This window comes from Pseudomonas sp. GW821-FHT01E10 (assembly GCF_059422365.1).
The window spans coordinates 1-56,911 of sequence record NZ_JBWKWT010000027.1 but is presented as its reverse complement, the minus strand read 5'-3'; the positions used below and the strand labels follow the sequence as shown (position 1 = coordinate 56,911).

At 59.5% G+C, this 56,911-nt stretch carries 52 protein-coding genes, 1 other RNA gene and 1 pseudogene (1 of these 54 cut by a window edge); 37 read left to right on the top strand and 17 right to left on the bottom strand.

Features of this window, described 5'->3' with window-relative positions:
- Window positions 1-923 carry the 3' portion of an acyl-CoA dehydrogenase family protein gene (locus tag AC07V0_RS27770; RefSeq protein WP_018930117.1) on the top strand. The gene continues 214 nt to the left of window position 1, outside the view, so 923 of the gene's 1,137 nt are visible here — the last part of the coding sequence; its start codon lies off the left edge, out of view; its stop codon occupies window positions 921-923.
- Window positions 924-1,052: 129 nt separating this feature from the next.
- Here AC07V0_RS27770 and AC07V0_RS27765 read toward each other — a convergent pair whose 3' ends face one another.
- Entirely contained in the window at window positions 1,053-2,093 is a 1,041-nt protein-coding gene (locus AC07V0_RS27765; RefSeq protein ID WP_495020088.1) for an NADP(H)-dependent aldo-keto reductase, read from the bottom strand.
- Between the two features lie 245 nt (window positions 2,094-2,338).
- Between AC07V0_RS27765 and rplM the strand changes: the two genes are divergently transcribed.
- The 7 genes from rplM to AC07V0_RS27730 all read left to right on the top strand — a co-directional run bounded on the left by rplM (window position 2,339) and on the right by AC07V0_RS27730 (window position 7,226).
- A complete protein-coding gene (rplM, locus tag AC07V0_RS27760; protein WP_007939824.1) occupies window positions 2,339-2,767 on the top strand; it encodes a 50S ribosomal protein L13 in 429 nt (142 codons plus the stop codon).
- A gap of 14 nt (window positions 2,768-2,781) precedes the next feature.
- Entirely contained in the window at window positions 2,782-3,174 is a 393-nt protein-coding gene (rpsI, locus tag AC07V0_RS27755; protein WP_003228056.1) for a 30S ribosomal protein S9, read from the top strand.
- 267 nt (window positions 3,175-3,441) lie between these two features.
- Window positions 3,442-4,035 carry a ubiquinol-cytochrome c reductase iron-sulfur subunit gene (gene petA, locus AC07V0_RS27750; protein WP_007939825.1) on the top strand — a complete coding sequence of 198 codons (594 nt, stop codon included), beginning with the start codon at window positions 3,442-3,444 and terminating at the stop codon, window positions 4,033-4,035.
- Window positions 4,035-5,246: a cytochrome b gene (locus AC07V0_RS27745; RefSeq protein WP_018930119.1), complete on the top strand. Its 1,212-nt coding sequence runs from the start codon at window positions 4,035-4,037 to the stop codon at window positions 5,244-5,246. Before petA ends, AC07V0_RS27745 begins: the two co-directional genes overlap by 1 nt.
- Window positions 5,246-6,028: a cytochrome c1 gene (locus AC07V0_RS27740; RefSeq protein ID WP_018930120.1), complete on the top strand. Its 783-nt coding sequence runs from the start codon at window positions 5,246-5,248 to the stop codon at window positions 6,026-6,028. Before AC07V0_RS27745 ends, AC07V0_RS27740 begins: the two co-directional genes overlap by 1 nt.
- A gap of 150 nt (window positions 6,029-6,178) precedes the next feature.
- Window positions 6,179-6,796 carry a glutathione S-transferase N-terminal domain-containing protein gene (locus tag AC07V0_RS27735; protein WP_007939828.1) on the top strand — a complete coding sequence of 206 codons (618 nt, stop codon included), beginning with the start codon at window positions 6,179-6,181 and terminating at the stop codon, window positions 6,794-6,796.
- 16 nt (window positions 6,797-6,812) lie between these two features.
- Window positions 6,813-7,226, top strand: coding sequence for a ClpXP protease specificity-enhancing factor (locus tag AC07V0_RS27730; RefSeq protein WP_064616201.1), 414 nt, complete (start codon window positions 6,813-6,815; stop codon window positions 7,224-7,226).
- Window positions 7,227-7,323: 97 nt separating this feature from the next.
- Here AC07V0_RS27730 and AC07V0_RS27725 read toward each other — a convergent pair whose 3' ends face one another.
- From AC07V0_RS27725 to AC07V0_RS27710, 4 genes are all read right to left on the bottom strand, one after another.
- Window positions 7,324-7,902 carry a BON domain-containing protein gene (locus AC07V0_RS27725; protein ID WP_018930122.1) on the bottom strand — a complete coding sequence of 193 codons (579 nt, stop codon included), beginning with the start codon at window positions 7,900-7,902 and terminating at the stop codon, window positions 7,324-7,326.
- The gene (locus AC07V0_RS27720; RefSeq protein WP_008025961.1) at window positions 7,899-8,492 is read right to left on the bottom strand and encodes a phosphoheptose isomerase; all 594 of its coding nucleotides are present in this window, start codon (window positions 8,490-8,492) and stop codon (window positions 7,899-7,901) included. The genes AC07V0_RS27725 and AC07V0_RS27720 overlap by 4 nt, the downstream gene beginning before the upstream one ends.
- A gap of 104 nt (window positions 8,493-8,596) precedes the next feature.
- Entirely contained in the window at window positions 8,597-8,959 is a 363-nt protein-coding gene (locus AC07V0_RS27715; RefSeq protein ID WP_018930123.1) for a YraN family protein, read from the bottom strand.
- Complete coding sequence (locus tag AC07V0_RS27710; protein WP_495020087.1) at window positions 8,959-10,770, bottom strand: penicillin-binding protein activator; 1,812 nt, start codon at window positions 10,768-10,770, stop codon at window positions 8,959-8,961. The genes AC07V0_RS27715 and AC07V0_RS27710 overlap by 1 nt, the downstream gene beginning before the upstream one ends.
- A 177-nt stretch (window positions 10,771-10,947) precedes the next feature.
- Between AC07V0_RS27710 and rsmI the strand changes: the two genes are divergently transcribed.
- The 18 genes from rsmI (at window position 10,948) to lpxC (ending at window position 30,436) form a co-directional block, all read left to right on the top strand.
- Window positions 10,948-11,853: a 16S rRNA (cytidine(1402)-2'-O)-methyltransferase gene (gene rsmI, locus AC07V0_RS27705; protein ID WP_177431141.1), complete on the top strand. Its 906-nt coding sequence runs from the start codon at window positions 10,948-10,950 to the stop codon at window positions 11,851-11,853.
- Window positions 11,854-11,929: 76 nt separating this feature from the next.
- Window positions 11,930-12,283, top strand: an RNA gene (gene rnpB, locus AC07V0_RS27700) — RNase P RNA component class A.
- A 354-nt stretch (window positions 12,284-12,637) separates the two neighbouring features.
- Window positions 12,638-13,093, top strand: coding sequence for a division/cell wall cluster transcriptional repressor MraZ (gene mraZ, locus AC07V0_RS27695; protein ID WP_003205355.1), 456 nt, complete (start codon window positions 12,638-12,640; stop codon window positions 13,091-13,093).
- The gene (gene rsmH / locus AC07V0_RS27690) at window positions 13,090-14,037 is read left to right on the top strand and encodes a 16S rRNA (cytosine(1402)-N(4))-methyltransferase RsmH (protein WP_018930127.1); all 948 of its coding nucleotides are present in this window, start codon (window positions 13,090-13,092) and stop codon (window positions 14,035-14,037) included. The genes mraZ and rsmH overlap by 4 nt, the downstream gene beginning before the upstream one ends.
- Window positions 14,034-14,327: a cell division protein FtsL gene (gene ftsL, locus AC07V0_RS27685; RefSeq protein ID WP_003205353.1), complete on the top strand. Its 294-nt coding sequence runs from the start codon at window positions 14,034-14,036 to the stop codon at window positions 14,325-14,327. Before rsmH ends, ftsL begins: the two co-directional genes overlap by 4 nt.
- A complete protein-coding gene (locus tag AC07V0_RS27680) occupies window positions 14,327-16,066 on the top strand; it encodes a peptidoglycan D,D-transpeptidase FtsI family protein (RefSeq protein ID WP_018930129.1) in 1,740 nt (579 codons plus the stop codon). The genes ftsL and AC07V0_RS27680 overlap by 1 nt, the downstream gene beginning before the upstream one ends.
- Window positions 16,066-17,529 carry a UDP-N-acetylmuramoyl-L-alanyl-D-glutamate--2,6-diaminopimelate ligase gene (locus tag AC07V0_RS27675; RefSeq protein ID WP_018930130.1) on the top strand — a complete coding sequence of 488 codons (1,464 nt, stop codon included), beginning with the start codon at window positions 16,066-16,068 and terminating at the stop codon, window positions 17,527-17,529. Before AC07V0_RS27680 ends, AC07V0_RS27675 begins: the two co-directional genes overlap by 1 nt.
- Complete coding sequence (locus tag AC07V0_RS27670; protein WP_495020086.1) at window positions 17,522-18,889, top strand: UDP-N-acetylmuramoyl-tripeptide--D-alanyl-D-alanine ligase; 1,368 nt, start codon at window positions 17,522-17,524, stop codon at window positions 18,887-18,889. The genes AC07V0_RS27675 and AC07V0_RS27670 overlap by 8 nt, the downstream gene beginning before the upstream one ends.
- On the top strand, window positions 18,889-19,971 hold the full coding sequence (gene mraY / locus AC07V0_RS27665; RefSeq protein ID WP_008016698.1) for a phospho-N-acetylmuramoyl-pentapeptide-transferase: 1,083 nt from the start codon (window positions 18,889-18,891) through the stop codon (window positions 19,969-19,971). Before AC07V0_RS27670 ends, mraY begins: the two co-directional genes overlap by 1 nt.
- Before the next feature lie 5 nt (window positions 19,972-19,976).
- Window positions 19,977-21,323 carry a UDP-N-acetylmuramoyl-L-alanine--D-glutamate ligase gene (gene murD / locus AC07V0_RS27660; protein WP_495020085.1) on the top strand — a complete coding sequence of 449 codons (1,347 nt, stop codon included), beginning with the start codon at window positions 19,977-19,979 and terminating at the stop codon, window positions 21,321-21,323.
- Window positions 21,320-22,537, top strand: coding sequence for a putative lipid II flippase FtsW (gene ftsW / locus AC07V0_RS27655; protein WP_064616204.1), 1,218 nt, complete (start codon window positions 21,320-21,322; stop codon window positions 22,535-22,537). Before murD ends, ftsW begins: the two co-directional genes overlap by 4 nt.
- Complete coding sequence (gene murG / locus AC07V0_RS27650) at window positions 22,527-23,597, top strand: undecaprenyldiphospho-muramoylpentapeptide beta-N-acetylglucosaminyltransferase (protein WP_018930134.1); 1,071 nt, start codon at window positions 22,527-22,529, stop codon at window positions 23,595-23,597. The genes ftsW and murG overlap by 11 nt, the downstream gene beginning before the upstream one ends.
- Window positions 23,590-25,050, top strand: coding sequence for a UDP-N-acetylmuramate--L-alanine ligase (gene murC, locus AC07V0_RS27645; RefSeq protein ID WP_018930135.1), 1,461 nt, complete (start codon window positions 23,590-23,592; stop codon window positions 25,048-25,050). The genes murG and murC overlap by 8 nt, the downstream gene beginning before the upstream one ends.
- Window positions 25,047-26,003: a D-alanine--D-alanine ligase gene (locus AC07V0_RS27640; protein WP_495020084.1), complete on the top strand. Its 957-nt coding sequence runs from the start codon at window positions 25,047-25,049 to the stop codon at window positions 26,001-26,003. Before murC ends, AC07V0_RS27640 begins: the two co-directional genes overlap by 4 nt.
- Before the next feature lie 4 nt (window positions 26,004-26,007).
- Window positions 26,008-26,877, top strand: a complete 870-nt coding sequence (locus AC07V0_RS27635; RefSeq protein ID WP_007939848.1) for a cell division protein FtsQ/DivIB — start codon at window positions 26,008-26,010, stop codon at window positions 26,875-26,877.
- Window positions 26,878-26,892: 15 nt separating this feature from the next.
- Entirely contained in the window at window positions 26,893-28,152 is a 1,260-nt protein-coding gene (gene ftsA / locus AC07V0_RS27630) for a cell division protein FtsA (protein WP_007939849.1), read from the top strand.
- A 66-nt stretch (window positions 28,153-28,218) separates the two neighbouring features.
- Window positions 28,219-29,412, top strand: a complete 1,194-nt coding sequence (gene ftsZ / locus AC07V0_RS27625; protein ID WP_007939850.1) for a cell division protein FtsZ — start codon at window positions 28,219-28,221, stop codon at window positions 29,410-29,412.
- Between the two features lie 112 nt (window positions 29,413-29,524).
- Window positions 29,525-30,436, top strand: a complete 912-nt coding sequence (gene lpxC / locus AC07V0_RS27620; protein WP_007939852.1) for a UDP-3-O-acyl-N-acetylglucosamine deacetylase — start codon at window positions 29,525-29,527, stop codon at window positions 30,434-30,436.
- A gap of 67 nt (window positions 30,437-30,503) precedes the next feature.
- Here lpxC and AC07V0_RS27615 read toward each other — a convergent pair whose 3' ends face one another.
- The 7 genes and pseudogenes from AC07V0_RS27615 to AC07V0_RS27585 all read right to left on the bottom strand — a co-directional run bounded on the left by AC07V0_RS27615 (window position 30,504) and on the right by AC07V0_RS27585 (window position 40,467).
- A complete protein-coding gene (locus AC07V0_RS27615; protein ID WP_495020083.1) occupies window positions 30,504-32,000 on the bottom strand; it encodes a sensor domain-containing diguanylate cyclase in 1,497 nt (498 codons plus the stop codon).
- A gap of 148 nt (window positions 32,001-32,148) precedes the next feature.
- A complete protein-coding gene (locus tag AC07V0_RS27610; protein WP_086946155.1) occupies window positions 32,149-33,468 on the bottom strand; it encodes an OprD family porin in 1,320 nt (439 codons plus the stop codon).
- A gap of 194 nt (window positions 33,469-33,662) precedes the next feature.
- Window positions 33,663-33,886: pseudogene (locus tag AC07V0_RS27605) on the bottom strand (hypothetical protein).
- Window positions 33,887-34,167: 281 nt separating this feature from the next.
- Window positions 34,168-35,532 carry a heavy metal sensor histidine kinase gene (locus AC07V0_RS27600; RefSeq protein WP_018930140.1) on the bottom strand — a complete coding sequence of 455 codons (1,365 nt, stop codon included), beginning with the start codon at window positions 35,530-35,532 and terminating at the stop codon, window positions 34,168-34,170.
- Window positions 35,522-36,199: a heavy metal response regulator transcription factor gene (locus AC07V0_RS27595; protein ID WP_018930141.1), complete on the bottom strand. Its 678-nt coding sequence runs from the start codon at window positions 36,197-36,199 to the stop codon at window positions 35,522-35,524. The genes AC07V0_RS27600 and AC07V0_RS27595 overlap by 11 nt, the downstream gene beginning before the upstream one ends.
- A 9-nt stretch (window positions 36,200-36,208) precedes the next feature.
- Window positions 36,209-39,310: a multidrug efflux RND transporter permease subunit gene (locus AC07V0_RS27590; protein ID WP_018930142.1), complete on the bottom strand. Its 3,102-nt coding sequence runs from the start codon at window positions 39,308-39,310 to the stop codon at window positions 36,209-36,211.
- A complete protein-coding gene (locus AC07V0_RS27585) occupies window positions 39,307-40,467 on the bottom strand; it encodes an efflux RND transporter periplasmic adaptor subunit (protein ID WP_495020082.1) in 1,161 nt (386 codons plus the stop codon). The genes AC07V0_RS27590 and AC07V0_RS27585 overlap by 4 nt, the downstream gene beginning before the upstream one ends.
- 972 nt (window positions 40,468-41,439) lie before the next feature.
- Between AC07V0_RS27585 and AC07V0_RS27580 the strand changes: the two genes are divergently transcribed.
- The 3 genes from AC07V0_RS27580 to AC07V0_RS27570 all read left to right on the top strand — a co-directional run bounded on the left by AC07V0_RS27580 (window position 41,440) and on the right by AC07V0_RS27570 (window position 43,598).
- On the top strand, window positions 41,440-41,814 hold the full coding sequence (locus tag AC07V0_RS27580; RefSeq protein ID WP_495020081.1) for a DUF6124 family protein: 375 nt from the start codon (window positions 41,440-41,442) through the stop codon (window positions 41,812-41,814).
- Between the two features lie 244 nt (window positions 41,815-42,058).
- Window positions 42,059-42,316: a hypothetical protein gene (locus AC07V0_RS27575; protein WP_018930146.1), complete on the top strand. Its 258-nt coding sequence runs from the start codon at window positions 42,059-42,061 to the stop codon at window positions 42,314-42,316.
- Between the two features lie 139 nt (window positions 42,317-42,455).
- Entirely contained in the window at window positions 42,456-43,598 is a 1,143-nt protein-coding gene (locus AC07V0_RS27570; RefSeq protein ID WP_495020092.1) for a transporter substrate-binding domain-containing protein, read from the top strand.
- Window positions 43,599-43,643: 45 nt separating this feature from the next.
- On the opposite strand, the gene AC07V0_RS27565 is transcribed toward AC07V0_RS27570, so the two are convergent.
- The 5 genes from AC07V0_RS27565 to norR all read right to left on the bottom strand — a co-directional run bounded on the left by AC07V0_RS27565 (window position 43,644) and on the right by norR (window position 48,188).
- Complete coding sequence (locus AC07V0_RS27565) at window positions 43,644-44,393, bottom strand: YkgJ family cysteine cluster protein (protein ID WP_064616212.1); 750 nt, start codon at window positions 44,391-44,393, stop codon at window positions 43,644-43,646.
- 83 nt (window positions 44,394-44,476) lie between these two features.
- The gene (locus tag AC07V0_RS27560) at window positions 44,477-44,803 is read right to left on the bottom strand and encodes a hypothetical protein (protein ID WP_477747213.1); all 327 of its coding nucleotides are present in this window, start codon (window positions 44,801-44,803) and stop codon (window positions 44,477-44,479) included.
- A gap of 156 nt (window positions 44,804-44,959) precedes the next feature.
- Entirely contained in the window at window positions 44,960-45,418 is a 459-nt protein-coding gene (locus AC07V0_RS27555) for a GNAT family N-acetyltransferase (RefSeq protein ID WP_018930149.1), read from the bottom strand.
- 26 nt (window positions 45,419-45,444) lie between these two features.
- On the bottom strand, window positions 45,445-46,347 hold the full coding sequence (locus AC07V0_RS27550; protein WP_018930150.1) for a chemotaxis protein CheV: 903 nt from the start codon (window positions 46,345-46,347) through the stop codon (window positions 45,445-45,447).
- A gap of 287 nt (window positions 46,348-46,634) precedes the next feature.
- On the bottom strand, window positions 46,635-48,188 hold the full coding sequence (gene norR, locus AC07V0_RS27545) for a nitric oxide reductase transcriptional regulator NorR (protein WP_086946442.1): 1,554 nt from the start codon (window positions 48,186-48,188) through the stop codon (window positions 46,635-46,637).
- A 147-nt stretch (window positions 48,189-48,335) separates the two neighbouring features.
- Here norR and hmpA point away from each other — a divergent pair, with 147 nt between their 5' ends.
- The 8 genes from hmpA to cyoE all read left to right on the top strand — a co-directional run bounded on the left by hmpA (window position 48,336) and on the right by cyoE (window position 56,450).
- Window positions 48,336-49,517 (top strand): NO-inducible flavohemoprotein, encoded by a 1,182-nt coding sequence (gene hmpA / locus AC07V0_RS27540; RefSeq protein ID WP_018930152.1) that lies wholly within the window; start codon window positions 48,336-48,338, stop codon window positions 49,515-49,517.
- 172 nt (window positions 49,518-49,689) lie between these two features.
- Window positions 49,690-50,250 (top strand): ester cyclase, encoded by a 561-nt coding sequence (locus AC07V0_RS27535; protein ID WP_018930153.1) that lies wholly within the window; start codon window positions 49,690-49,692, stop codon window positions 50,248-50,250.
- Between the two features lie 25 nt (window positions 50,251-50,275).
- A complete protein-coding gene (locus tag AC07V0_RS27530) occupies window positions 50,276-50,785 on the top strand; it encodes a disulfide bond formation protein B (protein ID WP_019582334.1) in 510 nt (169 codons plus the stop codon).
- Between the two features lie 827 nt (window positions 50,786-51,612).
- Window positions 51,613-52,557, top strand: coding sequence for a ubiquinol oxidase subunit II (gene cyoA / locus AC07V0_RS27525; protein ID WP_026286728.1), 945 nt, complete (start codon window positions 51,613-51,615; stop codon window positions 52,555-52,557).
- A 3-nt stretch (window positions 52,558-52,560) separates the two neighbouring features.
- Complete coding sequence (gene cyoB, locus AC07V0_RS27520; protein ID WP_018930157.1) at window positions 52,561-54,591, top strand: cytochrome o ubiquinol oxidase subunit I; 2,031 nt, start codon at window positions 52,561-52,563, stop codon at window positions 54,589-54,591.
- Window positions 54,592-54,594: 3 nt separating this feature from the next.
- Entirely contained in the window at window positions 54,595-55,221 is a 627-nt protein-coding gene (locus tag AC07V0_RS27515; protein WP_026286729.1) for a cytochrome o ubiquinol oxidase subunit III, read from the top strand.
- On the top strand, window positions 55,222-55,551 hold the full coding sequence (cyoD, locus tag AC07V0_RS27510; protein ID WP_007941629.1) for a cytochrome o ubiquinol oxidase subunit IV: 330 nt from the start codon (window positions 55,222-55,224) through the stop codon (window positions 55,549-55,551). It abuts the gene before it with no gap.
- A gap of 11 nt (window positions 55,552-55,562) precedes the next feature.
- On the top strand, window positions 55,563-56,450 hold the full coding sequence (gene cyoE, locus AC07V0_RS27505) for a heme o synthase (protein WP_018930159.1): 888 nt from the start codon (window positions 55,563-55,565) through the stop codon (window positions 56,448-56,450).
- Window positions 56,451-56,911: the final 461 nt, after the last annotated feature.

Sequence of the window (56,911 nt, the reverse complement as noted above, 5' to 3'; positions counted from 1 at the left end):
CAGTGGTGATCGAGGAGGTCGGTCGTCTGGGGCTGACCGGGATCGGATTTTCTCTTCATTCGGACATTGTTGCGCCTTATATCCTGCATTACGGCAGTGAGGCGCTGAAACACAAATACCTGCCCAAGCTGGTGTCTGGCGAGATGGTCACTGCGATCGCCATGACCGAGCCGGGTGCTGGCTCCGACCTGCAGGGGGTGAAGACTACCGCGGTGCTGGAGGGCGACGAATACGTGATCAACGGTTCGAAGACTTTCATCACCAACGGCTTTCTGGCTGACCTGGTGATCGTCGTGGCCAAGACTGATCCGAAGGCGGGGGCGAAGGGCACCAGTCTGTTTCTGGTGGAGGCCAACACGCCGGGTTTCGCCAAGGGCAAGCGCCTGGAAAAGGTCGGCATGAAGGCTCAAGACACCTCGGAGCTGTTCTTCCAGGACGTTCGGGTGCCCAAGGAAAACCTGTTGGGCCAAGCGGGGATGGGCTTCGCTTACCTGATGCAGGAATTACCGCAGGAGCGCTTGACGGTCGCGGTGGGAGGCTTGGCGTCAGCCGAAGCGGCGTTGCAGTGGACGCTGGATTACACCCGTGAGCGCAAGGCTTTCGGCAAGGCCATCGCCGACTTCCAGAATACCCGCTTCAAGCTCGCTGAAATGGCGACCGAGATCCAGATCGGCCGGGTTTTCGTCGATCGCTGCCTGGAACTGCATCTGCAAGGCAAGCTCGACGTGCCGACGGCGGCGATGGCCAAGTACTGGGGCACCGACCTGCAATGCAAGGTGCTCGACGAATGCGTGCAGTTGCATGGCGGTTACGGATTCATGTGGGAATACCCGATCGCCCGGGCATGGGCGGATGCGCGGGTGCAGCGGATTTATGCCGGGACCAATGAAATCATGAAGGAGATTATTGCGCGGTCGCTGTAATGCAGCGTGATCGTTCCCATGCTCTGCGTGGGAATGCCGCCATGGACGCTCTGCGTCCGCTTCGGAAGTGACGCGGAGCGTCACGGGATGCATTCCCACGCAGAGCGTGGGAACGATCGTCGACGTAAGTTACGGTGCCGGATTCGGCTGATCCTGGTGTATCGCCTCAATGCCTGCCAGCACTTCATCCGACAGCTTCAAATCGACGCTGGCAATGTTGCTGTCCAGTTGCTCAAGCGTGGTGGCGCCAATGATGTTGCTGGTTACGAACGGTTGCTGCGTGACGAACGCCAGCGCCATCTGCGCCGGGTCCAGGCCGTGTTCACGAGCCAGTGCCACGTAACGGCTGCACGCTGCTTCCGACTGCGGGTTGAAATAGCGGCTGAAGCGGCTGTAGAGGCTCAGGCGACCTTTTGGCGGACGCGCGCCACCTTCGTACTTGCCCGACAGAAAGCCGAACGCCAGTGGCGAGTAGGCCAGCAAGCCACATTGTTCGCGGATGGCAATTTCCGCCAGGCCGACTTCGAAGCTGCGATTGAGCAGGTTGTAGGGGTTCTGGATGGATACCGCGCGGGGCCAGCCACGGGCTTCGGCGAGGGCAAGGAAGCGCATGGTGCCCCACGGGGTTTCGTTGGACAGGCCGATATGGCGGATCTTGCCAGCCTTGACCTGTTCGTCCAGCGCTTCGAGGGTGTCCTCCAGTGGCGTCAGATTGGCTTCGATCTTGTGTTTGTAACCGAGCTGGCCAAAGAAATTGGTACTGCGTTCCGGCCAGTGCAGTTGATAGAGGTCGATGTAATCGGTCTGCAAGCGCTTGAGGCTGGCGTCCACGGCTTCGCTGATGTGTTGGCGGTTGTGCCGCAGGTTTTTGTCGCGAATGTAGTCGATGGTGTTGCCGGGGCCGGCGATCTTGCTCGCCAGGATCCAGTCGGCGCGATCGCCGCGACTTTTGAAGTAGTTGCCGATGTAGCGTTCGGTGGTGGCGTAGGTTTCGGCCTTGGGCGGCACCGGGTACATCTCGGCGGTGTCGATGAAATTGATCCCGGCGCCCTTGGCGCGTTCGATCTGGGCGAAGGCTTCAGCCTCACTGTTTTGCTCGCCCCAGGTCATGGTGCCGAGGCAGATGGCGCTCACGTTCAGATCGGTACGGCCTAGCTGGCGATAGTCCATCGGGTGCTCCTTGGGCAAAACAATCATAAAAGCAGGTTGAAATATTTTTCGCAATCTGCATAATTGCGCACCTCTTTCTGCAGTGGAAGTGATGCGCCGCCGCCGAAGAATCTTGCCGTTGAACGGACGCGCCGACCCGAGCCCCCGAAAGCGTCTGTATCCGGCTGCCTTTGACTTGTCAAAGTACGCACTATTCAGTAAGATCCGCCGTCTAATTTACAGGGCGGCCCCTGAGGCTATAAAGAATGAAAACTTTTACTGCTAAACCGGAAACAGTAAAGCGCGACTGGTTTGTCGTCGACGCTGCTGGTCAGACCCTGGGTCGTCTGGCCACTGAAATCGCGAGCCGTCTGCGTGGCAAGCACAAGGCTGAGTACACTCCTCACGTTGATACCGGCGACTACATCGTCGTAATCAACGCTGAGCAAGTACGTGTTACTGGCGCTAAAACCACTGACAAAATGTACTACTCCCACTCCGGTTTCCCGGGCGGCATCAAGTCGATCAACTTCGAAAAGCTGATCGCTAAAGCCCCTGAGCGCGTGATCGAGACCGCGGTCAAAGGCATGCTGCCTAAGAACCCGCTGGGTCGCGACATGTATCGTAAGCTGAAAGTCTATGCGGGCGCTGCTCACCCTCATACTGCTCAGCAGCCCCAAGAACTGAAGTTTTAACGGAATAGTTCATTATGTCGGCGACTCAAAATTACGGCACTGGCCGTCGCAAGACTGCAACCGCACGCGTTTTCCTGCGTCCGGGCACTGGTAACATCTCCATCAACAACCGTTCGCTGGATAATTTCTTCGGCCGCGAAACTGCCCGCATGGTAGTTCGTCAGCCGCTGGAATTGACTGAGACTGTCGAGAAGTTCGACATCTACGTCACCGTGATCGGCGGTGGTGTAAGTGGTCAAGCTGGCGCAATCCGCCACGGTATCACTCGCGCTCTGATGGACTACGACGAAACTCTGCGCTCTGCTCTGCGCAAAGCTGGCTTCGTAACCCGCGATGCACGTGAAGTTGAACGTAAGAAAGTCGGTCTGCGTAAAGCGCGTAAGCGTCCGCAGTACTCGAAGCGTTAATTCGCTTTCACGTTCAAAAAGAACGCCCAGTTTCCTTGCGAAGCTGGGCGTTTTTTTATGGGCGCTATTTATCAACGAATTGCGCTGTGACAACTTGCCACATCCGCAGAGGCCCTATACTACAAGGCTTGGCAGTGGAGCCCTTCGGTAATTACCTTGTCAGAATTGGGGCTTTTCATTACCATTCGGCAAAATTTTTATAAGTTCAGATTTTTACTTAGTAGACGCCTGATTTAACAGGCCACAAAGCTGATGGGAGAGGACTGAATGAGCAATGACGGCGTGAATGCAGGCCGGCGTCGCTTCTTGGTAGCAGCCACATCCGTGGTGGGTGCTGCAGGAGCGGTGGGGGCTGCGGTCCCGTTCGTGGGGTCATGGTTTCCCAGTGCCAAGGCGAAAGCCGCAGGTGCACCGGTGAAAGTGAATGTCAGCAAAATCGAGCCAGGCCAGCAAATGATTGCTGAGTGGCGCGGCCAGCCGGTGTTCATCGTCCGCCGTACCGAGGAAATCCTGGGGAATCTGAAAAAGATTGAGGGCCAGCTGTCTGACCCCGCCTCCAAGAACTCGACGCAACCGACCTATGTCGACCCGCAGACGCGTTCGATCAAGCCAGAAGTCCTGCTGCTGATCGGTATCTGCACTCACCTGGGGTGCTCGCCGACCTTCCGTCCAGAAGTGGCACCTGCCGATCTGGGCAAGGATTGGGTCGGGGGCTACTTCTGCCCTTGCCACGGTTCCCACTACGATTTGGCTGGCCGCGTCTACAAGTCGCAACCCGCGCCTTTGAACCTGCCAGTTCCCCCGCATTCCTATGAGACCGATGACATCATTGTCGTTGGCGTCGATACGGAGAAAGCGTGATGAGCAAGTTCATGGATTGGGTTGATGCGCGCTTCCCCGCGACCAAAATGTGGGAAGACCATCTCAGCAAGTATTACGCCCCGAAGAACTTCAATTTCTTCTATTTCTTTGGCTCCCTGGCGCTGCTCGTTCTGGTCAACCAGATCGTTACCGGTGTCTGGCTGACCATGAGCTATACCCCGTCGGCGGAAGAAGCATTCGCTTCCGTCGAATACATCATGCGCGACGTCGAGTACGGCTCGATCCTGCGTCTGCTGCACTCCACTGGCGCTTCGGCGTTCTTCATCGTGGTTTATCTGCACATGTTCCGTGGCCTGCTCTACGGTTCGTACCAGAAGCCGCGTGAGCTGGTGTGGGTGTTCGGCATGCTGATCTACCTGGCGCTGATGGCTGAAGCCTTCATGGGTTACCTGCTGCCGTGGGGCCAGATGTCCTACTGGGGCGCCCAGGTGATCATCTCGCTGTTCGGTGCGATCCCGGTCATCGGAAACGACCTGACCCAGTGGATCCGTGGTGACTACCTGATTTCCGGTATTACCCTGAACCGTTTCTTCGCCTTGCATGTGGTTGCCTTGCCGATCGTGATCCTTGGCCTGGTGGTGCTGCACATTCTGGCGTTGCACGAAGTGGGTTCGAACAACCCGGACGGCGTGGACATCAAGAAACACAAAGACGAAAACGGCGTACCGCTGGACGGCATTGCTTTCCATCCGTACTACACCGTGAAAGATATCGTCGGCGTGGTGGTGTTCCTGTTCATCTTCTGTGCGATCGTGTTCTTCTTCCCGGAAATGGGCGGCTACTTCCTCGAGAAGCCGAACTTTGAAGTGGCGAACGCCTTCAAGACCCCTGAGCACATCGCTCCGGTCTGGTACTTCACGCCGTTCTACGCGATTCTGCGGGCAGTTCCGGACAAGCTCCTGGGTGTTGTTGCCATGGGTGCTTCGATTGCCTTGCTGTTCGTCCTGCCCTGGCTTGACCGTAGCCCGGTCAAGTCCATGCGCTACAAGGGCTGGCTGAGCAAGATCTGGCTCTGGGTATTCTGCATCTCCTTCGTGATTCTTGGCTGGCTGGGCGTAATGGCGCCTACCCCGGAACGTACGTTGCTGTCGCAGGTTTGTACCTTCCTGTACTTCGCCTACTTCATTCTGATGCCGTTCTACACCAGGCTCGAGAAGACCAAACCGGTTCCGGAAAGGGTGACTGGCTGATGAAAAAACTATTTGCTGTACTGATTCTTGCTGCTCTGCCAGCACTGTCCTTCGCGGCCGAACACGGCGGCCCAGAGCTGGAAAAAGTCGACATCGACGTTTCCGACAAGGCTGCCATGCAGGATGGCGCACGTACGTTCGCCAACTATTGCATGGGCTGCCACAGTGCCAAGTTCCAGCGCTACGAGCGTGTCGCCGATGACCTGGGCATTCCTCACGAGCTGATGCTCGAGAAGCTGGTGTTCACTGGCGCCAAGATCGGCGACCACATGAGCATCGGCATGCAGCCGGCTGACGCCAAGACCTGGTTTGGTGCGGCGCCACCCGACCTGACACTGGTGGCTCGCGTTCGTGGCACGGATTGGCTCTATGGCTACCTGCGTTCGTTCTATGAAGACCCGTCGCGTCCATGGGGCGTGAACAACAAGGTGTTCCCGAACGTCGGCATGCCTAACGTTCTGGTCGGCTTGCAGGGTCGCCAGGTGGTAGGCTGTAAACAGGTTCAAGTCGTCGATGACGGCAAGAAGCAGTTCGATCCGCTGACCGGCACCGCTTTGACTCATGAAGCCTGCGATCAACTGACCGTATTGCCGAAAACCGGCACGCTGACCGAAGAGCAGTTCAACGAGAAGGTCAAGAATCTGGTGACCTTCCTGGCCTACTCGGCCAACCCGGTGAAGCTGCAGCATCAGCGCATCGGTACCTATGTGTTGCTGTACCTGGCGTTCTTCTTCGTATTCGCTTACTTGCTCAAGCGTGAATACTGGAAAGACGTCCATTGATAACGTTGTAAGCCATTGCTGTTAATCGCACGCGCCCAGGGGCGTCTCTGAAGGTGTAACGAGTCTGGTGATCCAGGCGTTACGGGAGGCGCCCTCTGGGCGCGCGTGTTTTTCCGTTTTCGATAATTTCAACAAGCGAGGAGGACCGCCATGGGCGTGACCAATCGGTTGGCCTGTTACTCCGACCCCGCCGACCACTATTCCCACCGAGTGCGCATCGTACTTGCAGAGAAGGGTGTCAGCGCCGAGATCATTTACGTGGAGGCTGGTCGTCAGCCGCCTAAACTGATTGAAGTGAACCCTTACGGAAGCCTGCCCACCCTGGTCGATCGTGACCTGGCGTTGTGGGAGTCGACCGTGGTGATGGAATACCTGGATGAGCGTTACCCGCATCCGCCACTACTGCCGGTTTATCCTGTGGCGCGTGCCAACAGTCGCCTGCTGATTCATCGCATTCAGCGTGATTGGTGTGGCCTGGTGGATCTGATTCTGGATTCGCGGACCAAGGAAGCAGCTCGCGTGGTGGCTCGTAAAGAGCTGCGCGAAAGCCTGACAGGCGTGTCGCCGCTATTCGCCGACAAGCCGTTTTTCCTCAGTGAGGAACAAAGTCTGGTGGATTGCTGCCTACTACCAATACTCTGGCGATTGCCGATTTTGGGTATAGAACTGCCGCGGCCTGCCAAGCCGCTGCTTGATTACATGGAGCGCCAGTTTGCGCGTGAGGCTTTCCAGGCGAGTCTGTCTGGTGTCGAACGCGACATGCGCTAAGGCTTAAGGAGCCGCTATGAACTCCAGTCGACCTTATCTGGTCCGCGCGCTCTACGAGTGGATTGTGGACAACGATTGCACCCCGCACATGCTGGTCAATTCCGAGTATCCGTCGGTACAGGTGCCTCAGGGTTTTGCCAGTGACGGGCAGATTGTCCTGAACGTATCCCCGGCAGCCGTGCGTCATTTGCACATGGATAACGAGGCGGTCAGTTTCGAAGGGCGCTTCGGTGGCGTGCCGCACACCCTGTACGTGCCTATCGCGTCGATCCTGGGCATTTACGCTCGGGAGAACGGCCAGGGCATGGTGTTCGATATGGAATCGCCGCTAGAGGACGAGGAAGACATCGAGCCGGATGATGATATCCCGCCACCCGACAGCGAGCCACCGCGTCCCAGCGGTCGACCCAGTTTGAAGGTGGTGAAGTAATAAAAAAGGCGATCCGCAAGGATCGCCTTTTTTATTACTGTTGGAGCCAGGCTTGCCGGCGAAGGCGATCTCAAGGATGCCATCGCGTAAGCAAGTATCAGTCGATGTACTCAAACAGCTTCACAATCTTCTGCACGCCAGAAACGCCTTGCACCAGATTGGTCGCCTGCGCCGCTTCCTGCTTGGTCAGCAGGCCGAGCAGATAAACGATGCCGTTCTCGGTCACAACCTTGATGCGCGAGCCCGGGATGGAGGGGTCGGTGAGCATCTGAGTCTTGATCTTGGTGGTCAGCCAGGTGTCGTTCTGGCGTGCCAGCAGCGAGGAGGGCTGCAGTACTTGCAGTTCGTTGTGCACCTTCTTCACGCGCTGAACGGAGGCGGCGACCTGTTCGGCCTTGGCCTTGAGGTCGGCGCGCGGGGTTTGCCCGGCGAGCAACACAACACCGTTGAAGCTGGTTACGACGATGTGCGAATCGTTGTCCAGGGCCGGATCGGCCTTGGCGATGTTCACGCCGACCTTGGTGTCGATCAGAGAGTCGTCGATCTTGCTGCCGAAGGTGCGCGTACCGCGGTCATCTTCGATCGGCGCTTCACGGCTGGCGTTAACCACTGATGTGCAGCCGCTGATGCCGAGGCACAGGGTCAAGGCCAGAAGGCTTAGGCGATTAGGGGTCATTCTTCACTCCCGAACAGTTGGCTGTCGATCAGATCGCAAAGGCAATGGATCGCCAGCAGGTGGACTTCCTGAATACGTGCAGTGACATTGGCCGGTACGCGAATCTCGACGTCTTCAGGCAATAGCAGCGATGCCATGCCGCCGCCATCGCGACCCGTCAATGCTACGACAATCATTTCGCGATCATGTGCGGCCTGGATCGCTTGAATAATGTTCGCCGAGTTGCCGCTGGTGGAAATCGCCAGCAATACGTCGCCCGGCTGGCCGAGGGCGCGGATCTGTTTGGAGAAGATTTCGTTGTAGCTGTAATCGTTGGCAATCGAGGTGATCGTCGAGCTGTCGGTGGTCAGCGCAATGGCTGGCAGGCTCGGACGTTCACGCTCGAAGCGATTGAGCAGCTCGGACGAAAAGTGCTGTGCATCGCCGGCGGAGCCACCGTTGCCGCACGAAAGCATTTTGCCCTCGTTGAGCAGGGCGTTGACCATCACCTGGCTGGCTTGCTCGATGTGCGGTGCAAGTACGTCCATCGCCATTTGCTTGGTGTCGATACTGGCCTGAAAAAGCTGGCGAATTCGGGATTGCATGTCCATCTGTGTGACCTTAATTAGCGCGGCTACTTGGCACATGAATGTGCAGCCCGCAAAGCAAAGAGCAAAAGTGTTGGGTGTAGGTGTCCGGTTCGGGGCGCAAGCGATCAGCAGTCGAAGGCATTTTGCATCCAGTTCAACTGATCGAGGCTGCTGTCGATGGCAACCACGTCGAAGCGGCAGGGGGAATCGGCCCAACGCGACTCGCGCTGAAGAAAATACTGCGCGGCGAAAATCAGTTTCTGCCGTTTGCGCCCATCGATGCTATCGAGCGCGCCACCCCATTGGGTGTTTTTTCTGTAGCGGACTTCGACGAATACTACTGTATCGCCATCAAGCATGACCAGATCAAGCTCGCCGCGTTTACATAACCAGTTCTGCGCCAGCAGGCGCAGACCTTGTTGCTGAAGATGCTCGAGCGCATGGCGCTCGGCATCCTTACCGCTTTGCTGGCGTGACCTGTCGGGCATCAGTGCGAGGTGTCCGGCAGGCGTTGAACCTGACCGTTGACGAACTCTGCCCATGGCAACTGACGCACGACCCGTTGATTCTGAGTCATGCCCAGGCTGCCCGATTGACCTTCGATGCGGCTGTCCGGCAAGGCCTTGAGTTGCCCCAGGCGTGGTGCCAGGCGATAGGCGTCAACGCCCATCGCGTATAGACGGCCCAGGCTGCCAGCGGCTTGTGGCCATTGTGCGGTGACCTGTTTGCGCAGCGGGTCGTTGGCATCCAGCAGCCATGGGGTTTCGCAGAAGCGAATACCGTTCATGTCGTTGTACTGGTTCTGGTCGCCGCTGGCGCTGAACACGTGGGAGGTGGCGTAAACCGGCACGTCACCCGCGTACTGGAAGTTCAGGGTCGGTTTGATCTGTTGAGCCTGTTGCGGCGTCGCGGCCAGGAAGATGAATTCGATGTCCTGACGACGCGAAGGCTGGGCGGCTACCTGTGAGCCAACGGTGTTTTGCAGGCTCTTGGCGCGGCCTTCGCTCTGACGCAGCTGGAACATGTCGGCAATTTGCTGGGCCAGTTGCACCGGTTGGTCGACGCGCTCGGTCGCGACAATGCTGCCGCCGTTGGCTTGCCAATCCTGGCTGAATGCTCTGAGTACGCGGTCACCCCATTCGCCTTTCGGCACCATGATGGCGGCGCGATGCAGGCCATCGGCGCGCGCACGACGGGATACTTCGCGGGCTTCGTCTTCAGCGGCAAGGCCGAATTGGAACAGCTGGGCCGGACCTTGTTCGCCTTCGCTGTAGTTCAGCGCCAGGGTGGTGATCGGTAGTTGCGGGCGAGCGCTGAGCTGTTTGACCAGCGGTTTTTCCAGCGGCCCGACCACCAATTGCACGCCGTCGGCCTGGGCCTTGCGATAGAACTCGTCAAGGGAGGTCAGGCGCGAGCTGTCATAGAACTCGATGGTTGGCGGCTTCTGCCCGGCTTGTTGCGCCTGGTAGTGTGCGGCCATGAAACCTTCGCGCAATGCTTTGCCGACCGAGGCCAGCGGGCCGTCTTGCGGCAGCAGCAGGGCAATCTTGCTCAGGGGCTGGCTGGCCAGATCCTTGAGTTTGGTCAATGGCAGCGGCAGCTGGATGGCGGCCGGGTGCTTTGGATTGTTCGCGCGCCAGTTGTCGATCGCGGCTTGCTGCTGTTCCAGGGTGCCGGCTGTTTTCACTGCCCGGGCCAGGCTCAACCAGCCGCCGAGGTCGTCGTCGGTGGTCGGCTGCAATTGATCGGTCGGCAGTGAAGCGATCAGGGTCCAGATCGCTTCGTGGTTTTTGCTCGCAGCTTGATCGCTCAGCATGGGGGCGATGAAAATGCGCTCCCGTGCGGCGGCCAGGGTCTGGCCGTCGGCCTCAAGGGCGCGGGCATGGACGGTGCCGGTGCGAACCTGTTGTTCGGCTGGCAGTTCGCTCAGGCGTTGCAGGCTCGGATGGCTCAGGGCCGTCAGCGCCGCTTTGGGCTGATTGCGCACCATGGCCAATTCAGCCGCCAGGGTGCTGGCGAAGACCTGTTGGCCAGGCTTGAGTTGTTCCATCGGTACTTGTTGCAGAATTTGCGCGGATTGGCCGGCATTGCCCTGACGATAAGCCAGGTCTGCCGCGCTCAAGCGCAGCAAGGCTGCCTTGTCCGGCGTTTTACTTTGAGTGGCCTGTTCGAGCAGTTGCTCGACACTGGCATCCGGGGTCCGTGGAAGTTCGCCAAGGCTGGAGGAGGGCGAGCTGGCGCAAGCCACCAGCAAGGCAGCGAGGCAGAGGGCAGAGAACAGCCGCAGGCAAGCGATCATGTAAGTGTTCCTGATACTCGATCAAATAAGCGTGGAATTGTACCCAAGCGCTGGCCGGGGCGCGATGTTACTGGCGTGAATCGATCAATTTAGCTCATGCAAATGTTGCGACACTGCACAAAAGGCTGGAAAACCGAGGGTTGCTTGCAGGTATCACGAATGTCGCTACGCGCTACAATGGCGGCTTTTACCGATTATGAGGTGTGCGCTTTGACTGCTCCAGGTGCTTTGAATTCCGCTGCTGGCTCGCTTTATGTGGTGGCGACGCCCATCGGCAACCTGGACGACATCAGTGCGCGTGCGCTGAAGATCCTGCGCGAGGTTTCGTTGATTGCTGCCGAAGACACTCGCCATTCCCAGCGATTGATGCAGCACTTCGGTATCCCCACGCCGCTGGCGGCCTGCCATGAACACAACGAGAGGGATGAAGGCAGTCGCTTTATCACTCGCTTGCTCGCTGGCGACGATGTGGCATTGATCTCCGATGCCGGGACACCGCTGATTTCCGATCCGGGTTATCACCTGGTGCGTCAGGCCCGTGCCGCAGGGATCAATGTGGTGCCGGTTCCGGGGGCCTGTGCATTGATTGCGGCGCTCTCGGCGGCGGGGTTGCCATCGGACCGTTTCATCTTCGAAGGGTTTCTACCGGCCAAGGCTGTCGGCCGACGCGCTCGCCTGGAACTGATAAAAGAAGAGCCGCGCACGCTGATTTTTTATGAGGCTCCACACCGCATCCTTGAATGCCTGCAAGACATGGAGCTGGTATTCGGCGCCGATCGTCCGGCATTGCTGGCGCGCGAGTTGACCAAGACCTTCGAAACCCTTAAAGGCTTGCCGCTGGCCGAGCTGCGCGAGTTCGTCGAATCGGACAGCAACCAGCAGCGCGGCGAGTGCGTAGTGCTGGTCGCTGGCTGGTCTGCTCCCGAGACTGAGGACGCTGTCAGCAGCGAAGCCATGCGTATTCTCAATCTGCTGCTTGAAGAAATGCCGCTCAAGCGTGCGGCGGCATTGGCGGCGCAAATTACTGGCGAGCGCAAGAATGTGCTCTATCAGGTTGCGCTGGATAAGCAGAAGGGCGAGTAAAAAAGCGACGCGCAGCGCCGGCCAGAGGCTTTTAGAGCTTGTTCTTCGACCGCTCTGCCGTTAATCTTCGCGGCGGAGAGTCGATCGGACAGTCGCTGCCCTCTATGAAAATTAGAGGGGGGAGGAAAGTCCGGGCTCCATAGGGCGAAGTGCCAGGTAATGCCTGGGAGGCGTGAGCCTACGGAAAGTGCCACAGAAAATAACCGCCTAAGCGCTTCGGCGCCGGTAAGGGTGAAAAGGTGCGGTAAGAGCGCACCGCACGTCTGGCAACAGTTCGTGGCTAGGTAAACCCCACTTGGAGCAAGACCAAATAGGGTCCCAAGGCGTGGCCCGCGCTGGGACCGGGTAGGTTGCTAAAGATGTCCAGTGATGGCCATCGTAGACGAATGACTGTTCAAGACAGAACCCGGCTTACAGATCGACTCTCCACCTTTTTTTCTCTCTGCTTCAATCATTGGCAGCGATATGCGTAATGGCAGTTTCCCTCCCTGCTGAATCAATAGCAGAAGCGCTTTTGTAATACCGAAAAAATCTTACTCTTAACAAACTACTTTAACTTCTGAACGCAGCCTTCTGTGCTGATTCAAGTTATTGAACGAATTCATCCGCCAGATTCTCGTTTCCCCTCCTTTTACACTCCTAAATCTCCGTTCTGTAAGGCTTTTCCTTCTATCCGCGCCTTGACGGTGTGGTGGGCGCATTCCTATAGTGTGCGCAAGTGGCGGAAAGTGGCATGAAGTGGGTTTTTTGAGCGCAAAACGCTAATATTTGGAGAAACGCTGACGTGTTTCGCGGAGCTAACGCTATCAGTCTCGATGCAAAGGGCCGTCTCGCCATGCCGAGCCGGTACCGTGACGAGCTCGTTTCGCGTAGTTCCGGTCAATTAATCGTCACCATCGATGCCGTTGATCCGTGTTTGTGTGTTTATCCCCTCGATGAGTGGGAAATTATCGAAACCAAACTGCGTGCACTGCCTTCGCTTCGCGAAGAAAACCGCCGCCTGCAACGTTTACTGATTGGTAATGCCGTCGACCTCGAGCTCGATGGCAGTGGTCGTTTTCTGGTCCCGCCGCGTCTTCGCGAATATGCCAAGTTGGATAAGCGCGCAATGTTGGTAGGCCAACTGAACAAGTTCCAATTGTGGGACGAGGATGCCTGGAATGCGGTTTCTGCCGCTGACCTGGCTGCTATTCAACAACCGGGCGCCATGCCTGATGAACTGCGTGATTTGATCCTGTGACTATTGATAGCGGCTTTAACCACATCACCGTACTGCTTGACGAAGCCGTCGAGGCTCTCGCCGTACGTCCTGATGGCTGCTATCTGGACGGCACGTTCGGACGCGGCGGACATAGCCGGTTGATTCTCAGCAAGCTCGGGCCCGATGGTCGGTTGCTCGGGTTCGACAAAGATCCTCAAGCGATTGCCACCGGGCAAACGCTAGCGGCCGAAGACGGCCGCTTTGTCGTTGTACAGCGCAGCTTTGCCGAGCTCGGTTCGGAAGTCGCCGAACGCGGTCTGGCCGGCAAGGTCAGCGGTGTTCTGCTTGACCTGGGCGTGTCTTCGCCTCAGCTCGACGACCCTGAGCGCGGCTTCAGTTTTCTCAACGACGGCCCGTTGGACATGCGAATGGACCCGTCCCGCGGGATCAGCGCCGCCGAGTTCGTCAATACCGCGCCGGTGGAGGAAATCGCCCGGGTGTTCAAGGAATACGGCGAAGAACGTTTCTCCGGCCGCATGGCGCGTGCCGTGGCCGAACGTCGCGACATCAAGCCGTTCGAGCGCACTGCCGATCTGGCAGAAGTGCTGAAAGTCGCCAACCCTGCATGGGAAAAGGGCAAGAACCCGGCCACCCGTGCATTCCAGGGGCTGCGTATTCACGTCAACAACGAGCTGGGCGATCTGGAAGCCGGTCTCGAAGCCGCTCTGGAGTGCCTGGAAGTCGGCGGTCGCCTGGTGGTGATCAGCTTCCACTCGCTGGAAGACCGCATCGTCAAACTGTTCATGCGTAAACTGGTGAAAGGCGAAGCCGACAACCTGCCGCGCAACTTGCCGGTCCGTCACGTCGCCTTCGAACCGAAAATCAAAGTCCATGGCAAAGCGCAGTCCGCCTCCGAGGCCGAACTCAAAGCCAACCCACGTTCCCGTAGCGCCATCATGCGCGTCGCGGAGAAACTGCGGTGAGCAAGCTTTTCGCCAAACCACTTCCCGGCGGAAGCTTTTTCATGCTGCTGCTGTTTATCGGTGTGCTCGTGTCGGCCATCGGCGTGTCCTATAGCGCGCACTGGAACCGTCAGCTGTTGAATTCGCTGTACAACGAATTGAGCGTGCGCGACAAGGCGCAGGCGGAGTGGGGCCGGTTGATTCTCGAACAAAGCACCTGGACCGCCCACAGCCGTATCGAAGTGTTGGCGACCGAACAACTGAAGATGCGCATTCCTGGCGCTGCTGAAGTGCAGATGGTGGCGCCATGATGAAACTCGAAGGTGCACTTTTCCCGTGGCGATTCCGTCTGGTGCTGGGCTTGCTCGGCATCATGGTGGTGGCGATTTCCTGGCGCATCATTGATCTGCAAGTGGTCGACCGTGACTTCCTTAAAGGTCAGGGCGACGCGCGCAGTGTTCGTCATATTCCAATCCCGGCTCACCGTGGTCTGATCACCGACCGTAACGGCGAGCCGTTGGCCGTGAGTACCCCGGTCACCACCCTGTGGGCCAACGCCAAGGAAATGCAGCTGGCCAAAGAGAAATGGCCGGCACTGGCGGCTGCCTTGGGGCAGGATCCCAAAGCCCTGGCCGAACGTCTCGAAGCCCAGGCCAACAAAGAATTCATCTACCTGGTGCGCGGGCTGACCCCTGAGCAGGGCCAGGCTGTGCTCGATCTGAAAGTGCCGGGCGTTTATGGCATCGAAGAGTTCCGGCGTTTCTACCCGGCCGGTGAAGTCACCGCCCACATGGTCGGCTTTACCGACATCGACGATCACGGACGCGAAGGCGTCGAGCTGGCCTACGACGAATGGCTGGCCGGGGTGCCCGGCAAGCGACAGGTCATCAAGGACCGGCGCGGCCGGCTGATCAAAGATGTCCAGGTCACCAAAAACGCCAAGGCCGGCAAGCCCTTGGCGTTGTCCATTGACCTGCGCCTGCAATACCTGGCCAACCGCGAACTGCGCAACGCGATCATCGAGAACGGCGCCAAGGCCGGTAGCCTGGTGATCATGGACGTGAAGACCGGCGAGATTCTCGCCATGGTCAACCAGCCGACCTACAACCCGAACAACCGTCGCAACCTGCAACCGGCGATGATGCGCAACCGCGCGATGATCGACGTGTTCGAGCCGGGTTCGACCATGAAAGCGATCTCCATGAGCGCCGCGATCGAAACCGGGCGCTGGAAACCGAGCGACACCGTCGAGGTGTACCCGGGCAGTTTGCAGATTGGTAAATACACCATCAAGGACGTATCCAAGACCGAAGGTCCGGTGCTCGACCTGACCGGTATCCTGATCAATTCCAGTAACGTCGGCATGAGTAAGGTCGCGTTCGATATCGGCGGCGAAACGATTTTCCGTCTGGCACAGAAAGTTGGCCTCGGCCAGGACACCGGCTTGGGTTTCCCGGGTGAGCGCGTCGGCAACCTGCCGAACTACCGCGAATGGCGCAAGGCTGAAACCGCCACGCTGTCCTACGGCTACGGTATTTCCGTGACCGCGATCCAGTTGGTCCACGCCTTCTCGGCCCTGGCTAACAATGGTCGCCTCGCGCCGTTGACCCTGATCAAAACCGACAAGGCGCCGCAAACCACTCAGGTGCTGCCGGAAGCCGTCGCGAAAACCATGCAAGGCATGCTGCAACAAGTGATCGAAGCCCCGCGCGGCGTATTCCGTGCGCAGGTGCCGGCGTATCACGTGGGCGGCAAGTCGGGTACTGCGCGTAAGACGTCGGTCGGAACCAAAGGCTACGCCGAGAACTCCTACCGCTCGCTGTTCGCCGGTTTCGGCCCGATGAGCGACCCGCGTTACGCGATCGTGGTGGTGATCGACGAACCGACCAAGGCCGGTTACTTCGGTGGTCTGGTATCGGCGCCGGTGTTCAGCAAAGTGATGTCCGGGACCTTGCGCCTGATGAACATCACCCCGGACAACCTGCCAGCCACTCAACAAGCGAACGCCGCACCGGTCGTTCCGCTGAAAGCTAATGGAGGGCGCGGCTGATGTCGCTGAGCCTGAACAAGATTTTCGCCCACGCCGGCCATGATCTATTGATCCGCGAATTGGCGCTGGACAGCCGTAACGTACGGGCAGGTGATTTGTTCCTTGCGGTCCCTGGTGGCAAGTTCGACGGTCGTGCGCACATCGCCGACGCCTTGCAGCGCGGTGCTGCCGCCGTGGCTTATGAAGTCGAAGGCGCGACCGTGCTGCCGATTACCGACGTGCCGCTGATTCCGGTCAAAGGCCTGGCGGCGCAGCTGTCGGATATCGCCGGGCGCTTTTACGGCGACCCGAGCCGTCACATGAACCTGATCGGCGTGACCGGCACCAACGGTAAAACCAGCGTGACCCAGTTGGTCGCGCAAGCCTTGGATTTGCTCGGTCAACACTGCGGTATCGTTGGCACTTTGGGCTCCGGTTTCCATGGCGCGCTGGAAAGCGGCTTGCACACCACGCCGAACCCGATTGCGCTGCAAGCAACCCTCGCCGACCTGAAAAAGGCCGGTGCCAAAGCCGTGGCCATGGAAGTCTCTTCCCATGGGCTGGATCAGGGCCGCGTAACCGCGCTGGCCTTCGATGTGGCGGTGATGACCAACCTGTCGCGCGATCATCTGGATTACCACGGCACCATGCAGGCCTATGGCGAAACCAAGGCCAAGTTGTTTGCCTGGAATGATCTGAAGTGCCGGGTGGTCAACCTCGACGACGATTTTGGCCGGCAACTGGCGGCTGATGAGGGTGAGTCGCGGCTGATCACTTACAGCCTGGAAGACTCCCGCGCTTACCTGTATTGCCGCGAAGCACAGTTCAGTGACGAAGGCGTGCGCGCCACTCTGGTTACCCCGCAAGGCGAACACCATTTGCGCAGCACCTTGCTCGGCCGTTTCAACCTGAGCAACGTGTTGGCCGCGGTCGGTGCCTTGCTCGGTCTGGACTATGCGCTGGACGAAATCCTCAACGTGTTGCCAAAGCTCGAAGGTCCGGCCGGTCGCATGCAGCGTCTGGGCGGCGGCACTCAGCCGTTGGTGGTGGTCGATTACGCCCACACGCCGGATGCGCTGGAAAAAGTCTTGATGGCCCTGCGTCCTCACGCCAAAGGCCGGTTGCTGTGCCTGTTCGGTTGCGGCGGTGATCGCGATCGCGGCAAGCGTCCGCTGATGGCTGAAGTGGTCGAGCGTCTGGCCGATGGTGTGCTGGTCACCGACGACAACCCGCGCACCGAAGACCCCGCCGCGATTTTCGACGACATCCGCGCCGGTTTCACCGCTGTGGATAAAGTCACCTTCGTCGCCGGTCGTGGCCAGGCGATTGCCCAGTTGATCGCCAGCGCTTCGGCGGATGACGTGATTGTCCTGGCTGGTAAAGGTCATGAGGACTATCAGGAAATCAACGGTGAGCGTCTCGCTTTCTCCGATCTGGTCGAGGCCGATCATGCCCTGACCGCGTGGGAGGTGGCCCATGCTTAAAGCCTTGAAACTGAGCGAACTGACCGGCGCACTGAATGCCCGTCTGATCTCCGTCGATGCCAGCTTTGATGGTGTCAGCATCGACAGCCGCGCGATCAAGCCCGGCCAGCTGTTTATTGCTCTGGCCGGTCCACGTTTCGATGGCCATGACTACCTGAATGACGTCGCCGCCAAAGGCGCCGTGGGTGCACTGGTCGAGCGCGAAGTGGCCGACAGCTCGCTGCCGCAACTGCTGGTCAAGGACACCCGCCAGGCCCTCGGCCAGTTGGGTGCGATCAACCGTGCCGCGTTCACTCAGCCGGTCGCGGCCGTTACCGGCTCCAGCGGCAAGACCACGGTCAAGGAAATGCTGGCGAGCATCCTGCGCACACGCGGTCCGGTGCTGGCGACCCGTGGCAACCTGAACAATGACCTCGGTGCTCCGCTGACCCTGCTCGAACTGGCACCGGAACACACCGCCGCCGTGATCGAACTCGGCGCTTCGCGAATCGGCGAGATTGCCTACACCGTCGCCATGACCAAACCCCACGTGGCCATCATCAACAACGCCGGGACTGCCCACGTTGGTGAGTTCGGCGGGCCGGAAAAAATCGTCGAAGCCAAGGGCGAGATTCTCGAAGGGCTGGATGCCGATGGCATCGCCGTGCTGAATCTCGACGACAAGGCCTTCGACATCTGGAAGACCCGTGCCGCCGGTCGAAAAGTGCTGACTTTTGCCCTGAGCAACGTCAACGCTGATTTCCATGCCAGCGATCTGGACCGCGATGCCCGCGGTTGCCCAGCGTTCAACCTGCACAGCCCTGAAGGTGTGGAGCGGGTTCAGCTGAATCTGCTCGGCACCCACAACGTCGCCAATGCCATGGCCGCTGCCGCTGCCGCGCATGCTTTGGGTGTGTCGCTGTTCGGCATCGCCACCGGCCTTGGCGCGGTGCAACCGGTCAAGGGCCGCACCGTCGCGCAACTGGCGCCTAACGGCATGCGCGTAATCGATGACACATACAACGCGAACCCCACCTCTATGTGCGCCGCCGTTGATATACTCGCCGGCTTTTCCGGTCGCACCGTTTTGGTGCTCGGGGATATCGGCGAGTTGGGCGCGTGGGCAGAGCAGGGGCACCGCGATGTGGGCGATTACGCCCGCGCCAAGGTTTCCGCGCTTTACGCCGTCGGGCCAATGATGGCTCACGCCGTGAACGCTTTCGGCGAGCAGGCCTTTCACTTCAGCACACAGGCTGAACTGATCAAGGCCCTGGAAGCCGAGCAGGACACAAACACTACCTTTTTGATCAAGGGCTCGCGCAGCGCTGCGATGGAAAACATCGTTGCCGCTTTGTGCGGGACCAGTCTGGAGAAACATTAATGCTGCTGCTGCTAGCGGAGTATCTGCAACAGTTCTACAAAGGCTTCGCGGTCTTTCAGTACCTGACCCTGCGCGGGATTCTCGGTGTACTGACCGCGCTGGTCTTGTCGCTGTGCTATGGCCCGTGGATGATCCGCACTCTGCAGAACCGTCAGATCGGTCAATCCGTTCGCAACGACGGCCCGCAATCGCACCTGTCGAAGTCGGGCACCCCGACCATGGGCGGCGCGCTGATTCTTTCCTCCATCGGCGTCAGCACCTTGCTTTGGGCTGACCTGACCAACCGTTACGTTTGGGTCGTGTTGTTGGTGACCCTGCTGTTCGGCGCCATCGGCTGGGTTGACGACTATCGCAAAGTCATCGAGAAAAACTCCCGCGGCCTTCCGAGCCGCTGGAAGTATTTCTGGCAGTCGGTGTTCGGCCTGGGCGCGGCGATCTTCCTTTATATGACTGCCGCGACGCCGGTGGAAACCACCCTGATCCTGCCGATGCTCAAGGACTACAGCATTCCGCTGGGCGCAGGTTTCATCGTCCTGACCTATTTCGTGATTGTCGGCTCGAGCAACGCGGTCAACCTGACCGACGGCCTCGACGGTCTGGCGATCATGCCCACCGTGATGGTCGGCGGCGGCCTGGGGATCTTCTGCTACCTGTCGGGTAACGTGAAGTTCGCCGAATACCTGCTGATTCCTTACGTACCGGGCGCGGGTGAGCTGATTGTGTTCTGCGGCGCCTTGATCGGTGCGGGCCTGGGCTTCCTCTGGTTCAACACCTATCCGGCACAAGTCTTCATGGGCGACGTTGGCGCGCTGGCGCTGGGTGCGGCCCTGGGCACCATCGCAGTGATCGTCCGTCAGGAAATCGTCCTGTTCATCATGGGCGGTGTGTTCGTGATGGAGACCCTGTCAGTCGTCATTCAGGTTGCCTCCTTTAAGCTGACCGGTCGCCGTGTGTTCCGCATGGCACCGATTCACCACCACTTTGAACTCAAGGGCTGGCCCGAGCCGCGCGTGATCGTCCGTTTCTGGATCATCACCGTGATTCTCGTGTTGATCGGCCTTGCCACCCTGAAGCTGAGGTAGAACGAGTGTCTCTGATCGCTTCTGACCACTTCCGCATCGTTGTCGGCCTCGGCAAGAGCGGCATGTCCCTGGTTCGCTTCCTGGCGAACCGGGGCGTGTCGTTTGCTGTCGCCGATACGCGGGAAAATCCACCGGAACTGGCCACGCTCAAGCGTGACTATCCGCACGTGGAAGTGCGTTGTGGCGAGCTGGACGTCGAATTCCTGTGCCGTGCCGACGAGCTCTACGTGAGCCCCGGCCTGGCGCTGGCGACCCCGGCCCTGCAGGCTGCCGCCACCCGTGGCGTGAAAATGTCCGGAGACATCGAGCTGTTCGCGCGTAACGCGAAAGCGCCGATTGTCGCCATTACCGGTTCCAACGCCAAAAGTACCGTCACCACCCTGGTCGGCGAGATGGCGGCTGCGGCCGGCAAGCGTGTTGCCGTTGGTGGCAACCTCGGCACGCCGGCGCTGGATTTGCTCAGCGACGACATCGAGCTGTATGTGATGGAACTGTCGAGCTTCCAGCTCGAAACCACCGATCAGCTCAACGCCGAAGTGGCGACCGTGCTCAACATCAGTGAAGACCACATGGACCGCTACAGCGGTCTGCCGGCCTATCACTTGGCCAAGCACCGGATCTTCCGGGGCGCCAGGCAGTTTGTGGTCAACCGTCAGGACGCCCTGAGCCGTCCGCTGATGGGTGAAGGTCAGCCGTGCTGGACCTTCGGTTTGAACAAACCCGACTTCAAGGCCTTCGGCATTCGAGAAGAGAACGGCGAGAAATACCTGGCCTTCGAGTTCCAGAACCTGATGCCGGTACGCGAGCTGAAAGTTCGTGGTGCGCATAACCAGTCCAACGCCCTCGCGGCATTGGCGCTCGGCCACGCCGTCGGCCTGCCGTTCGACGCCATGCTTTCAGCCCTGCGCAATTTCGCCGGGCTCGAGCACCGCTGCCAGTGGGTCCGCGACCTTGATGGCGTGAGCTACTACAACGATTCCAAAGCCACCAACGTCGGCGCCGCATTGGCGGCCATCGAAGGCCTGGGGGCGGACATCGACGGCAAGCTTGTGCTGATCGCCGGTGGCGATGGCAAGGGCGCCGATTTCAAGGATTTGCGTGATCCGGTGGCGGCCAACTGCCGCGCCGTCATTTTGATGGGCCGTGATTCCGACAAGATCGGTGAGGCCATCGGCGATGCCGTGCCACTGATTCGCGTCGGCTCGCTGATCGAAGCGGTCGAGCAATGCCGCGCCATCGCCGAAAAGGGCGACGCGGTGCTGCTGTCGCCGGCCTGCGCCAGCTTCGACATGTTCAAGAACTATGAAGACCGTGGTCACCAGTTCGTCCGCGCCGTGGAGGATCTGGCATGAGCTTGAGAAACATCATCAAGCCGTATCCATCGCCTCTGATCACCGGGCGCGGTATCGACCTCGATTTCCCGATGCTCGCCGGTTGCCTGGCACTGCTCGGCCTGGGGCTGATCATGATTGCCTCGGCATCGACCGAGGTGGGGGCGGTGCAGTCGGGCAGCGCCCTGTACTACATGATTCGCCACCTTGTTTACGTTGTGCTGGGCCTGGGTGCCTGCGTCGTCACCATGATGATTCCGATTGCCACCTGGCAACGCTTGGGCTGGCTGATGCTGATTGGTGCATTCGGCTTGCTGGTGATGGTGATCATCCCGGGGATCGGCCGGGAAGTGAACGGTTCGATGCGCTGGATCGGCTTCAGTTTCTTCAACGTTCAGCCTTCCGAGATCGCCAAGGTGTTCGTGGTGATCTACCTCGCCGGTTATCTGGTGCGTCGCCAGAAAGAAGTGCGTGAAAGCTGGATGGGCTTCTTCAAGCCGTTCATCGTGCTGTTGCCAATGGCGGGTCTGTTGCTGATGGAGCCGGACTTTGGTGCCACCGTCGTGATGATGGGGGCAGCTGCGGCGATGCTGTTCCTCGGCGGGGTCGGGCTGTTCCGGTTTTCCCTGATGGTGGTCCTGGCCGTCGCGGCGGTGGTGTTGTTGATTCAGATGCAGCCGTATCGAATGGCGCGTCTGACCAACTTTGCCGATCCGTGGGCCGACCAGTTCGGTGCCGGCTATCAGCTCTCCCAGGCCTTGATCGCTTTCGGTCGCGGCGAATGGCTGGGCGTCGGCCTGGGCAACAGCGTGCAGAAACAGTTCTACCTGCCGGAAGCCCATACCGACTTCGTGTTTTCGGTGCTGGCTGAAGAGCTGGGGGCCGTGGGTTCCTTGTGCACGGTGGCGCTGTTCGTCTTCGTGTGTATTCGTGGCATGTACATCGGCCTGTGGGCCGAGAAAGCCAAACAGTTTTTTGCCGCCTACGTTGCTTACGGCTTGTCGTTCCTGTGGATCGGCCAGTTCCTGATCAACATCGGCGTGAACGTCGGCCTGTTGCCGACCAAAGGTCTGACCCTGCCATTCCTCAGTTATGGCGGCAGTTCGTTGGTGATCTGCTGTGCCTGTCTTGGCTTGTTGCTGCGCATCGAGTGGGAGAGTCGAACCCATTTGGGCAGCGAAGAAATGGAATTCCATGAGAGCGACTTCGCCGAGGAGCCGAACCATGGGCGCTAACGTACTGATCATGGCTGGCGGCACCGGGGGCCATGTGTTCCCGGCACTTTCCTGTGCGCGTGAGTTCCAGGCCCGCGGCTACACCGTGCACTGGCTCGGCACGCCCCGCGGGATCGAAAACGATCTGGTGCCGGCGGCCGGTATTGAATTGCATCGGATCCACGCCAGCGGTTTGCGCGGCAAGGGCAAATTGTCCCTGCTCAAGGCGCCGGTCATGTTGCTCAAGTCGATCTGGCAGGCGCGGGCGATCATTCGTCAGCTGCGGCCAGTCTGTGTGGTCGGCTTTGGTGGTTTTGTGACTGGCCCTGGCGGCGTTGCAGCCAGACTGGCCGGCGTGCCGGTCATCGTTCACGAGCAGAACGCCGTGGCCGGTACCGCCAATCGGTTGCTGGTGCCGTTGGCCGCCCGAGTCTGTGAAGCGTTCCCCGACACCTTTACCCTGTCGGACAGCCGTCGGACCACCGGTAACCCGGTGCGCACCGAGCTGTTCCTCGAAACACCGCGACCTGCCCTGGCCGGTCGCAAGGCGCGTTTGCTGATCCTGGGCGGAAGCCTGGGCGCAGAGCCGTTGAACAAGTTGCTGCCTGAAGCCCTGTCGCAAGTCGCCCCCGACCTGCGCCCGGACGTGTTCCATCAGGCCGGCAAAAACCACGATGAAGTGACTGCAGAGCGCTATCGCGCGGCTGGCGTCGAGGCGCAAGTGCAGCCATTCATCAAAGACATGGCCCAAGCCTATGGCTGGGCCGACCTGGTGGTGTGCCGCGCAGGAGCGCTGACCATCAGTGAACTGGCGGCCGCCGGTCTGCCCTCGATGCTGGTGCCTTTGCCCCACGCGATCGACGATCACCAGACCCGCAACGCCGATTATTTGGCCCGTGAAGGCGCTGCCTTCCTGATGCCGCAAAGAACGACTGGCGCAGCGGACCTTGCCGCTCGCCTGACAGAGGTCTTGATGCAACCGCAACGACTCAACGACATGGCCAGCGCGGCACGCCGCCTGGCCAAACCCGATGCCACTCGTAACGTGGTCGATACTTGCCTTGAGGTGGCCCATGGTTGAGAACAAGAAAGCCATGCCACAACCGGAAATGCGCCGTATCCGTCGTATCCACTTCGTCGGGATTGGCGGCGTGGGTATGTGCGGTATCGCCGAAGTGTTGCTGAACCTGGGCTATCAAGTGTCCGGTTCCGACTTGAAAGCTTCGCCGGTGACCGAGCGCCTGGAATCTTTTGGTGCGCATATTTTCATCGGCCACCGTGCCGAGAATGCCGCAGCCGCCGACGTGCTGGTGGTGTCGAGCGCCGTCAACACGTCCAACCCGGAAGTCGCGACCGCGCTGGAACGCCGGATTCCGGTGGTGCCGCGTGCCGAGATGCTCGCCGAGCTGATGCGCTACCGCCACGGCATCGCCGTCGCCGGTACTCACGGCAAAACCACCACCACCAGCCTGATCGCTTCGGTGTTCGCCGCCGGTGGCCTGGACCCGACGTTCGTCATCGGTGGCCGTCTGAATGCCGCGGGCACCAATGCTCAGCTTGGCACCAGCCGCTACCTGATCGCCGAAGCCGACGAAAGCGATGCCAGCTTCCTGCACTTGCAGCCGCTGGTGGCCGTGGTCACCAACATCGACGCCGACCACATGGCGACCTACGACGGTGACTTCAACAAGCTGAAGAAAACCTTCGTCGAGTTCCTGCACAACCTGCCGTTCTACGGTTTGGCGGTGGTGTGCCTGGACGATCCGGTGGTGCGTGAAATCCTCCCGCTGGTGAAGCGTCCGACGGTCACTTACGGCTTCGGCGATGACGCCGACGTACGCGCCATCAACGTACGCCAACAAGGCATGCAGACTTTCTTCACCGTGCTGCGCCCTGATCGTGAGCCGCTGGATGTCTCGGTGAACATGCCGGGCAACCACAACGTGTTGAACGCGCTGGCGACTATTTGCATCGCCACCGACGAAGGCGTCAGCGATGAAGCCATCGTCCAGGGCCTGTCCGGCTTCCAGGGTGTTGGCCGTCGCTTCCAGGTGTACGGCGAACTGCCGGTCGAAGGCGGCAATGTGATGCTGGTGGACGACTACGGTCACCACCCGACCGAAGTCGCGGCCGTGATCAAAGCCGTGCGCGGTGGCTGGCCGGAGCGCCGTCTGGTGATGGTCTACCAGCCGCACCGTTACAGCCGCACCCGCGACCTGTACGACGATTTCGTCAATGTGCTGGCCGACGCCAACGTGCTGCTGCTGATGGAAGTCTATCCGGCCGGCGAAGAGCCGATTCCGGGCGCCGACAGCCGCAAGCTGTGCAACAGCATCCGTCAGCGCGGTCAGCTCGACCCGATCTACATCGAGCGCGGCATCGACCTCGCGCCGATCGTCAAGCCGCTGCTGCGTGCCGGCGACATTCTGCTGTGCCAGGGCGCCGGTGATATCGGCGGTCTCGCACCCAAACTGTTGAACAGTCCGTTGTTCGCCGGGGCCGTTGCCGCACCGGTAGAGGGGAAGTTGAAATGACTGCTGCTTACGCCAACCTCGTCTCCACTGTCGCGCCGAAGGATTTCGGTCGCGTTGCCGTGCTGTTCGGCGGCAAGAGTGCCGAGCGTGAAGTGTCCCTGAAGTCGGGTGGCGCGGTGCTTGAAGCACTGCAAAGCGCCGGCGTGGACGCGTTCGGTATTGATGTGGGCGATGACCTGCTGCAACGCCTGTTGAACGAAAAAATCGACCGCGCCTTCATCATCCTCCACGGTCGTGGCGGTGAAGACGGCAGTATGCAGGGCCTGCTCGAATGCGCAGGGATTCCGTACACCGGCAGCGGCATTCTGGCCTCGGCCCTGGCCATGGACAAACTGCGCACCAAGCAGGTCTGGCACAGCCTCGGCATTCCGACGCCACGCCACGCGGTACTGCGCTGCGAGGCCGATTGCATTTCGGCGGCCAAGGAACTGGGCTTCCCGTTGATCGTCAAACCGGCCCATGAAGGTTCCAGTATCGGGATGGCCAAAGTGACGACCGCGCCCGAGTTGATCGAGGCGTGGAAAGCGGCCAGTACCTACGATTCGCAAGTGTTGGTCGAGCAATGGATTCATGGTCCGGAGTTCACCATCGCCACCCTGCGTGACCAGGTGTTGCCACCGATTGCCTTGGGCACGACGCACAGTTTCTACGACTACGACGCCAAGTACATCGCCAACGATACCCAGTACCGCATTCCGTGCGGCCTGGACAGCGACAAAGAAAAGGAACTCATGGACCTCACGGCCAAAGCCTGTGAGGCGCTGGGTATCGCCGGTTGGGGCAGGGCGGACGTGATGCAGGACGCCGACGGGCAGTTCTGGTTCCTGGAAGTCAACACCGCACCGGGCATGACCGATCACAGTCTGGTGCCAATGGCGGCCCGTGCCGCCGGCCTGGATTTCCAGCAACTGGTTCTGGCGATTCTGGCCGCAAGCATTGAGCCACGAGGGTAAGACCATGCAAGGCGCACAGCTGAGACATCAGCCCTCCGCACCACCCGGCCGCAAGCCGGTGCCGCGGGGTGCCAGCCGAATGGTGGCCAAAGAGCCGATGTCCGTGCGCCTGCCGAAAGCCAACTTCGGTTTTCTGAAAAGCCTGTTCTGGCCCGTGTTGCTGGTGGCGTTGGGGTTCGGTACTTACGAAGGCGCACAGCGTTTGCTGCCGTACGCCGACCGGCCGATCACCAAAATCGCCGTGCAGGGCGACTTGAGTTACATCAGCCAGCAAGCGGTGCAGCAGCGGATCGCCCCGTACGTGGCGTCGAGCTTCTTCACCATCGACCTGGCGAGCATGCGCACCGAGCTTGAACAGATGCCATGGATTGCCCACGCCGAAGTGCGTCGGGTGTGGCCGGATCAGGTAGTGATTCGCCTGGAAGAACAACTGCCGGTGGCCCGTTGGGGCGATGAGTCGCTGTTGAATAACCAGGGACAGGCGTTCACCCCGCGCGAGCTGGCGAACTACGAACACTTGCCACAGCTGTTCGGCCCGCAGCGGGCCCAGCAACAAGTGATGCAGCAATACCAGGTGCTGAGCCAGATGCTCAGGCCATTGGGCTTCTCGATTGCACGCCTGGAGTTGCGTGAACGAGGCAGCTGGTTCCTGACCACCGGCGCAGGCAGCGCCGGTCCCGGAATCGAACTGCTGCTGGGACGCGGCAACCTGGTGGAAAAGATGCGCCGCTTCATTGCCATCTATGACAAGACGCTCAAAGAGCAGATTACGAACATTGCGCGCATCGATCTGCGCTACGCCAACGGCCTTGCCGTTGGCTGGCGGGAACCTGTAGCGCCGACGACAGCCCAACCCGCTGTCGCAAAGAATTAAGAAGAGGCAGGACCCATGGCAAACGTGCAAAGCGGCAAAATGATCGTCGGTCTCGATATCGGCACCTCCAAGGTGGTGGCGCTGGTCGGCGAGGTCGCGGACGACGGCACGCTCGAAATCGTCGGGATCGGTACACATCCGTCCCGCGGCCTGAAAAAAGGCGTAGTGGTGAACATCGAGTCCACCGTCCAGTCGATCCAGCGCGCTATCGAAGAAGCGCAGCTGATGGCCGGTTGCCGGATCCACTCGGCGTTCGTCGGCGTGGCCGGCAATCACATCCGCAGCCTGAACTCCCACGGTATCGTGGCGATTCGTGATCGCGAAGTCAGCTCCGCCGACCTTGAACGCGTCCTCGACGCCGCCCAGGCTGTGGCAATCCCGGCTGACCAGCGCGTGCTGCACACCCTGCCGCAGGATTATGTGATCGATAACCAGGAAGGCGTGCGCGAGCCGCTGGGCATGTCCGGCGTGCGTCTGGAAGCCAAGGTTCACGTGGTCACCTGCGCCGTCAACGCCGCACAGAACATTGAAAAGTGCGTGCGTCGCTGCGGCCTGGAAATCGACGACATCATTCTCGAGCAACTGGCTTCGGCGTATTCGGTGCTGACCGACGACGAGAAAGAACTGGGCGTGTGCCTGGTGGACATCGGCGGCGGTACCACCGACATCGCGATCTTCACCGAAGGCGCGATCCGCCACACTGCAGTGATCCCGATTGCGGGCGACCAGGTGACCAACGACATCGCGATGGCGTTGCGCACCCCGACCCAGTACGCCGAAGAAATCAAGATTCGCTATGCCTGCGCCCTGGCCAAACTGGCCGGTGCCGGCGAAACCATCAAGGTACCGAGTGTCGGCGACCGTCCACCGCGCGAACTGTCCCGCCAGGCCCTGGCCGAAGTGGTCGAGCCGCGTTACGACGAGCTGTTCACCCTGATCCAGGCCGAACTGCGTCGCAGCGGCTATGAAGACCTGATCCCGGCCGGCATCGTGCTGACCGGCGGTACGTCGAAGATGGAAGGCGCGGTCGAACTGGCCGAAGAGATCTTCCACATGCCGGTTCGCCTGGGCGTGCCCCATGGCGTCAAGGGTCTGGACGACGTGGTCCGCAACCCGATCTATTCCACCGGCGTTGGCCTGTTGATGTACGGCCTGCAGAAGCAGTCCGACGGGATTTCGTTCTCGGGCATCGGCAGCCGCGACAGCTACAGCAATGACGAACCGAAAGCCGCTCTGCTCGATCGCATCAAGAGTTGGGTACAAGGCAATTTCTAAAGCTTTACCGCAACACCGCTTCAAAAGCAGTAGGCGAAAAAACTAGAGAATGTAAGGAGAGGGAAAATGTTCGAACTCGTAGACAACATCCCCGCAAGCCCGGTTATTAAAGTTATCGGTGTTGGCGGAGGCGGCGGCAACGCTGTCAATCACATGGTCAAGAGCAACATTGAAGGCGTTGAATTCATCTGCGCCAACACTGATGCCCAAGCGCTGAAAAGCATCAGCGCGCGCACCATTCTGCAACTGGGTACCAGCGTGACCAAAGGTCTGGGCGCTGGCGCCAACCCTGAAGTAGGTCGTCAGGCCGCTCTCGAAGACCGTGAGCGCATTGCCGAAGTCCTGCAGGGCACCAACATGGTGTTCATCACGACCGGCATGGGCGGCGGTACCGGTACCGGTGCAGCGCCAATCATTGCTGAAGTGGCCAAGGAAATGGGGATCCTCACCGTTGCGGTGGTGACCCGTCCGTTCCCGTTCGAAGGCCGCAAGCGCATGCAGCTCGCCGACGAAGGTATCCGTCTGCTGTCTGAAAGCGTCGACTCGTTGATCACCATTCCCAACGAGAAGCTGCTGACCATCCTCGGTAAAGACGCAAGCCTCTTGTCGGCTTTCGCCAAGGCCGACGATGTACTGGCCGGTGCCGTTCGCGGTATCTCCGACATCATCAAGCGTCCGGGCATGATCAACGTCGACTTCGCCGACGTACGTACCGTGATGAGCGAAATGGGCATGGCGATGATGGGCACTGGCTGCGCCAGCGGTCCGAACCGTGCACGTGAAGCGACCGAAGCGGCCATTCGCAACCCGCTGCTCGAAGACGTGAACCTGCAAGGTGCACGCGGCATCCTGGTGAACATCACCGCCGGTCCTGACCTGTCTCTGGGTGAGTACTCCGACGTGGGTAGCATCATCGAAGCCTTCGCATCCGAGCACGCAATGGTCAAGGTCGGTACCGTTATCGATCCGGACATGCGCGACGAGCTGCACGTGACTGTGGTTGCCACAGGTCTGGGCGCCAAAATCGAGAAGCCTGTGAAGGTCATCGACAACACCGTTCACACCTCGATGGCTTCCCAGCCACAACAACAAGCCCCTGTTCGTCAGGAACAGCCTGCGGTGAACTACCGTGACCTGGACCGTCCGACCGTCATGCGCAACCAGGCTCAGGCCGGTGCTGCGACTGCCGCGAAGATGAACCCGCAAGATGATCTGGACTACCTGGACATCCCGGCTTTCCTGCGTCGTCAGGCCGATTGATGAAATGTATCAGGGGTATTAGGGTGATTGGTGTTCAGCAAAGGTCTGGTCTGCTATCATCGCCAGCCTTTGTTGATACCAGTTCGCAATTTGCGCTGAAGCGGCCCATGCCATGATTAAACAACGCACCCTGAAGAATATTATCCGTGCCACAGGTGTCGGCCTGCACTCCGGGGAGAAGGTCTACCTGACCCTCAAGCCAGCGCCTGTCGACACCGGCATTGTGTTTTGTCGTGCTGACCTCGACCCTGTGGTGCAGATTCCTGCCCGCGCGGAAAACGTTGGCGAAACCACTATGTCGACCACGCTTGTTAACGGTGACGTCAAAGTGGACACGGTGGAGCACCTGCTCTCGGCCATGGCTGGCCTGGGCATCGATAACGCCTACGTCGAGCTCTCCGCGTCCGAAGTCCCGATCATGGATGGTAGCGCTGGACCCTTCGTATTCCTGATTCAATCGGCCGGCCTGGAAGAGCAGGACGCCGCCAAGAAGTTCATCCGGATCCTGCGGGAAGTGACAGTGGAAGACGGCGACAAGCGCGCCACTTTCGTCCCTTTCGAAGGTTTCAAAGTGAGCTTCGAGATCGATTTCGATCACCCGGTTTTCCGTGACCGCACACAAAGTGCAAGCGTGGATTTTTCCAGCACTTCGTTCGTAAAAGAAGTCAGCCGCGCGCGTACCTTTGGTTTCATGAGTGATATCGAGTACCTGCGCAAGCACAACCTCGCACTCGGCGGCAGCGTTGAAAACGCAATTGTGGTCGACGCGGATGGTGTACTGAACGAAGACGGCCTTCGCTATGAAGACGAATTCGTGAAGCACAAAATCCTCGATGCGATTGGTGACCTCTACCTGCTGGGCAATAGCCTGATTGGTGAGTTCAAGGGCTTCAAGTCCGGACACGCATTGAACAACCAGCTGCTGCGCAAGTTGATTGAGCAGACAGATGCTTGGGAAGTCGTGACGTTCGAAGACGCCAGCACCGCACCGATCTCTTACATGCGTCCTGTTGCGGCCGTGTAAGCAAAAAACCTCTCTAGTTTTTTAAAGGCTACCTTCGGGTGGCCTTTTTTTATGCCAGCGGGAACGATCAATCCGCAGCGACCACCCGGTTCCGCCCGTTTTCCTTGGCCTGATACAGCGCCTTGTCCGCTGCAAACAGCAACTGTTCCAGGCTGATGTCGGTTGCTGTCGTCCAGGTACTGATACCAATACTGACAGTAATCGGTGACACATCACCTCCCACCAACGGCAATTGCTCCACCGCCATACGGATTTTTTCGGCAATCTGTTGGGCTCCGGCGCTGTCGGTTTCAGCCAGGATCACTGAAAACTCCTCGCCACCATACCGGGCGACCAGGTCCGCCGGCCGTCGAACATGGGTGTCGATCACCTTGGCCACCGAGCGCAAGGCATCGTCGCCCCCTCGGTGGCCGTGGCGATCATTGAACGCCTTGAAGTGATCGATATCGATCATCAACAGCGACAACGGCTGACCGGAACGCTGGGCACGAAACCATTCATGGTGCAGGGCCTGATCCAGGCTTCGGCGATTGGCCAGACCGGTCAAGGGGTCGGTGGCGGCCAGTTGTGCCAGTTCCTGCTCGGCGCTTTGGCGTCGACGCAGCTCCCGGCAGAGCAACCAGGTCAGCCACAGCAGGCTCACGCACAGGGCAACGGTCGCAGAAGTGACTACCACCGCGGTGCGCTTCCAGGCCGCAAAGACTTCATCGCTGGACAGCGCAACGATGACGATCAACGGCAAATTCCCGACCTTGGAGAAGGTGTACAAGCGCTCATCGTTGTATCGACTGGACATGCCGGTGAAGCTGCCGTTGCCTTCTTTGACGATGCGCTGGAAATTGGGGCGGTTGCTGAAATCCTTGCCGATCAGCTCTTCGGCCAGGTGGGGTTGGTGGGCCAGGAGAATCCCGTCCTTGCTGATCAGGCTGACCGTGCTGTCGCGGCCGATGCTCAAGCTGTTGAACAACTGATCGAAGTAGCTCAAATGCATGGCGGCCTCGGCCACGCCGAGGAACTCACCCTGGGTGCCGTTCACCCGGCGGCTGAAACTGATCCGCCAATCCTGTTCCGGCGGCCGGGCCTTGAAAGGGCGACTGATGAACATGCCCGGGTCCGGATTGTTGATGTGGGCCTGGAAGTATTCGCGATCGGCAAAGTTGCCCTTTCTGGGCTCCACCGAGGCCGAGTCGGCGATCACATAGCCCTTGTTGTCGAGCAACAAGATGTTGCCCTTGTACGGCGCGGCAGTGGCGCGGTCGAAATAGGCCAGGTGACGAATGGCTGGGGAAACGCTCTTGAGGTCTTCCCGCTGGGAGGCAGCGATCAAACCCAGCAGGGACACGTCATAGAGTTCGACATTGCGCAGCACGTCGGCGTCGATCAATTGCACGATATTGTTGGCGGCGCGAGCGGCGGACAATTTGGCATTGGCGTGTTCGCGGATCAGCAGGAACGCGACGATGCTCAGTATTGCAATCACCAACAACACACTACTGAGAACCAGAAGCCGCTCCGAGCGTGTCGAACGGATCGGATCACGGGATTTCGCGCTGTTCACACTCATGGTTCTGACTTCTGCAAATAAGGCGTTATGAAAGTGCTTTTACAAGAATCGGGCAGAGTCCCAGAAACCGGTCGCGTCCTGCGCGCCTATATAAATCCCGGATAATAAAAAGGCCAGCAAAACATGCTGGCCTTTTGCTAATTGAAGCTTAGAAGACATTCACCGGGTAGTCGACAATTACCCGGTATTCATCCGTGTCCTGATCCAGCGCACCGTAACCGTTGCCGCCACGGTTAGACGCCCATTGCAGGCGCATCGCCAGATCTTTGGCCTTGCTACCCTGGACCACGTACTTGAGCTCGATGTCTCGTTCCCGATGCCTGGCGTTTCTGCCGTCGGCGCTGTACCACGAGGCGTAACCGCGGCTGTCCGGATCGACCTTGGTCAGGTCCAGTTCACCCCGTGAGTAGGACACCGCCGAGGTCAGGCCGGGCATGTCGAGGCCAGCAAAGTCGTAGGCGTACTTGAGTTTCCACGAGCGCTCATTCGGACCGTTGAAGTCCGAATACTGCTGGGAGTTGTCGAGATAAATGCTGTCGCCCTGGCTGATGTAATCGAACGGCGTGTTGCCGTTGACCCGCTGGTAGGCGGCGGTGACGCTGTGATGGCCCACGTCGACGGTGAAATGCAGGCTGTAGGTGTTGTTGTCGATGTTGCCCAGCAGTGCATCGCCGGTGTCTTGCGTGTGATAGAAGTGCAGGCCCGGGTTGAGGCTGACCAAGTCATTCAGCGAATAGGTGTAGTCCAGGTCGTAGTAGTACTGGTTCCAGATGTCCTTGAGTTCGGCCGCATACAGGCTGCTGGTCAGGCCCGGCAGGCCGCTCCAGGCCACGCCGGCCCAATTCAAATGCCGGCTTTCATCGCCATCGGCCAGGCTGCCATAGGACGTGCCGATGCGGGTGTGGCCGCTCTGGTTGTAGAGTTTGGTGAAGCTGGCCTGACCGCCCTCGATCATCAACCCGTCGACACTGTGGTTGGTCAGGCTGACGCCGCGAAAGGTCTGCGGCAGCATGCGGGTTTCGCCACCGGCGATCACCGGGTTGGCAAGGAACAGGTCGCCGGCCTTCAATTCGGTATCGAAGGCACGCATTTTCAGGGTGCCGCCAGCGGTGGAAAACGAGCCCGGTGCCTTGCCGTTGCCATCGCTGATCGGCAGGATGCTCGACCCGTCGGTGCCACCGCCGCCGTCGAGCTTGAGCCCGAGCATTGCATGGGCATCAACGCCGAAACCGATGGTGCCCTGGCTGAATCCCGATTCGAAGCGGCCAAGAAAGCCCTGACCCCACTCGATGTTGTCATCAGCCTTTTGCAGGCGATTGCGGTTCATGTAGTAGTTGCGGGCATTGAGGTTGAGGCTCGCCCCATCGACAAAGCCTTCGCGGCTGGATTCGTCGTCGGCCTGCGCGTTGTTGGCCATCGTTGCAGTGATTGCAATGAACAGCGGACTGAATCTGAGAGGGAAACGCACGTGCGGTAAAGCTCCTTGGGTCAACTAAGTACTTCATTGTTTTGAAGTGCGGATGTTTGTTGTCAGGGAAGATGAACTGAAGGGGTTTAAAACCACCACGAAAAAAAGCCGCTGATAGCAGCGGCTTTGAAGACAACTTTTCAAAGGGAAGAGCCGATGAAAAGTGTCGAGGGAAACAGAGCGATACGTATGGATCAGCTGTCTTTCTCAACCCGTGGCTGGGCTTGAGTGCTCGACGCTTGAGGGGTTTGCGCAGCCTCTTGGGCCTTGGCTGTCAGTTCGTTTTGATACTGTTCGTAGGCCTTGGCGCGTTCGCATTTTGTGCGACGAATGTCTGCGACTCTTCAGCCATGGCGAACGGAGACAGGAACAGGGACGACAAAACGAAAGCGCTGGCAATACCCATACTGTTGGACATCTTTTGAACCTTCTTGCTTGGCAAGTGCTGTTTGATGGGGCAACGATAAGGGGCTTGGGCGAGGGGAAAAAGAGTGGATTGCATAAAGGACTGTTGCGCTAAAAGTAACAGTCCGCAGTTGCAAGTGGTTTGGCTTTTTTTGTGGCGAGGGAGCTTGCTCCCGCTCGGCTGCGCAGCAGTCGTAATCGGAGTATGTGGCCTGTCTGATTGAATGTAGTCGTATTTTTGGGGCCGCTTCGCAGCCCAGCGCGAGCAAGCTCGCTCGCCACAGGGAGTGGGGGTCAGACTGGAAGATGAATCCCGAAGGTATTCATCCCATGATCACTGCGCACAAACACATCCCCGCCATGCATCAGCGCAATCGCCTTGACGATCGCCAACCCCAGGCCATGGTTGTTGCCGCTGTTACTGCGTGACGCATCAACCCGGTAGAAACGTTCGAACAGGCGCGGCAGATGCTCATTGGCAATCGGCGACCCCGGGTTGGCGACGCCGATGCTTACTTGGTGCTCCTCGACTTCGATCCGCACCTGAATCACTTGCCCAGGCGCGGTGTGCTGCACCGCGTTGCTCAGCAAGTTGATCAACGCCCGGCGCAGATGTGCGATCTCGATTCGCACCTGCGCATCGCCACTGACCTCGACCTGAACCTGCGCATCCTCAAGAATGAAATCCAGATATTCCAGCGTCGTCGCCACTTCATCAGCCAGTGAGGTGGACGTCAGTTGGGTGGCCTTGCTGCCTTGGTCGGCGCTGGCGAGGAACAGCATGTCGTTGATGATTGAGCGCAGCCGCTCCAGCTCTTCGAGGTTCGATTGCAGCACTTCGAAATAGTGTTCGGCGGAGCGCCCGCGTGTCAGTGCAACCTGGGTCTGGCCGATCAGGTTGGTCAGCGGCGAGCGCAGTTCATGGGCCACGTCGGCATTGAACGATTCCAGCCGCGAGTAGGCCTGTTCCACCCGTTCCAGCGTGGCGTTGAACGAACTGACGAACTGATCGAGCTCCGGGGGCAATGGCGATAATTGCAGGCGCCCGGACAGCCTCGGTGGTGCCAGGCGCTGGGCTTCCTGCGACAACTTGATCAGTGGTTTGAGGCCGATCCGCGCCACCCAGTAACCGAGTAGCGAGGCCAGCAATACCCCAATGATCGCCAGGCTGATCAGGGCGATCAGCAAGTGGTGCTGCGTCTCGTAAAAGGTTTCGGTGTCGATGCCGATCATGAAGCGCAGCGGTGGGCGCTGGTCCTTGGCTGGCAACTCGGTTAGCAGCACTTTCAGCGGGTACGGATGGTCGGGTAATTCCATGTCGCGCATGCCCAATGGGCCTTGGGCGAACGCGCGGATCGACGCGTCGGGTTGGCCGTATTCATAACCGGGATTACCGCTGACCACCCAAAAGCGAATGCGCTTGTCTTCTTCGCTCAGCAGCTTGAGCTTGGCGTTGATCTTCACCCAATGCTCGGGCGTGCCGTAACGGTTGAGCGCCGATTCGAGCACGCTGTAGCGGGCATCGAGCTCGGCTTCGGGCAGCAGGCCCAAGCCCTTGTCGACCTGTTGATACAGCGCACCGCCGATCAACAGAAACACCAGCAGCGCCACCAGCGTAAACATCCCGCTCAGGCGCAGCGCGATGGAGTTACTGGACACCACGGCTCTCCAGCACATAACCCATGCCACGAATGGTGTGCAGCAATTTTTCGTCGAACGGCCCGTCGAGCTTGGCCCGCAGGCGTTTGATCGCGACTTCGACCACGTTGGCGTCGCTGTCGAAATTGATGTCCCAGACCATCTCGGCGATGGCGGTTTTCGAGAGGATTTCACCCTGTCTGCGAGCCAACACACTCAACAGTGAGAACTCCTTGGCGGTCAGGTCCAGGCGGGTGCCGGCGCGGGTGGCTTTGCGGCTGATCAAATCTATCCACAGGTCGGCGATGCTCACCTGCACCGGCTCGTGGCCACCGCTGCGACGGGTCAGCGCTTGCAGGCGCGCCACCAGTTCGAGGAAGGAAAACGGTTTGCCGAGGTAATCGTCCGCGCCATCGCGCAAGCCTTTGATGCGATCTTCTACCCGCTCGCGGGCGGTGAGCATGATCACCGGGGTTTGCTTGCGCGCACGCAATGCGCGCAGCACGCCGAAACCGTCGAGGCCCGGCAGCATGACGTCGAGGACAATCACCGCGTAGTCATTTTCCAGTGCCAGGTGCAGGCCTTCGACGCCATCGCGGGCCACGTCCACGGTGTAACCCTGTTCCGTCAGACCGCGGTGCAGATAATCCGCGGTTTTTTCCTCGTCTTCGATAATCAGAACGCGCATGACCCCGCCTCAGTCTGTGGTCGCCAGCACCGGCTGCTGTGCTGGTGTGGGTCTATGGAATATCCGCTCAAGCCACAAGTATATGACCGGCGTAGTGAACAGCGTCAGCGCCTGACTCACCAGCAAACCGCCGACCACCGCGATGCCCAATGGCTGGCGCAGTTCGGCGCCGGTGCCGTAGCCGATCATCAACGGCAAGGCGCCGAGCAGGGCGGCAAGCGTGGTCATGATGATCGGCCGGAACCGTGTGAGGCAGGCCTCATGGATTGCCTCCAGCGGTGGCAGGCCACGGTTGCGCTGGGCATCCAGCGCGAAGTCGATCATCAGGATACCGTTCTTCTTGACGATACCGATCAGCAGCACCAGCCCGATCAGCGCCATGATCGAAAAGTCCTGGCCGCAGATCCACAGCATGATCACCGCCCCGAGCCCCGCCGAAGGCAGGGTCGAAATGATCGTCAGTGGATGCACGAAGCTTTCGTACAGCACGCCAAGAATGATGTACACCGCCACCAACGCCGCCAGAATCAACCACGGCTGGCTGGCCAGCGAACTCTGGAACGCCTGGGCCGCGCCCTGGAAATTACCGCTGATGGCGGCCGGCATACCGATGTCAGCCTTGGCCTGGTTGAGCATGATCACCGCATCACCCAACGCCACGCCGGATGCCAGGTTGAATGACAGGTTGGCCGCCGGGAACATTCCGTCGTGAGCGATGGACAACGGGCCGATGGTCGGTGCATCGAATTTCGCCAGGGCCGACAGCGGCACCATTTCCCCACTCAGCGGCGAGCGCAGGTAGAAATAGTTGAGGCTTTCGGCCTTGCCGCGCTGTTTGGTGTCCAGTTCCAGAATCACGTTGTACTGGTTGGTCTGGGTCTGGAATTCATTGATCTGCCGCTGGCCGAAGGCGTCGTACAGCGCTTCGTCGACGTCGCTGGCGGTCAGGCCGAAACGCGCCGCCGCGCTGCGGTCGATGCTGATGTGGGTGATGCTGCCGCCCAGTTGCAAGTCGTTGGAAATGTCACGGAACGCCGGGTTGCTGCGCAGTTTTTCCGTCAGGCGCTGGGTCCAGGTACTCAGGAGGGCACCGTCGTTGCTCTTGAGCACGTATTGGTACTGGGCGCGGCTCGGGCCGGAACTGAGGTTGATGTCCTGCCCGGCGCGCAGGTACAGCACGATGCCCGGGACTTTCATCAACTGCGGGCGAATCCGGTCGATGAACTGGCTGGCGGACACATCGCGGTCGCCACGCTTTTTCAGCGAAATCCAGAAGCGGCCGTTGGCGATGGTCTGGTTGCTGCCCGAAACGCCGACCGAGTGCGAGAACGTCTCGACGGCGGGGTCGGCGGCGACGATTTCGGCCATCGCCAAGTGTTTTTTCACCATGTCGCCGTAGGAAATATCTGCAGCTGCTTCGGTGGTGCCGAGGACGAATCCGGTGTCCTGTACCGGGAAGAAGCCTTTGGGGATGAAAATGTAACCGGCAATGGCCAGCCCCAGCGACAGACCGAACACACCGATCATCAATGTCTGATGGGCGAGGGCGCGGCGCAGGCCTTTGTCGTACAGCGCCAGCAAGCGCTCGCCGAAACCTGGTTTGCTGTGGGCATGATGCGCCGGTGCGCGCATGAACAGCGCGGCCAGCGTCGGTGCCAGGGTCAGGGACACCACCACCGAAATCAGGATGGTCGAGGTCGCGGTCAAGGCGAACTCCTTGAACAGCCGCCCGACCACGCCGCCCATGAACAGCAGCGGAATGAACGCCGCCACCAGCGAGAAACTGATCGAGACCACGGTAAAACCGATCTCGCCGGCGCCTTTGATCGCCGCCTCGCGCATGCCGTCGCCGGCCTCCAGGTGCCGGTGAATGTTTTCCACCACCACAATCGCATCGTCGACCACAAACCCGACGGACACCACGATCGCCACCAGCGTCAGGTTATTCAGGCTGAAGCCCATGATGTACATCAGGGCGAAACTGGCAGTCAGCGACACACCGAGCACCGCTGTCACGATCAGGGTCGCCGACAGTTGCCGCAGGAACAGCGCCATCACCGCCACCACCAGCAGGATCGCGATCAGCAGGGTGACTTCCACTTCATGCAGCGAGGCGCGGATGGTCTGGGTGCGGTCGATCAACACCTTGACCTGCACCGAAGCCGGCAACATGGCATTCAGTGTCGGCAGGGCCGCTTGAATTCGATCAACGGTCTCGACGATGTTGGCGCTCGGTTGCCGGAAAATCACCAGGTTCACCCCCGGCTGGCCGTCAGCCCAGGCCTGGATGTAGGCATCTTCTGAACCGTTGACCACTTTGGCCACGTCCTTGAGATGAACTGGGGCACCGTTCTTGTAGGAAACGATGAGTTGGCTGTAATCCTCGGGGTGGAACAACTGGTCGTTGGTGGACAGGGTCGAGATGCTCGACTCGCCGTACAACGCACCTTTGGCCTGGTTGAGGCTGGTTTTCTGGATCGCCAGGCGAATGTCCGCCAGGGTCAGGCCAATGGCGGCGAGTTTGTCCGCCGAGGCCTGCACGCGAATCGCCGGGCGTTGCTGACCGGTGATGTTCACTTGGCCTACACCGTCGATCTGGCTGATCTGACGGGCGAGCAGGGTTTCTACCAGATCGCTGAGTTCGGTGCCGGGCATTTGCGGTGAATTGATGCTGAGAATCAGCACCGGGCTGTCAGCCGGGTTGACCTTGCGCCAGGTTGGCAGGTTGGGCATATCTTTGGGCAGTTTGCCGGCGGCGGTGTTGATCGCGGCCTGGACCTCCTGGGCGGCGGTGTCGATGCTTTTGTCGAGGGTGAATTGCAGGGTCAGGATGGTCGAGCCCAGGGCGCTGCTCGAGGTCATCTGGGTCACGCCGGGGATGGCGCTGAATTGCACTTCAAGCGGCGTGGCCACCGATGAGGCCATGGTCTCCGGGTTGGCGCCGGGCAGTTGCGCGGCCACCTGAATGGTCGGGAATTCCGCTTCCGGCAGTGGCGCAATCGACAGTCGCGGGAAGGCGATGACGCCGAGCAATATAAGGGCAAAGGTCAGCAGGACCGTCGCCACCGGATGATCGATGCACCACGCGGAAATGGAACCGTGGCCCTTCATGGTTTTGGCTCCGACTGGACCACTTGCGGTGGCTCGCTCAGTACCTGAACCGTCGAGCCGGGTTTGAGCCTCGATTGGCCGTCGCTGACCAGCACGTCGCCCGGTTTAACGCCTTTGATAATGTCCTGGCCGCTGCCTTGATAGACCATTTGCACCTGCACGGCTTCGACCTTGTCGCCGTTGACCCTGTACACGAAATGTTGATCGAGCCCGCGTTGTACGACCGTGGGCGGCACCACCAGCGCATTTTTATCCAGCGCTGTCTGAATCTTTACCGTCACCAGCAGGCCCGGCCAGAGTTTCTGTGCGGGGTTGGCGAATTCGGCCTTGGCGCGGATGGTGCCGGTGTTGGCGTTGATCTGGTTGTCGATCAGGGTCAGGTGACCTTCGCCCAGCAGGTTGCCGGTTTCACCGTCAGTGTCGGCGCCGATGTAAGCCTTGACCGGTGCTTGCTGTGGATTGTTGATCAGGCCTTGCAGGGTCGGCAGCATTTGCTGCGGCAGGGAAAACTCCACGGCGATCGGGTCGATCTGGGTCACCGTGAACAGACCTTGGGTGTCGGTCATGCGCAGGAAGTTGCCTTCATCGACTGTGCGAATACCAACGCGACCGGTGACTGGCGAGCGAATCTGTGTGTAGGAAAGCTGCACCAGAGCGGCGTCGATGGATGCCTGATTGCCTTGGGCGGTGGCTTTGAGTTGGTTGACCAGGGCTTGTTGCTGGTCGTAGGTCTGCTTGGACACGCCGTCGTCGACCCTCAGCAATTTGTAGCGCTTGAGGTTGACCTGGGCCACTTGCAGTTGCGCCTGGCTTTCGCCCAGTTGCGCCCGGGCCTGGTCGAGGCTGGCGCGGATCGAGCGGTCATCGAGGGTGGCCAGCAGGTCACCCTGGTTCACCAGTTGGCCTTCCTTGACCAGCAGTTTGGTGAGGATGCCGTCGATTTGCGGGCGCACGACCACGCTGTGCAAGGACAACACCGAGCCGATGCCGCTGACGTAGCGGGGCACATCTTTTTCGACGACGCTGACCACCCGCACGGGAATGGCGGTGGGGGCGGCCAGTTTGGTGGTGGCGGGTTTGGTGGCGTACCAAACGCCCGTCGCTGCCAGGGCGATCAGAAGGGCGGCGAGCAGGGCGGTTTTTTTCTGAATTCGCATGCGAGTGGGGCGCCGGGCTGAGTGGTCTGGTTTTGTCAGGTTTATACCTTCCTTTATAAACCTGTTCGCCGGTCAGGAGCGTGACTGGTAACTGACGGCTCTGTCAGTTTGGACCGGGATCTTGTTTTGATCTTGGCGGCCTTATAGCCGACCAGGTTCTTGCTGACTGAGTACATATCCATTTCTGCGGTAACGGCCACTTATGGTTCCGCTCTTACAGCGGGTCACTTTTGGCAAACGCCCCAAAAGTAACCAAAAGGTCTCGCCCCGAACGTACGGCCCCTCGCTGAGGCTCGGGGTTCCTTCGCTCCGGTATCCATCTGGGGGCATCGCCCTACGGTTGGCTTCGCTTCAACCTACATGCGATGTGTTCGACTGCGTCGAACGGCGCTGCGCGCCAATCCCCAGATGAACACCTCCACTCAGCCTCCCGAAGGGGCGGGTGAATCAAGATCAAAAGCGGCAGGCGAGCTAACGCTCGGCCTGTTGAGTGGCGAGGGGCGGGTGTGCACCGTTCAATGGTGGGGGGGCTTGTTCGTGAAGGCGGCCTGACAGCCGACCAATCTCTTTCGTCTGTACCCGAATGATCGTTCCCACGCTCCTGCGTGGGAACGCCTCCAGGGACGCTCCGAGTTCCGCTTTTGAATGTTTAATCGATGTGCCTGAACGCAGACCTTTCCCACGTATCTTTCAGGTTGTTCGTCGGAAGCGGGCTCTCTAGTCTTTGGCTGTCGCTGACAATTCAGCGATCGGGTGTGAGAGCCCGGAAGAGGTTTTAATCCATCGCCAGTACCACCATAATCGCCGCCAGCTTATCCGCTGCCTGCAATGCTCTATGGCGGCTGTGTGCGGGCGGACTTCGGTCCGGCCGGGTTTGATCCTCTACCGGTTTCTCACTCCGCACATAGCTGCCACCACTCCGTCGCGTGAGAAACGATGAGTGATGGCTCCAATTGATTAGAGGATGTTTCAATGAGCAACAAGTTAATTCCCGATCCACCCTTCAACACCACCACCCCCAACGCCGAAGCCTCGCGCGCCGAAGAATTACTCAAAGACCGCGAAGCCATAAAACGCGCGCTCGACTACTACCTCGATCCCCCAACGCCCTACACCGAAAAAAAACGCCGCCCCAGCACCATGTTCATCGTCGCCCCGAATATGGATACCGAAAGCCTCTTGGCCCACGCCTACGAATCGTTAGCCACGGCGAGTGTCCTGGCCAGCGATTTCGCCAACGACCTGACCGGCCCGCAGCGCTACACGGCGCTGGCGATTCAACAGAGCATCATGCTGGCGGAGTTGGCGGTGAACCGGGCGCTGGATAACGTCGATCCGCAGACGTAGGCAGGCGTTCAGTCAGATTGACCGCGTTATCGTTCTTCGCGGGCAGCCTCGCTCCTACAGAATTCGATGTGATCGACACATGACCTGTAGGAGCGAGGCTTGCCCGCGAAGGCGGCAGGTCCGTCAGCACAAAACCCGACGGACTCGCTCGCGGCTTGAAGCTTGCGGCCTCCGACACAGGTATACTGCCGCCTTTCGCGGCTCGCCTACCGGGCCCGACTCTTTAGCATCACCCGGAGCTTTCATGACTTCCCCGACACAACCGCCGGTTGCCGACGCTTTGCGCGACGACCAGGCAGACCTGCCCGACAGCGTCGACTCCAGCGCCGACAGCGAAACCAAAGCGGCGATCCCAGCGTTCAAGTTTCCGTTCAAGCCGGGCGAACTGGCCGCCGCGAAGAGCGCCAGCCAGCCTTGGTACAAGAATGGCGCCAAGAACGGCCACACCAAGACCCCGGGCGCAGCGCCTCCTGGCACTCGTCGTTCGATGGGCAAACGCTGACCGCCAGGCGTTTTTTGTCGGTAGCAGTTCCTTCTGTCATTGAGACAATTCCCACAAGGATGAGCGATTTGTCCTCTGGGAAGTCGGTGACCACTCATCAAAGATTCATGTCCCTGAATGCTTGATGACGGTCACCGAAATGCCTTTGGTAAAAATCTTCTCCCTGTTGTCGCTGGTGGTCCTGACCGCCGGCTGTGTTTCGTCTGCGGCCAATCCACAGATCCGTTTCGGGGTCGAGGCCCTGGTTCCCCCCTTCGAGAGTCGCAACGACAAAGGTGAGCTGGTCGGATTGAACATCGAACTGGGTAATGCGCTATGTACCGAACTCAAAAAACGCTGTGTCTGGGTTGATCAGGATTACGCCACCAATATCCCGGCCCTGGAGGCCAACCATTTCGATGTGATCATGCCCATGACGGCAACGCCGGCGCGTCGAGAACGGCTCGACTTCACCGATAATCTTTATCCCTTGAACAGCCGTCTGGTGGCGCGTACAGGGGCGAATCTGCAGCCGGATGCGCAATCGCTCAAAGGCAAGCGTGTCGGCGTTCTGACAGGTACCAGCCGTGAGGCGTTCGCCAAGTCCCGTTGGGCTCCGGCGGGAGTGACGGTGCGCAGTTTTCATTTCAACAGTCAACTGATAGCCAGCCTGCTGGCGGGTGAGATCGACGCGACCCTGCAAGACTCGATTGAAATCACCCAGGCGTTTTTAAGTCAGCCTCAGGGGCAAGGATTTGATTTTGCCGGGCCTGCGCTCAAGGACCCCATGCTGGGCAGTGGCGTGGCGATGGCTGTGCGAAAATCCGACACCGCCTTGCGCGATGAGCTGAATGCGGCCCTTGAGCGTCTCAAGCAGAATGGCCAGTACCAGGCGATTACCGGGCGCTACCTACCGCCCACCGTGCCAGATTCGCCACGCTATTTCCCTGCTGAAGGAGGCTTGCCATTCTCCGAAGCGGTGCAAGCCGGCACCACCCTCTATCTGTCCGGCGTGCTCGGGACGGGCTCCGATGGCGAGTTGGTCAAGGGCGGGATTGTCCCGCAGATGACCCAGACCATGGAGAATCTGCAAGCCGCATTACACCGCAGTGGTTCGACGTTGTCTCAGCTGGTCAAATGCACGGTCATCCTTGCAGACATCAATGATTTTGCTGCGATGAATACGGTGTATAGCCGCTATTTTCCGGCGGACCGTTTGCCTGCTCGCACGACATTCGCTGGCAAAAAACTGGTGCTGGATGCGCGCGTGGAAGTCGAATGCCTGGCGGTTGCTGCTCGCTAAAGTAAAAGAACCGCTGCGCACGGATGCTGCGCAGCGGTTTGGCGTTTACGCTGCCCGCAACGAAATAAACGCATAGTTCAGCGGCGCTTCAGTCACCACCTGCGCCCCGGCCGCCAGCACTTGCCCGGCGATATCATCGCCAGACACATGAAACAGCCATTCTCCGCCCGACCCGGCCTGCGATTGCTGCGCCACCTGATCGATCACCATGGCAAACGCGGTCATGTCCGGCAGATATGCGGTAAACCCATCGCCTTTCAGCGCTGTCGTTCGAATCCCCAATAGCGCGCAAATCGCATCCTTGGCCTGAATCTCATCGCGATCCGCTTGGCGAGAGCGCTGGATCAATCCCGCCAGTTCCTGATCGACCAGTTCACCGCCAACAATCAGATCCGGGCCTTTGTCCCATGACTCGGGCGGGCAATCCTTTGCTGCCGGGTTGAGCGGGATGTGCGGGTTGATTTCCATTGGATAGATGCGGCAAACCAGCGGTCGGCGTTCGTAGATGCTGCAGAGGTTGTCTTCGTCAAGATTCCGGCAGGGGCCGACGTTGTAGGCGGCAAAGGTGATCGCCACATGCGCTTCGCAAGTGCCACTGCGAACCAGCGCCGAACGGCGTTCGGCGTGTTCGCGTTGTTGTGTTGGCAGGCCCAGGCCGTTGGCGAGAAAGGCTTCCACCAGCACGATCACCTGGCCGCCATCTGCCGCCCACATGCGGGCTTCGGCCAGTGTCAGGGGAACATGGTGGTCGTTGCAGCATTTGCCACAACCTACGCAGGAAAACGGTGTATTCATTGAAGGGCCAGTGACCTGTGAGGGCATGAAACGGCGACAGAAAGCCACCGCAAAGGCCTGTGCCAAAGCAAGTTATGCGCCAGTCACTGCGCTTTTGCCGTTGGACGGATGGAGTCCCATTCGGTGACGTAGGCGGTTTTGCTTTTCTTGTTGTAGAGGCACAGCTCGGTGCCTTGCTGGCCTTTCATGTGTTTTTGCGGGTACTGGCCTTGCAGCAGGAGTGCGGTATAACCGACCCGGTCATCGAACTGCGCGGCGTTGCCGACGGGTTGGGGTTTTTTCAGGCCGCTGGCCTTGGTGCAACTGGCGAGCACGGCTCTGTCGAAGGCGGCCCAGGCATCGGGGCTGGAGGCGTGGGCCTGGGCGGCGAGGGTGGTGAGACAGAGGAAGGTCAGGGTGGTGGCTTTCATGATCAGGCATCCTTGGCGTGTAGTGGTCAAGGTCGGAGTATGCCTGATGGTTTGATGTCGGTTGTGCGGGCCTCTTCGCGGGCAAGCCTCGCTCCTACAGGTCATGCGTCGATCACATCGAATCTGTAGGAGCGAGGCTTGCCCGCGAAGGCGGTCTCAGACTGGAACCAGCTCCCGGCGGACCACATACATCCCGGCACTTTCATACAAGCCCCGCGCCCGAAGGTTGTCTTCCCGCACCTTCAAATCCACAAAACCTTCGCGGCGCTGCGCAAACACCTTGAAAGCATGGAGCAGCAGCGCACGGCCAAGTCCGAGGCCTCGAGCACGCGGGTGCACCACCAAGTCCTTGATGTAGGCACTGGTCCAGCACTGGGCGACGCCGACGATGCCTTCGGCATCCAGAGCGATGAAGCACAGGGTAGGATCGTATTCAGGATCGGTTTCGAAACGCTGTTGCCAGACTTCCAGCGCCGGCACGCGACCGCCGCCCTCCCGATAACCCAGTTCCATCAAGTGATGAACGGCTTCGGCGAGTTCGGGACGGTACTCGGTCAACTCAATGTCGTTTGGCCAAGTGAAAGGCGGCACACCCTCGGCGAGGTTGCGCCGCATCAGAAAACAAAAGTCCTCGGCCACACTCAGTGACCTTGTTCGGCGACGACCCTGGCCGCCTCGATCAGGCACTTGGTCAGTTCTGGCGAGGAGAACTTGGTCAGCACCCCGTTGGCCCCGGCCAGTCGAGCCTTCTCGCTGTTCATCGCGCTGTCCAGCGAGGTGTGCAGCAACACGTAGAGGTGCGAGAAGTCCGGGGTTTCGCGCAAGGTGCGGGTGAAGGCATAGCCGTCCATCTCCGACATTTCGATGTCCGAGACGATCAGGTTGATCTGCTGGGCGGTGCCTTGCAGGTCCAGCAGGCAGTCGATGGCTTCCTTGGCGCTGCGGGCGGTGTGGCATTGCAGGCCGAGGTTGCGCAGGGTGTGCACCGATTGTTGCAGTGCGACCTGGCTGTCATCGACCACCAGAATTCGCGCATTGCCCAGTACTTCAGCCTCTTCCATGCTCAGTTCGGTCGGGGCCATTTCGATCTGCGCCGGCGCAATGCCGTGGATGACCTTTTCGATGTCCAGCACCTGCACCAGCGTACCGTCGACCGACGTCACGCCGGTGATGTACGAGCGCACGCCGCCAGAGCCGAAGGGGGGTGGACGGATGTCGGTGGTCAGGCAGTGGACGATCTTGCTCACCGCCTGAACGTGCAGGCCCTGCTTGGAGCGGCTGACGTCGGTGACGATCAGACAGCCACCGTTCGGGTCTTCCAGCGGTCGTTCACCGATGGCGCGGCTCAGGTCGATCACCGACAACGACGCGCCGCGCAGGGTGGCGATGCCTTTGACGTGGGGATGCGACTCCGGCAGCTTGGTCAGCGGCGGGCAGGGGATGATTTCGCTGACTTTCAGCAGGTTGATCGCCATCAGCTTGCCGCTGCGCAAGGTAAACAGCAGAAGCGAAAGTGAATCTGCGCGGGCTTTGTTGGAAGACATAAAAACCTTCTGTGGAAAAGGTGAGGCGATTATGAGCATCGCCAACAGCTATCGATGCCGGGTTATCGACTTGTTGGGGGCTGGCTTTAGGGGAAATGCCTATTGCCAGCCAAACGGTGACCCCTGTGGGAGGGAGCTTACCTGTGGCGAGGGGGCTTGCCCCCGTTGGAGCGCGAAGCGGTCCCTGATTTTTCCAGATAGAACTCCATCGCTGAATTCACGACCGCTTCGCGGCCGAACGGGAGCAAGCTCCCTCGCCACAAGGGTATTACTTCATTCTGGTGAAACTATTTCATGCCCAACCGCTTGGCCATTCGCCCCAGGTTCGCCCGATCCAGGCCCAACTCCCGCGCCGCGCTGGCCCAGTTGTGGTGGTGCCGTTCCAGGCAAGCGCTGATCAGTTGGCGCTGATAGTGCTCAGTGGCTTCACGCAAATCCCCTGGAATCAACTCAGCTACCGGCGCAGCGACCACGGGTTCCGCTGCCTGTTCTACGCCGCTATTGGGCAAATCCAGATCCGCCGCGCTCAAGCTGAGAATCTTCGGCCGTTGCGTGCAATTACCCAGCGCCTTCAACGCGCTGCGGCCAATCAAGTGCTCCAGTTCCCGCACGTTCCCCGGCCAACCATACCCCAACAACGCCGCTTGGGCATCGCTGGTCAGACGCAGGCTGTTGAGGCCCATGCGTGAGCGGTTTTGTTCCAGGAAGTAGCCGCTGAGCAACAGCACATCCCGACCGCGATCCCGCAATGCGGGCACCAGCAACGGGTAAACGCTCAGGCGATGATAGAAGTCAGCGCGGTAGCGGCCGCTGCGTACTTCCTCGGCCAGGTCGCGGTTGGTCGCTGCGATCAGCCGCACGTCGACCTGATGCTCCTTGTCCGACCCCAGCCGCTGCAATTGCCCGCTCTGCAGCACCCTCAGTAATTTGGCCTGCACCGCCAGCGACAGTTCGCCCACTTCATCGAGGAACAACGTGCCGCCGTTGGCCAGTTCGAACTTGCCGCGACGATCGTTCGTCGCCCCGGTGAAAGCACCGCGCACGTGGCCGAACAGTTCGCTCTCCACCAAGGTGTCCGGCAGGGCGGCGCAGTTGAGGCTGATGATAGGTTTGTCGGCCCGGGGCGACGCGGCGTGGATAGCCTGGGCCACCAGCTCTTTACCGACCCCGGTTTCCCCGGTGATCAACACAGTGAGATCGCTGCCGCCCACAAGGTTGATTTCTTCAACCAGGCGTTTGTAGGTCTTGCTCTGGCCAATCATTTCGCGGTTCTGCTGGCCGCTGGCCTGACGGTAAACCTCGGCGCGCTGATGTTCGTCTTCGGCGCGATTGGCCAGCCGTTCGATGCGCTCGGCGGCGTTTACGGTGGCGGCGGCGAGGCTGGCGAAGGCTTGCAGGGCATCCAGTTCGATCGGCTCGAAGCGCTCAGGGTCGAGGGCGTCGAGGGTCAGCAGGCCCCACGGGCGCTCGTCGATAAACAGCGGGCAGCCCATGCAGTCGTGGACTTCCAAATGCTCGTGCAGGCCATCGACCAGGCCGTCATAAGGATCGGGCAAGTCGCTGTCGGCGGCGAAGCGGGTCGGGCCGGGGCTGCTGAGCAGCGCTTCGAAGCGCGGGTGTTCGCTGACCTTGAAGCGGCGGCCGAGGGTGTCGGTGCTCAACCCGTCCACAGCCAGCGGCACCAGCCATTCGCCGTCGAGTCGCAGCAGGGCGGCGGCATCGCAAGGGAGCAGGGCGCGCATGGCTTCGAGCAGGCGCCGATAGCGCTCGCCTTCGGGCAGCTCGCGGGACAGGTCGGAGACCAGGGGCAGCAGGGTCGTGAGCAGTAATTTTGCAGTCATAATGACTCCGTGTAGTCGCTATGACTATAAAACGATGAGTGTCGATATGACTACATTGTTTTTAATTGTTTGATTTATAAGGTTTTAATTGTTGGCATGGAAACTGATAAGCAAAGGGTATTCATATAAAGCCCAGGAGTTGCTCTTATGCTTAGCGTTCAAGACCGTGCCATCGTCAAGTCCACCGTACCGCTGCTGGAAAGCGGTGGCGAGGCATTGATCACTCACTTCTACCGCATGATGCTCTCCGAATACCCGGAAGTCCGCCCGCTGTTCAACCAGGCCCACCAGGCCAGCGGCGATCAGCCTCGCGCCTTGGCCAACGGTGTATTGATGTACGCGCGGCACATCGACCAGCTCGATCAGTTGGGCGACCTGGTGGCCAAGATCATCAACAAGCACGTGGCCCTGCAAATCCTCCCGGAACATTACCCGATCGTGGGCAGCTGCCTGTTGCGAGCCATCTCTGAAGTACTGGGCGACGAAATTGCCACGCCTGAAGTGATGAGCGCCTGGGGCGCGGCCTACAACCAACTGGCCGAAATCCTGATCGGTGCCGAAGCCAGTATCTACGACCAGAAAGCCCAGGCACCGGGCGGCTGGCGCGGCGCGCGGGAATTCATCGTGGCGGCCAAGGTCGAGGAAAGCTCGGAAATCACTTCGTTCTACTTCGAACCGGCGGATAAAGGGCCGATTCTCGCGGCCGAGCCCGGCCAGTACATCGGCATGAAACTGATCCTCGACGGCGAAGAAATCCGGCGTAATTATTCGCTGTCGGCGCTGGCCAACAAGGGCCAGTACCGCATCAGCGTCAAGCGCGAAACCGGTGGCCGCGCCTCCAACCATTTGCACGATCAACTGCACGTCGGCGCGAGCATCATGCTGTTCCCGCCAGCGGGCGACTTCACCCTGACCGCCAGCGACAAACCGTTGGTGCTGATCAGTGGCGGTGTCGGCATCACCCCGACGCTGGCAATGCTCGAAGCGGCGCTGGCGACCGAGCGGCCGGTGCATTTTATTCACTGTGCGCGCAACGGCAGCGTGCATGCCTTCCGCGACTGGATCGACGGGCTGGCCGAGCGTCATCCGCAGCTCAAGCGTTTCTATTGCTACGCCGAAGACGATGGCGTCAGCCCGGCGGCGGACAAGGTTGGCCTGCTGAGCCAGGAGCAACTCGGCGAGTGGTTGCCGCAGCAACGCGATGTGGATGCTTACTTCCTGGGGCCTAAAGGCTTCATGGCGGCGATCAAGCGTCACCTCAAGGCCTTGGGTGTGCCGGAGAAGCAAAGCCGTTACGAGTTCTTCGGGCCGGCTGCGGCGTTGGAGTAAGCAGTTGCGGCGACTCGGTCGGGGGACCGAGTCGCTTTCTTCGCGGGCAAGCTTCACCTCGGTCCCGATTCGTAAAAAACGCTTAAAGGTTAATCCGTTCTTAACCGGTTTATCGTTTATTCCCCGATGCTGATGATAGGCGCTCGTTCGTTTACATGATCAGGATCGCCCCATGACTCACATCACTATCTCCCGCCGTTTAACCCTGGCCGGCTTCAGCCTGACCGCTGCGCTGCTGGCGAGTCCGTTTGCCTCTGCCGAACCGACCTTGCTCCAGCCCAAGAGCCTGATTGTCGATCAGAGCCTGCCCAAGGCGCAGCGCGATTCCATGGAATTGGCCGCCCGGCGTTATGGCAGCTTCTGGAACACCGGGGAGGAGGCGTTGGCCAAGGCTGCATTGTCAGAGCAGTTCGTCGACAAGACCCCGCCCGAAGGCCGGGTTCAGGGGCCGACCGGGCCGCTGCTGGCGTCGAAGTTCTTTCGCACGGCGGTGCCGGACCTGAGCTGCGAGATCGAACAAATGATCATTGCCGGTGATCGGGTGGTGGTGCATTTGCACTTTCGTGGGCACTTCACCGGCCCGTTCAAGGCTCTCAAAGGTCAGGGTCAGCGTGTAGACTTCCGGGCAACCGATATCTATCAGATCGACAACGGTCGCATCGCGGCCAATTGGCATATCGAAGACAACATCAGCCTGATGCAGCAGCTGCAAGCGCAGCCGCCGGCGAGCTGATCCACGGACACAGAAGGGAAACGCGATGAGCGAGGAAACAATGCGATTGGGACGTGAACGGCGCTATCTGGTGTTGCTGGGCATCATCTGCCTGGCGCTGATCGGTGGCGCGCTGTACATGCAAGTGGTGCTGGGCGAGGCGCCGTGCCCGCTGTGCATCTTGCAGCGCTACGCATTGTTGCTGATCGCGCTCTTCGCGTTTATCGGCGCAGCGATGCGCACCCGCCGCAGCATCACGCTGTTCGAGGCGTTGGTGGTGATCAGCGCCATCGCAGGCGTCGGGGTGGCCGGGCATCACGTCTATACCCAGCTGTACCCGGAAGTCAGCTGCGGCATCGATGTGCTGCAACCGATCGTCGACGGCCTGCCGCTGGCGAAGATCTTCCCGCTGGGCTTCCAGGTCGACGGTTTCTGCTCCACGCCGTACCCGCCGATCCTTGGTTTGTCCCTGGCACAGTGGGCGCTGACGGCGTTCGTGCTGGTCGTGGTGCTGGTGCCGCTGCTCACTTGGCGTAACCGCAAAGCCCTGCGCTGAGACCGTCCGCCACACCGTTGCAGGAAACAAAAAACGCCCCGGTCCTCGTTCAGAGGCCGGGGCGTTTTGCATGTTCAAAGCTCAAATGAAAAGACCTTGATGCGCGACAATTATGGGTGCGGCATGTGTGCGACATGTTGTCACAGCTCGAGTGTCGCAAGTCATTTCAAGACATGGAATCGGGACACCTCAAGGTACCCAAAACAGGCCCCGCAAGCCACTGCCGCTTTCAGTGCCAATCAGCCGAAACAGGCAGTTTTAACAGGGGCTGGCGAATGGCCAAAGCCCTTGTTACATAGGGGGTAGAGCAGGGTCTGAGGCGAGCGCAGAGCCCAGGAAGCTGTCTGAACTTCGCGCGGTACACCTACATTTTTTGGTGTTTTTGTTGAGAATTAATTTCGATACCATGGCCCACTTTTGCAAAAACCGTGAATGATTGTTGCTGGAACGGATAAAAATTATTTCGGGATGAGACATGGTTTATGAATCGCTACATATCTACAATCGCCCGCACTGAATTCCCGGCACTGCTCATCCTGACTCAGGCTTATGAGTAGAACAGGGCGTCGAGAAGCCTGATGGCTTCATGCGACCCCCCATTGTCGGTGCCTTCCGACGATCCGCACCAAATGGAATTGGTCTGTAACAAGGCCCTTGACCACGAATTCGAATAAGAACACACCGCAGGCCCAGCAATTGTCGAGCCGCGTCTGACGCGCGACGGGCAGGCCCTTATTCAATCCAAGAAAAATGCCAACCCTTGGCAGGGTGAAGTGTTGGCGATCAAAACCCAACTGCATTGCGCAAGCTGCTTTAGAGGTCGTGAGATGAGTAAAAACAGGTACCCCAGACTACTAGGCTTATTGCCGCTGCTCGGCACGTTGTTGCTGGGAGGCTGCAACATGACCTTGCTCGATCCCAAGGGCCAGGTCGGCCTGGATGAGCGAAACCTGATCATCACCGCAACGCTGCTGATGCTGTTGGTCGTCGTGCCGGTCATCGTCATGACGTTCCTGTTCGCCTGGAAATACCGCGCTTCCAACCAGGACGCCGTCTACACGCCAAAATGGTCCCACTCCACCAAGATCGAAATCGCGGTGTGGACTATTCCGGTACTGATCATCATTGCCCTGGGTTACGTCACCTACAAGTCGACCCACGCACTGGATCCTTACAAGCCGCTGGAATCCGACGTCAAGCCGGTCACCATTGAAGTGGTCGCGCTGGACTGGAAGTGGCTGTTCATCTACCCGGAACAAGGCATCGCCACGGTCAACAAAATCGTGTTCCCGGCGCACACCCCGATCAACTTCAAGATCACTTCCGACGCCGTGATGAACTCGTTCTTCATCCCTGCTCTGGGCGGTCAGATCTACGCGATGGCGGGCATGCAGACCAAACTGCACCTGATCGCCAACCAGAACGCTGAAATGGACGGTATCTCCGCCAACTACAGCGGCGCGGGTTTCACCGGCATGAAATTCAAAGCTATCGCCACTTCTCAGGAAGATTTCGACGCCTGGGTAAGCGAAGTCAAAAAGGCACCTAAACAGCTTGAACAAGCTGAATACGCAGCCCTGTCCAAACAAAGCCAGAACAACCCAGTCGAGCTTTACTCCTCGGTCACGCCGAACCTGTTCCAGATCATCGTCGACAAGTACGAAGGCATGAAACCGGGCAAGCCAGTGCACCACGAGAAGAAAGAGCACGAAGTGGCCGCCATGGAAGGAATGGACATGAGTTCGCATTCAGCTGCCGGGGCAGAGGAGTAAACGATGTTTGGTAAATTAAGTTGGGAAGCGGTCCCGTTCCACGAACCGATCGTAATGGTGACCATCGCCATGATCGCGCTCGGTGGTCTGGCACTGTTCGCTGCAATCACCTACTTCAAGAAGTGGACCTATTTGTGGACCGAGTGGTTGACCTCGGTCGACCACAAGAAAATCGGCGTGATGTACATCGTCGTCGCCATGGTCATGCTGCTGCGTGGTTTTGCCGACGCCATCATGATGCGTACCCAGTTGGCCATGGCCACCGAGGGTTCGCCTGGCTACCTGCCACCTGAACACTATGACCAGATCTTCACCGCCCACGGTGTGATCATGATCATTTTCATGGCGATGCCATTCTTCACCGGCCTGATGAACCTTGCAGTGCCGTTGCAGATCGGCGCGCGTGACGTTGCCTTCCCGTTCCTGAACTCCCTGAGCTTCTGGCTGCTGGTTTCCGGCGTGGTGCTGATCAACCTGTCCCTGGGCGTTGGCGAATTCGCCAAGACTGGTTGGGTTGCCTATCCGCCGCTGTCGGGCCTGCAATACAGCCCGGGCGTGGGGATGGATTACTACATCTGGGCGCTGCAGCTATCCGGGCTAGGTACGACGCTGACGGGGGTCAACTTCCTGGCCACCGTGCTGAAAATGCGTACCCCTGGCATGAAGCTGATGGACATGCCGATCTTCACCTGGACCTGCACCTGGGCCAACGTCCTGATCGTGGCTTCGTTCCCGATCCTGACCGCTACCCTGGCTTTGCTGACGCTTGACCGTTACATGGATTTCCACATTTTCACCAATGAACTTGGTGGTAATCCGATGATGTACGTCAACCTGTTCTGGGCTTGGGGTCACCCTGAGGTTTACATCCTGATCCTGCCGGCGTTCGGTATCTTCTCCGAAGTCATCTCGACCTTCACCGGCAAGAAGCTGTTCGGCCACCATTCGATGATCTACGCTTCGGGCGCGATCTCGATCCTGGGCTTCATGGTTTGGCTGCACCACTTCTTCACCATGGGTTCGGGTGCCAGCGTCAACGCCTTCTTCGGTCTGGCGACGATGCTGATTTCCATCCCGACGGGTGTGAAGCTGTTCAACTGGCTGTTCACCATCTACCAGGGCCGTCTGCGCTTCACCAGCCAGGTGATGTGGACCCTGGGCTTCATGGTGACCTTCGCCATCGGCGGCATGACCGGCGTACTGCTGGCCATCCCGGGTGCTGACTTCGTACTGCACAACAGCCTGTTCGTGATCGCGCACTTCCACAACGTGATCATCGGCGGCGCGGTATTCGGTTACATCGCAGGCTTCGCCTTCTACTTCCCGAAAGCGTTCGGCTTCAAGCTGCACGAAGGCTGGGGCAAGGCAGCATTCTGGTTCTGGATCTCCGGCTTCTTCGTCGCGTTCATGCCGCTCTATGTACTGGGCTTCATGGGTATGACCCGTCGTCTGAACGCCACCACCAACCCTGAGTGGGTGCCGTACCTGTACGTTGCCATGTTCGGTGCGGTGATGATCGCTGCGGGTATCGCCTGCCAGCTGATCCAGCTGTACGTGAGTATCCGTGACCGCAAGCTGCCGCAGAACATGTGCGAGCACGGCGACCCATGGAATGCCCACACCCTGGAATGGTCGACCTCCTCGCCACCTCCGTTCTACAACTTCGCCGTGCTGCCAAAAGCCGACGTTGTCGACCCGTTCACCGAAGCCAAGGAAAACGGCACCGCGTACAAGGCTCCGACCAAGTACGAGCCGATCCACATGCCAAACAACACCGCGACCGGTGTGGTCATGGGCGCACTGTTGACCGTATTCGGTTTCGCGATGATCTGGCACATCTGGTGGCTGGCAATCGCCAGCCTGGCAGGCACCGTGATCTACTTCGCGATCCACGCGGCCCGTGATGATCAAGGCTACTACGTGCCGGTCGACGTGATCGAGCGCATCGAAGCCGAGCAGCACAAGCGTCTGGTAGCAGCCGGGAAAGTCCCAGCCACCACCACCCGTGTTGAAACCTCGTTGGAACAGGCTTAAACCATGTCGAACTTAGTGACCAATGCTGGACACACCCATGTCGATGGACATGGGCATGATGACCATCACCACGACTCGGGCGAGATGACCGTATTCGGTTTCTGGCTCTACCTGATGACCGACTGCATTCTGTTTGCGTCGATCTTCGCAGCGTACGCGGTACTGGTTAACAACGTAGCGGGTGGCCCGTCGGGCCACGACATCTTCGAACTGCCATACGTACTGGGCGAAACCGCTCTGCTGCTGTTCAGTTCGATCACCTACGGCTTCGCCATGCTGGCGTTCTTCCGTGGCAACAAGAAGCAGGTCCTGGGCTGGCTGGCCCTGACCTTCCTGTTCGGTGCCGGCTTCATCGGCATGGAGATCAACGAGTTCCACATGTTGATCTCCGAGGGCTACGGCCCTAACCGTTCGGGCTTCCTGTCCGGGTTCTTCACCCTGGTCGGCACCCACGGTCTGCACGTGACCAGCGGTCTGATCTGGATGGCGATCATGATGTACCAGGTGCAGAAAAACGGCCTGACGGCGACCAACAAGACCCGTCTGAGCTGCCTGAGCCTGTTCTGGCACTTCCTGGACGTGGTGTGGATCTGCGTATTCACCGTTGTTTATCTGATGGGGACTATGTAAATGGCTAACGCGCACTCTCATGACGACGCCGGTCACGGCAGCGTCAAGTCCTACGTCATTGGCTTCGTCCTGTCGGTGATCCTGACCCTGATCCCGTTCGGTCTGGTGATGTACCCGTCGCTGCCGAAGTCACTGACTCTGTGGATCGTACTGGCTTTCGCCGTTATCCAGGTGCTGGTGCACCTGGTGTACTTCCTCCACCTGGACCGTTCCGCCGCGCAGCGTAACAACGTGATTGCGTTTGTTTTCGCCGCGATCGTGATTGTCCTGCTGGTTGGCCTGTCGCTGTGGATCATGTTCAGCATCCACACCAACATGATGGCGAAGTGAGGTAAGTCCGGATGTCCTTTAAGCACTTTATCCAAATCACCAAACCGGGGATCATTTTCGGTAACGTGCTTTCTGTGGCAGGCGGATTTTTCCTGGCCTCCAAAGGGCATGTCGATCTGGCCATTTTCCTGGCCGCGATGATCGGCACGTCCCTGGTCGTGGCTTCCGGTTGCGTGTTCAACAACTGCATCGACCGCGACATCGACCTGAAGATGGAACGCACCAAGAACCGGGTGCTGGTCCAGGGCTTGATCTCCCTGAAACTGGCCCTGGCTTATGCGACCGTCCTGGGTGTCGCCGGCGTTGCGTTGTTGTACAAGGTGGCCAACCCGTTGGCCGCGTTGTTCGCGGTGATCGGTTTTGTCATCTACGTCGGCTTCTACAGCCTGTACCTCAAGCGCAAGTCGGTTCACGGCACGCTGGTGGGCAGTCTGTCGGGGGCGATGCCGCCGGTGATCGGTTACGTCGCAGTCAGCAATAACTTCGACATGGCCGCGCTGACGTTGCTGGTGATGTTCAGCCTGTGGCAGATGCCGCATTCCTACGCCATCGCAATCTTCCGCTTCAACGATTACCTGGCCGCATCGATTCCGGTGCTGCCAGTGAAGCGCGGCATTGAAGTGGCCAAGAAACACATCCTGCTCTACATCCTGGCCTTCCTCGTGGCGACCTTGATGCTGACCTTCAGCGGCTACGCCGGCATGAGCTACCTCGCCGTCGCCGCGGCCATGGGCATGTACTGGCTGTACATGGCCTGGACCGGCTACAAGGCAGTGGATGACACGGTCTGGGCACGCAAGCTGTTCGTGTTCTCGATCTTCACCATTACCGCGTTGAGCGTGATGATGTCGCTGGACTTCAAAGTGCCGGGCGAGTTGTTGCTGACGTACGCGCCTTAAGCGTCGGATGCTGTAAAGAAAAGCCCCGCCTTTCGAGAGAATGGCGGGGCTTTTTGTTGGGGGCGATTCAGGTGGTTCTGAACTCGACCCCCTTTTGCATAACTCTTGGTTGTGCGAAGGATCAGATTGTTTAGGAAAACGGAGTATGGCATTTAGGAAGTCTCCTAATGCCAGCACCTGCTTTGCTCGCTACGGTTCAGCTGGGCCGGGCAGGGATGAATGACCATCTCGGGTCAGGATTAGTATCGTGAAGGGAAATGGAATCAGAGGGCAAGGACGTGCAGGATTTTCAGCGATCTCTATTATTTTCAATCGTGTTGTCGATCACCTTTGGGCCGATTGCCTTGATTATATTGAGGCAGTCCATCTTGCATGGACGATTGAGCGTAAGCGTCCGGCCAACACACCTTTCTGATCCCAACGCTTAGGGCGATGGTGGACACCTATTGTAAGTGGACACC

Excerpts from the sequence above, each read along its gene's own strand:
- AC07V0_RS27575 (WP_018930146.1), top strand. The coding sequence starts at position 42,059 with ATGACTTCCCCGACACAACCGCCGGTTGCCGACGCTTTGCGCGACGAC.
- AC07V0_RS27550 (WP_018930150.1), bottom strand. The coding sequence starts at position 46,347 with ATGTCTTCCAACAAAGCCCGCGCAGATTCACTTTCGCTTCTGCTGTTT.
- AC07V0_RS27615 (WP_495020083.1), bottom strand. The coding sequence starts at position 32,000 with ATGAGTGTGAACAGCGCGAAATCCCGTGATCCGATCCGTTCGACACGC.
- ftsA (WP_007939849.1), top strand. The coding sequence starts at position 26,893 with ATGGCAAACGTGCAAAGCGGCAAAATGATCGTCGGTCTCGATATCGGC.
- AC07V0_RS27725 (WP_018930122.1), bottom strand. The coding sequence starts at position 7,902 with ATGACCCCTAATCGCCTAAGCCTTCTGGCCTTGACCCTGTGCCTCGGC.
- AC07V0_RS27740 (WP_018930120.1), top strand. The coding sequence starts at position 5,246 with ATGAAAAAACTATTTGCTGTACTGATTCTTGCTGCTCTGCCAGCACTG.
- AC07V0_RS27515 (WP_026286729.1), top strand. The coding sequence starts at position 54,595 with ATGTCGAACTTAGTGACCAATGCTGGACACACCCATGTCGATGGACAT.
- AC07V0_RS27680 (WP_018930129.1), top strand. The coding sequence starts at position 14,327 with ATGAAACTCGAAGGTGCACTTTTCCCGTGGCGATTCCGTCTGGTGCTG.
- AC07V0_RS27555 (WP_018930149.1), bottom strand. The coding sequence starts at position 45,418 with ATGCGGCGCAACCTCGCCGAGGGTGTGCCGCCTTTCACTTGGCCAAAC.
- AC07V0_RS27670 (WP_495020086.1), top strand. The coding sequence starts at position 17,522 with ATGCTTAAAGCCTTGAAACTGAGCGAACTGACCGGCGCACTGAATGCC.
- lpxC (WP_007939852.1), top strand. The coding sequence starts at position 29,525 with ATGATTAAACAACGCACCCTGAAGAATATTATCCGTGCCACAGGTGTC.
- AC07V0_RS27710 (WP_495020087.1), bottom strand. The coding sequence starts at position 10,770 with ATGATCGCTTGCCTGCGGCTGTTCTCTGCCCTCTGCCTCGCTGCCTTG.
- AC07V0_RS27565 (WP_064616212.1), bottom strand. The coding sequence starts at position 44,393 with ATGAATACACCGTTTTCCTGCGTAGGTTGTGGCAAATGCTGCAACGAC.
- ftsZ (WP_007939850.1), top strand. The coding sequence starts at position 28,219 with ATGTTCGAACTCGTAGACAACATCCCCGCAAGCCCGGTTATTAAAGTT.
- AC07V0_RS27675 (WP_018930130.1), top strand. The coding sequence starts at position 16,066 with ATGTCGCTGAGCCTGAACAAGATTTTCGCCCACGCCGGCCATGATCTA.
- murG (WP_018930134.1), top strand. The coding sequence starts at position 22,527 with ATGGGCGCTAACGTACTGATCATGGCTGGCGGCACCGGGGGCCATGTG.
- AC07V0_RS27640 (WP_495020084.1), top strand. The coding sequence starts at position 25,047 with ATGACTGCTGCTTACGCCAACCTCGTCTCCACTGTCGCGCCGAAGGAT.
- AC07V0_RS27765 (WP_495020088.1), bottom strand. The coding sequence starts at position 2,093 with ATGGACTATCGCCAGCTAGGCCGTACCGATCTGAACGTGAGCGCCATC.
- AC07V0_RS27570 (WP_495020092.1), top strand. The coding sequence starts at position 42,456 with ATGCCTTTGGTAAAAATCTTCTCCCTGTTGTCGCTGGTGGTCCTGACC.
- AC07V0_RS27585 (WP_495020082.1), bottom strand. The coding sequence starts at position 40,467 with ATGCGAATTCAGAAAAAAACCGCCCTGCTCGCCGCCCTTCTGATCGCC.
- AC07V0_RS27560 (WP_477747213.1), bottom strand. The coding sequence starts at position 44,803 with ATGAAAGCCACCACCCTGACCTTCCTCTGTCTCACCACCCTCGCCGCC.
- AC07V0_RS27535 (WP_018930153.1), top strand. The coding sequence starts at position 49,690 with ATGACTCACATCACTATCTCCCGCCGTTTAACCCTGGCCGGCTTCAGC.
- AC07V0_RS27745 (WP_018930119.1), top strand. The coding sequence starts at position 4,035 with ATGAGCAAGTTCATGGATTGGGTTGATGCGCGCTTCCCCGCGACCAAA.
- murC (WP_018930135.1), top strand. The coding sequence starts at position 23,590 with ATGGTTGAGAACAAGAAAGCCATGCCACAACCGGAAATGCGCCGTATC.
- AC07V0_RS27735 (WP_007939828.1), top strand. The coding sequence starts at position 6,179 with ATGGGCGTGACCAATCGGTTGGCCTGTTACTCCGACCCCGCCGACCAC.
- AC07V0_RS27530 (WP_019582334.1), top strand. The coding sequence starts at position 50,276 with ATGAGCGAGGAAACAATGCGATTGGGACGTGAACGGCGCTATCTGGTG.
- AC07V0_RS27590 (WP_018930142.1), bottom strand. The coding sequence starts at position 39,310 with ATGAAGGGCCACGGTTCCATTTCCGCGTGGTGCATCGATCATCCGGTG.
- hmpA (WP_018930152.1), top strand. The coding sequence starts at position 48,336 with ATGCTTAGCGTTCAAGACCGTGCCATCGTCAAGTCCACCGTACCGCTG.
- ftsW (WP_064616204.1), top strand. The coding sequence starts at position 21,320 with ATGAGCTTGAGAAACATCATCAAGCCGTATCCATCGCCTCTGATCACC.
- cyoD (WP_007941629.1), top strand. The coding sequence starts at position 55,222 with ATGGCTAACGCGCACTCTCATGACGACGCCGGTCACGGCAGCGTCAAG.
- rsmI (WP_177431141.1), top strand. The coding sequence starts at position 10,948 with ATGGCGGCTTTTACCGATTATGAGGTGTGCGCTTTGACTGCTCCAGGT.
- AC07V0_RS27715 (WP_018930123.1), bottom strand. The coding sequence starts at position 8,959 with ATGCCCGACAGGTCACGCCAGCAAAGCGGTAAGGATGCCGAGCGCCAT.
- cyoB (WP_018930157.1), top strand. The coding sequence starts at position 52,561 with ATGTTTGGTAAATTAAGTTGGGAAGCGGTCCCGTTCCACGAACCGATC.
- cyoA (WP_026286728.1), top strand. The coding sequence starts at position 51,613 with ATGAGTAAAAACAGGTACCCCAGACTACTAGGCTTATTGCCGCTGCTC.
- petA (WP_007939825.1), top strand. The coding sequence starts at position 3,442 with ATGAGCAATGACGGCGTGAATGCAGGCCGGCGTCGCTTCTTGGTAGCA.
- AC07V0_RS27720 (WP_008025961.1), bottom strand. The coding sequence starts at position 8,492 with ATGGACATGCAATCCCGAATTCGCCAGCTTTTTCAGGCCAGTATCGAC.
- rpsI (WP_003228056.1), top strand. The coding sequence starts at position 2,782 with ATGTCGGCGACTCAAAATTACGGCACTGGCCGTCGCAAGACTGCAACC.
- AC07V0_RS27730 (WP_064616201.1), top strand. The coding sequence starts at position 6,813 with ATGAACTCCAGTCGACCTTATCTGGTCCGCGCGCTCTACGAGTGGATT.
- mraY (WP_008016698.1), top strand. The coding sequence starts at position 18,889 with ATGCTGCTGCTGCTAGCGGAGTATCTGCAACAGTTCTACAAAGGCTTC.
- cyoE (WP_018930159.1), top strand. The coding sequence starts at position 55,563 with ATGTCCTTTAAGCACTTTATCCAAATCACCAAACCGGGGATCATTTTC.
- AC07V0_RS27635 (WP_007939848.1), top strand. The coding sequence starts at position 26,008 with ATGCAAGGCGCACAGCTGAGACATCAGCCCTCCGCACCACCCGGCCGC.
- AC07V0_RS27580 (WP_495020081.1), top strand. The coding sequence starts at position 41,440 with ATGAGCAACAAGTTAATTCCCGATCCACCCTTCAACACCACCACCCCC.
- rplM (WP_007939824.1), top strand. The coding sequence starts at position 2,339 with ATGAAAACTTTTACTGCTAAACCGGAAACAGTAAAGCGCGACTGGTTT.
- norR (WP_086946442.1), bottom strand. The coding sequence starts at position 48,188 with ATGACTGCAAAATTACTGCTCACGACCCTGCTGCCCCTGGTCTCCGAC.
- AC07V0_RS27595 (WP_018930141.1), bottom strand. The coding sequence starts at position 36,199 with ATGCGCGTTCTGATTATCGAAGACGAGGAAAAAACCGCGGATTATCTG.